This window comes from Planococcus antarcticus DSM 14505, from assembly GCF_001687565.2.
Classification (GTDB): Bacteria; Bacillota; Bacilli; order Bacillales_A; family Planococcaceae; genus Planococcus; species Planococcus antarcticus.
Genome location: NZ_CP016534.2, coordinates 1542915 through 1600585, shown reverse-complemented (window position 1 = coordinate 1600585; position 57671 = coordinate 1542915). Strand labels below are relative to the sequence as shown.

The following is a 57671-nucleotide window of genomic DNA, read 5'->3' as shown; positions in this document are numbered from 1 at the left end:
CATTTGGAATGATGCCAAATCGGCCGATGGTCACCCCCGCTTGCACAACGTCATCTGGAATTTGTTCGCTGCGTCGGATATCCTGCTCAATTTCCGTGCGGATCCGCGCAACTTCCTCTACCCGTACTGGATCACTCAAATAAGATTGCAGCAGACTATTTAACTCCTGCTGGACCCTAAGCAAGCTGTCATTTGACAGCGACAATAAAGAATCCAGCATATCGTCGGTTAAGCGTAGTCCATTTTCGCTGGTCTCCATTAGACGCAGATCCTCTTTCAGTTGTGCAATCATTGCTTCTGTAGAATCTGCCTCCTTATTTTTTTCAGTGCCAGACTTCGCATCAAAAAGATAACCAAAAAGAGATTCGATTACTGCAGATTGATTTTCAGCAATTTCATCCATAAATTGATAGCTCGGTACTACTTCTTCAGCAAGTCGCTTTCTTTCCATCTCAGTTTTAATCGGATCTTCCACCGTCTTTTCAGAGCGAATCGTTTCTGACGACAGTTGAAAAAGGCTGATATCGTATGTATTTCCACGGACTGAATTCATTAAAAATCCATATAGGATTAGCCCAGTCATTAAAATGCCAATTACCATTAGCTTTCGATAACCCAGTTTCTCGAAGATTTGCTGTGCTCTTTGACGCATGCCTACACCCCGCATTTCTTATTTCCATCATAACAACTAAAGAAATGGATTTCACTGTGTATTTCTAAAAATTTGAAATTATCCCCATATTTATGAGGAATACTGAGGATAATCACTAAGAACATGGATCTAAACACAAAAAAGATGCAGGATTGTCTATCCCTGCATCTTTTTATACACCAGTTTAAGTAGGCTGGCTTTCATAAGCCTCGATAATTTTCGCTACAAGTGGATGACGAACCACATCACCGCTTTCAAGATACTGGAAATGGATATTGCGAACACCTTTCAAAATCGTTTCGGCTGCAATCAATCCAGATTCAGCTCCACGCGGTAAATCGATCTGCGTTTTGTCGCCAGTAATAATCATTTTCGAGCCGAATCCGAGACGCGTCAAGAACATTTTCATCTGTGCTTTCGTAGTATTCTGCGCTTCATCGAGAATAACGAATGCTTCGTCCAATGTGCGACCTCTCATGTAAGCAAGAGGGGCAATTTCTATCGTCCCGCGTTCGATAAAACGGTTGGTCTGCTCCAGTCCCAACACATCGTGCAAGGAATCATAAAGAGGTCTCAGATAAGGATCTACTTTTTCCTTTAAATCACCTGGTAGGAAGCCGAGGCTTTCTCCCGCCTCGACAGCCGGCCGTGTTAAAATAATTTTCTTTACCTGGCCATTTTTAAGTGCCTGTACCGCCATGACAACTGCTAGATAGGTCTTACCGGTTCCGGCAGGCCCAATTCCAAATACCAGATCCTTATTGCGGACTGCATGGATATAATGGCGCTGGCCGATAGTTTTCGCGCGAATTGATTTGCCATTGGCATTACGTGCCACTTCTTCATCGTAAAGTTCTGCGAAATATTCAATCGTGCCATTTTTGGCCATTTCAATGGCAGATACTATATCTCGCTGATCGATATTAATATTTTTACGGATAACCCGCAGCAATTGTTCTATTAGTAATTTCCCCGTTAGTTTACCTTCTTCGGAACCCGATAACTTGATGACTTCACCACGCGTGATAATTTGAATGTCGAAAGCTTCTTCGATCAACGTTAAGTGATTGTCTGATATCCCAAGCAGCTGAACCGCTTCATTTGGGTCTTTCACATGTAATTCTAGTAGGTTGTATTCTGTCATGTGGACGCTCCTTAGAATCGAGTATTTACTGCTAATTTCACTCTATCATTAAAGATAATCACTTGTACAATATTTGCCTTATATAAGTCGGCCGTCAAAATCTCTGTTTTACCAATCGCTCTATTTGAAAATAGCATACTGAGTTAGCCATTATGTCTGTTTCACGCTTAAGTTTACATAATATTATTATTTGAAACATAAAAGCCAGCCAATTTTCACTGGCCGGCGGCTGCTATCTTTTGGACTTTGGCGGCAACAAGATCTCCGCCATGATAATTCCTCTTCTGACGTCTTCACTGCTCAAAGGCAAGAGTTCATCATTGTCTTTTTCCACAACCGGAGCGGACGAACGGCCGTACAAAGCACTGGATTCGGTTTTCGAAATACGATCCTGTATTTCGTTCCGCGCATCTCTGGGCGTTACGCGACGTTGTACTTCCTGGCGTGCATCTCGGAGAGGCGTCCGGTTTACAGCTTCTTTAACTTTTCTTTTGGCCTGTTCTGCAAGTTCTGGCCTTTGAGTTTTTTGATTCTGCAGTTCTCCATAAATTTCTTTCGCATAATCTTCCACTCGTTTGAACGTTTTTTGTCCAGTGCGCCTGTCTGTGTCAGTAGCTGCTCTTGTCGAGGCAGGCTTTGCCGGATCATCATCAGCTGAACCCTTTTTACTTTTACTGAAAAAAGCGCTTACCGCCATGATTACCAGTCCAAATATGAGAGCTTCCATACGACAAACCTCCCTTATGGCTACAGCCGATTATTTATCTTCGGATTTGTCCGTGCCTGTTTTAGAGATGGACTCTCGCATACCTGTATCTGCTTGGATATTTTTGTAATTGACATAATCCATCACGCCAATATTCCCACTACGAAGCGCTTCAGACATAGCCATTGGCACTTCTGCTTCCGCTTCGACAACTTTCGCTCTCATTTCCACAACTTTCGCTTTCATTTCTTGCTCGCTTGCTACGGCCATTGCACGACGCTCTTCGGCTTTAGCCTGAGCAATTTTCTTATCTGCTTCCGCTTGTTCGGTCTGCAATTCTGCACCAATGTTTTTACCGATATCAACATCTGCGATATCGATCGATAAAATTTCGAATGCTGTACCTGAATCTAAGCCTTTAGAAAGGACTGTTTGAGAAATCAAATCTGGATTTTCAAGAACCTTTTTGTGGCTTGTACTTGAACCGAGTGTCGAAACGATACCTTCACCAACACGGGCAACAATCGTTTCTTCACCTGCACCACCGACTAAACGGTCGATGTTTGCACGAACGGTAATTCTAGCTTTGGCTTTTACTTCAATCCCATCCATCGCAACACCTGCGATAAATGGCGTTTCGATTACTTTTGGATTTACGGACATTTGAACAGCTTCTAGCACGTCACGTCCTGCCAAATCAATAGCTGCTGCACGTTCAAATGGCAACTCAATATTAGCACGATGTGCGGCAATCAATGCATTGACAACACGGTCAACGTTACCGCCTGCTAAGTAATGACTTTCTAATTGGTTAATCGTTACTGTTAATCCTGCTTTTGACGCTTTAATCAATGGATTTACGATCCGTGATGGAATAACACGGCGTAATCTCATACCAATCAGCGTAAAGATGCTGATTTTCACTCCTGCAGCCAATGCGGATATCCAAAGTGTAATTGGTACGAATGTGAAGAATATTGCCAAAACGACAATTATACCGATTATTGCTGCACCTAAACCTATAACATCTAGTCCCATTATCCTATTCCTCCTCTAGTTTCTCAAGCTCGCGAACGACGATACGTGAACCTTCTACCTTAATTATCTTAACATCTTTCCCATTGTCGATAAATCTGCCTTCAGATACAGCGTCTATTCGTTCATCTTCCAGCCTAATCGTACCGGATGGACGAAGCGCTGTCACTGTCTGGGCAATTTTACCGACAAGTTCTGGGCGATTTGTAGTCGACACATAACCACGTGCTGTGTCGGTGGCATCAGTCAAGATGATCCGTTTGAACAAATCAAGCCGCTTACCAAAGAATTTCACTACAATCACCATCCCTACTGTTGCTACTATCATTGCAATAAGTACTGCTATGGAAGTGGTCTTAAGGTCTCCTCCCGCCAATAAAATACTACCGAGAATGGCGGCAATTCCCAAGAAGCCCGCGACACCGCCCGGAATGATGAATTCTGCCACCAACAGACCAAATCCGATAACCAAGAGAATGATAGACTCATAGCCAGCCAAGCCTGCTACCAAGTGGCCGTAAAAAAACAGCATCAGGAACGTCAGACCGAAAAGTCCCGGAATTCCAACTCCTGGCGTAAACAACTCAAGGAGCAATCCAAGACCTGCAAATGATAAGAGGATTGGTACGACAATTGGATTGGTCAGAAAACGGGCCAAGCTTTCTGAAAAAGTTTCGTCAACCGTCACAACAGTGGCATCTTCAAACCCTTTCAAAGCGAGCAGCTCGTCCAGAGTGGATACAGTTCCTTCCGAGTAGCCCACCTGCTCGGCTTCCGGTGCACCCAGAGTTAATAATTTGCCTTCGGCTACCCCGAGTTCCGGTAGATCCATTGAAGCATCCGCCATTGCCAGTGCATACTGAGGATTACGTTTAGCTGTCTGAGCCGCACTCTTCATGGAAGCTAGCCAAGCACTGTTTGCTTTGTCGGCAGCTGCGTTACCGGACTGATCAATCACCTGAGCTGCACCCATGCGACCATTTGGGTGCATATAGATTTCATCATTATGCAAAGCTAAAAAAGCGCCTGCAGACAAAGCATCTTGATTGATGAAAGCCAGTTTTTCCAATGAAGTTTTATCCAACAGACGGGCAATGCCATCTGCCGCGTCCACAAATCCACCCGGTGTGTCGATTTCGAATATGATGGCTTCGGCTCCAGCATCTTCCGCTTCTTCAATGCCCCGTTCGATAAATGCCTGCAGTCCTCTTTCGACTTCATCTTCGATGGTATGACATACACTGTCGAAGTGTCAGCCTGGATAGCCGGGAGCATGAGCAGAAACGATAACAGTAAAAGTCCAAATCCTAAATAGACTTTGACTCTGCTCAATGGGATCTCTCCTTTCACATTACAGATTTACTGTTTGTATATATACGGATGAAAAGGCATTAGGTTTCATTATTCTAGGCTGCATATCCTGAAAAAAAAGTATCTGTGTTTAACACTGCTTTAGAAACGGCTCAAACAAAAAGTAATTACCACATGATTTGGTGCACAGGAAACATGTTTCTATAACCCCACCGTTCTCACAAAAATAAAGCAGGCTTCAAGACAACAACACCTTATCAAGTTATCGATATCTATTTGGGTGGTGGATGCTCAGTTTCATCCAAACACTTGAAAGATAAAACTGCGAGACATCGCACCAGCTAAATAGTCTAAATCCTATACACCTGAAAGCAATATCAGCTCGCAAATTTTTTATAAATCAAACGATCAAAACATTTCGTTCGACTTATCTATTTTCATTATAAAGGAAAGCTCTTGTAATAACGAAAGAATGCGCTTACAAATGTGACAAATAGAAAAACCGCCAACACGATGTTCGCGTTGACGATTTGGGCTGGTCGTTCATATTTTTTAAAAGTCATTATGCTTCTTAAAGTCAATTAAAATTTACGTTTACGCGCAGCTTCTGATTTTAATTTACGTTTCACGCTCGGCTTATCATAATACTCGCGCTTTCTTACCTCTTGCATTGTTCCAGATTTAGAAACAGTGCGTTTGAAGCGGCGAAGAGCATCTTCAATCGATTCGTTTTTACGAACTGTAGTTTTTGACATCTCTTTTTCCCTCCCTCCGAACACACGTTGAAGCGAAGAACAACAAGTGTTATATACTCAAAAATTATATCGTATTCTCGGCGAAAGGTCAATAGTTAATAATCAGAATCCGAAGTTAGTCCTTGCATAATTTTCACGCCGGAACTTGCACCGATACGTGTGGCTCCTGCCTCGATCATTGCTTCTACATCTTCTAAGCTTCGAACGCCACCAGAAGCTTTGACACCCAAATCAGGACCGACTGTCTGGCGCATTAGTTTCACGTCTTCGATAGTTGCTCCTCCAGTTGAAAAGCCGGTGGAAGTTTTAACAAAGTCAGCTCCTGCTTCTTTCGACAAGCGTGAAGCAGTGACTTTTTCGTCGTCCGTCAGCAGGCAAGTTTCAATGATCACTTTTACAATGGCTTTGCCTTTTGCTGCGTTGACAACTGCTTCAATATCTTTTTTCACATGATCGGTGTTGCCGCTCTTCAATGCCCCAACATTCAGGACCATGTCAATTTCACCGGCACCTTTTAGAATGGCGTCAGTGGTTTCAAAAGCTTTTGTTTCAGGAGTGGAAGCGCCAAGTGGAAATCCGATAACTGTACATACCTTCACTTCACTGTCCGTTAGCTCAGCAGCTGCTGTTTTAACCCAGGTCGGATTGACACAAACAGACGCAAACTTAAACTCAGCCGCTTCTTTGCACAATTGAACAACCTGGCTTTCTGTCGACTCAGGTTTCAATAAAGTATGGTCAATATATGATGCAATGTTCGTCATGATTAAAATCTCCATTCTATTAAAAAGTCATTTTGTTTATCAGGCAATTTCCCTAACCCGGGAAATGCCGCTGCCACTCAGTGCCATGAACTTTTGATCAAGTTTAGAAACAAGCTCTCAGCTTTATTCAAATTCATAGGAAATAGCAGCCAGTGCATACAAAGGTGCCGTTTCTGTCCGCAGGATCCGAGGACCGAGAGAAGCAAAAATAGCTCTAATGCTTTTCAGCGCGGCCACTTCAGCTTCAGAAATGCCGCCTTCCGGACCAAAAACGATCAGGACTGAATCCTTATCATACAATGATTTTAAAATTTCAGCAAACCGCTTTCTGTCTCCTTGTCGTGCCTCTTCTTCATAAGCTACAATGACTGCGTCATACGACTCGGCTTTGCTCAGCAACTGCTTAAAACTGTGGATGCTGTGGATTTGAGGGACATGCGTCCGATGGGATTGCTCAGCCGCTTCTTTGGCGACCTTTTGAAGGCGTTCAACCTTTTTCTCACTTTTAGAATTGTCCCATTTTACGATGGACCGTTCTGCTGAAAACGGCATCAGCGCATACATTCCCAATTCTGTGGCTTTTTGGGTGATCAAATCAAGCTTGTCACCTTTTGGAAGTCCACACGCAATCGTCACTCTTTTTGGCATTTCCACCTGAACTTGCAATGTTTCACCAAGCTCAACTTCAACGTCAAAATCGGCTGACAGGATCTTAGAAAAGTAGGCTTCACCTTCCATGACCGCGACTAGGCAATCACCAACTTTTTGGCGCATAACTTTGGCGATGTGCTTCGCATCATCACCGGTTATCGTCACTATTCGATTTTCAGGAATTTCGCCTTTTATGAAATATCGTTGCATCGTGGCACCTCGTTATTCAGGTTTTTTCGAAATAATGGTAACCCAATCTTCCATCATCATGACGTCTTCAATGGCAAAGCCGGAAGCTTCAAGCGCAGCTTTAACATCATTCTTTTTCGCTGCGATGATGCCTGAAGTGATGTAGCGGCCGCCCGGTTTAACGATATTGTATGCGTCATCTGTAAACGACATGATGACTTCTGCTAAAATATTGGCGACAACCACATCACCCGGTTGATCAATTTTATCGACCAGATTGCCCTCTTCCACCGTGACAATATCCTGGACTTTGTTTAATTTGACGTTGATTTTCGCTACTCTTACAGCAATTTCGTCCAAATCAAGTGCATAGACTTTTTTGGCGGACAGCAATGCCGCTCCAATGGCCAACACGCCTGACCCTGTACCAATATCAATGACTCGGTCGTTCGGACGGACCGTCTTCTCCAAGGCCTGTAGGCTCATGACGGTGGTCGGATGAGTTCCAGTCCCGAAAGCCATTCCTGGGTCCAACTCGATGATCAATTCATCGCTTGAGACCGGATTATAAGTTTCCCAAGTAGGAACAATTGTAAAGCGTTTAGAGATTTTCACTGGATGATAATATTTTTTCCAGGCTGTCGCCCACTCTTCTTCATTTACTTCGCTAACCGTTACTTCGTTTTTGCCTAGGTTGATGTCGAATGCGACCAGGTTATTGATTGCCAACTTAATAGCCTCAACCGTTTCTCCCAGAAAGCTGTTAACAGGAAGATAGGCTTTTAGAATAACGCCATCCACTGGAAAATCTTCCGGATCCAACGAATAAATTTCACCAAAGCGATCTTCTCTTGCTTTTGTCAAATCTTCTGAATCCTCAATAACAACCCCGCTTGCTCCTGCTTCATGCATAATATTGGAAACCGCTTCAATTGCTTCATTTGTCGTATGAATCGAAAGTTCTGACCATTTCAATTTTGCCCAGCTCCTTTTCCGCTCTGACAATCAGCAAGACCCCCGCTTTCGCAAGAGTCTTCTGTTTGTAAAATTGAATTACTTTAGCTGTCAATGAAAAACGAGTTCTCCGCCGGTTCTAGCCCGAATCAGTCGCCTTTGATTGTGCGTCTGATTTTTTCAAAAAGAGAGCTGCTGTGTTCTTCCGGAATATCTCCGCTGATTTCAGCAAATTCACGTAATAACTGTCTCTGTTTCTCGCTGAGTTTTGTCTGCGTTTTTATGTTGACAATAATATGCTGGTCACCTGTACCATAGCCATGAACGTTTTTAACGCCTTTGCCTCTGAGGCGGAAACGCGCTCCACTTTGCGTACCTGCTGGAATTTTCAATTTGACTTTTCCAGAAATGGTCGGCACTTCGATTTCGTCGCCTAATGCCGCCTGCGGATAGGTAATGGAGATATCCAAATAGATATCGTCGCCTTCGCGCTGGAACTGTTTATGCGGTCTGACGCGGAATACCACGTACAGATCCCCTGAAGGGCCTCCGTTGACGCCCGCTGCGCCTTGGCCCGTAACACGCAATTGTTGGCCATCATCGACACCGGCTGGAATCGTGACTTTGATTTTATTGACTTTACGGACTTTTCCTGCGCCGCGACAGGTTGTGCATTTCTCTTCAATGATTTGGCCGGTTCCTTCACAATGCTGGCAGGCACGGCGATTGACCATTCGGCCGAAAGGCGTGTCCTGTGTCACATTCATCTGACCGGAACCGTCACAATATGGACATGTTTTTTTCTTCGTTCCAGGCTTAGCGCCGGAACCGTCACAAGTACCGCATGTTTCGTCTTTTGGAATCTCAACTTCCGATTCCTTGCCGAACACGGCATCCATGAAATCGATGGTCATGGAATACTGCAAATCATCGCCTTTACGTGGAGCGTTCGGGTCGCGCCGTCTCGAACCACCGCCAAAGAAAGTGCTGAAGATATCATCGAAACCGAAACCATCCGCTCCACCACCACCGCCTTGGTTCGGATCCTGATGGCCAAACTGATCGTATTGCGCCCGCTTCTGTTCATCACTTAATACTTCATATGCATCTTTTACTTCCTGAAACTTTTCACTAGCATCGGCCTCTTTATTGATATCCGGATGGAATTTTTTTGATAAGGTCCGGTAAGCTTTTTTAATTTCTTCTTTAGAAGCAGACTTGGATAGGCCTAATACTTCGTAGTAATCTCGTTTATTCATAAGTCACTCTCCCTCTAACAATCAATTGTAATTGTACACGGTTTAAATCGCTGTTGCAAAGACATTGAAAAAGCCAAAGCATGTTGCTTTGCTTTGACTTTTCAAGGTCTTACTTATTGTCGTCTTTTACTTCTTCAAACTCAGCATCGACTACGTCGTCGTTGTCTGATGATGCGCCTTCTTCTTGCCCGGCTTGCTGAGCTGCTGCTTGCTCATAAGCTTTCATTGAAAGACCTTGCAAGATTTCCTGAAGTTTGTCTTTTTTCTCACGGATGTCATCAATGTTGTCCGACTCCAATGCCGCTTTTAGTTCGTCGCGTGCATCTTCCGCTTGCTTTTTCTCTTCTTCAGTAACAGCTTCGCCAAGATCTGTAATTGTCTTGTCCGTTTGGAAGACAGCTTGATCCGCTTCGTTGCGAAGTTCAACTTCTTCTTTTACTTTCGCATCTGCTTCTGCATTTTCTTCTGCTTCTTTGATCATGCGTTCAACTTCATCGTCTGTTAACGAAGTATTAGATTGAATCGTAATTGTTTGTTCTTTTTGTGTTCCAAGATCTTTCGCTTTAACACTGACGATACCATTTTTGTCAATATCGAAGCTTACTTCGATTTGTGGTACGCCGCGCTGCGCTGGTGGAATGTCAGTCAATTGGAAACGACCAAGCGTTTTGTTGGCTGCTGCCATCGGACGTTCGCCTTGCAAAACATGAATATCCACAGCTGGCTGGTTATCAGCGGCAGTTGAGAATGTTTGAGATTTCGAAGTTGGAATCGTTGTATTGCGCTCGATTAATTTCGTGAATACGCCGCCCATTGTTTCGATACCAAGTGATAATGGCGTTACGTCTAACAACACGACATCTTTTACGTCACCAGTTAAAACACCGCCTTGTACAGCAGCACCCATTGCTACAACTTCGTCTGGGTTAACGCCTTTATAGGGCTCTTTGCCTGTTTCTTTTTTCACAGCTTCTTGTACAGCTGGAATTCGAGTAGATCCACCGACTAAGATTACACGATCAAGTTCAGAAGCTGAAATTCCAGCGTCTTTCAATGCTTGGCGTGTAGGTCCCATTGTGCGTTCAACCAATGGAGAAGTTAGTTCATCAAATTTTGCACGGCTCATTGTAACTTCCAAGTGAAGCGGTCCCGCTTCTCCTGCAGTGATGAACGGCAATGAAATTTGAGTTGAAGAAACACCCGATAAATCTTTTTTCGCTTTTTCAGCAGCATCTTTCAAGCGCTGTGTAGCCATTTTATCTTTAGACAAGTCTACACCGTTGTCTTTCTTAAATTCTTGTACTAAATAATCGATGATCAATTTATCAAAATCATCTCCGCCCAGACGGTTATCACCGGCAGTCGATTTTACTTCGAAAACGCCATCGCCAAGTTCAAGGATTGACACATCAAATGTACCGCCGCCAAGATCATAAACTAGAACTGTTTCGTCAGTTCCCATTTTATCAAGGCCATATGCTAATGCTGCTGCAGTTGGCTCGTTGATGATTCTTTCTACTTCAAGACCAGCGATACGGCCAGCGTCTTTAGTAGCTTGGCGCTCTGCATCATTGAAATAAGCCGGAACCGTGATAACCGCTCTTGTTACTTTTTCGCCTAAATATTCTTCAGCGTATCCTTTAATATATTGAAGAATCATTGCAGAAACTTCTTGTGGTGTATATTCCTTGTCTTCAGCAGTCACTTTTTGCTGCGTACCCATCAAGCGTTTTATAGACTGGATAGTGTTTGGGTTAGTGATAGATTGACGTTTTGCCACTTCGCCGACTTGGCGTTCACCGTTTTTGAAAGCTACTACAGAAGGAGTTGTGCGGTTGCCTTCTGGATTTGGAATGATTTTTGGTTCGCCGCCTTCTAATACTGCAACTGCTGAATTAGTTGTACCTAGGTCTATACCGATAATTTTGCTCATGTCTGAATTCCTCCAATAATTTTTATTCGTTTATTTATTCGTTTACTTTTACCATTGCTGGACGAAGAACCCGTCCTTTTAGAACATAGCCTTTTTGCAATTCCTGTAAGACAGTTCCCGGTTCAGCAGATTCATCTTTCTCCTGCATGACCGCTTGATGGAAATTCGGGTCGAATGGTTCGCCGACTGCTTTTATTTCTTCTAGGCCTTCACGGCTGACTGCTTCGGTCAATGATTTTTGCACCATTTCGACGCCTTTCAACAAGGAAGCCGATTCTTCACTGTTCGTTTCAAGCGATAATGCACGCTCGAAATTGTCCAGTACCGGTAGAATATCCGACAGCAAGGATTGCGAACGGAATTGATTAGCAAGTTCTTTGTCTTTTTGAGTACGCCGTTTGAAATTATCATAATCAGCCAGAAGGCGCAAATATTTGTTCTGTTCAGCTTCTAACTGCTTGCGAAGTTCTCCAGCTTCATCCACAGTTTCCTGCTCTTGTGCACCGAAAAGATCAGCTTCTGGTGTTTCTGTATCCGCGAATTCCACCTGCTCTTCCGTTTCCGGAACCGGCTCTTTCACTTCAATATCTTCAGGTGCTCCATGTTCGTCTGTTTTTAGTGGTTCGTTTTTTTTAGCCAAATCTGTTCCTCCTTTGTTCACGTTCCTTTAAACATACGGGTCAGCTCTTTCGACAAATCACCGCTCAACAGATCCAATATGGAAACGATGCGTTTATAATCCATCCGTTTCGGACCGATTATGGCGATAGACCCCGTCTGTTCTTCTCCGATATTATACGACACCGTGATGACACTGCAATCTTCCATGGCCGTCAGCTCGTTTTCCGAGCCAATACGTATGTGGAGGCCTTGACTTCCCACGGGCAGGATCATCGGAATATGCTTGGTTTCCTCCATAACATCCATCAAATCCCTGATTTTCTGTAGATCGTGAAAATCCGGTTGCTTCAGGATGTTTAGCTTGCCGCCGTAATAAATGTTTTCATCGTCATGCGGCAATAAAACTGCTTGTCTGAACGTATGGAATAGTTCACCGTAACGTTCGACATGCTGTTTCAAAATCGTCAATGTTTCTTGTTCCAGACGCAGATGCAAATTGTTCAGTGACACACCAACAAGCCGTTCATTAAGGATATTGGCCATTTTTTCAATATCCGATGGATTGAGCCCCGGCGGAATGGAAAATACGCGATTTTCCACGTGTCCTGAGTCGGTTATGATAATCGCAACCGCAGTATCTTGCGCCAAGGGAACAATCGACAATTTCTTAACGATATGCCTGCGCACATCAGGACCCAGTAAAATGGATGTGTAATTGGTCAGCTCCGAAAGAATCATCGCAGAGCGTTTGATAACTTGCTCTGTCTCTGTCAATTTTTCTTCGAAAACGGAGCGCAGCCGCACAATGTCCTGTTGCGGCAGCGGCCTTGGCGTTAGCAGGTGGTCGACATAATAGCGGTATCCCTTCTCAGAAGGGATGCGTCCAGAAGACGTATGCGTTTTTTCCAGAAAGCCCATGCCTTCCAAGTCCGCCATTTCGTTGCGGATGGTCGCCGGACTAAAAGGAATTCCGGCTTTTTTGGAGAGTTGGTTCGATCCTACCGGCTGAGCTGATTGAATATAATCATCTACTGTCACCTTTAAGATGAGCAGTTGCCGTTCTGTTAACATGATCATCACCTCTGTTAGCACTCTAAGTACCCGAGTGCTAATACTCCATTAAAATTAACAAATAAAATCGTTCATGTCAACGCAAGTGCTTTATGCTAATAGAAATTGTTCAAAAACCTCATTGCCGACAAACCGGCCTTTTCTGGTCAACCGAACAAAACCGCCCGAAATCTCAAGATTTTCTTTAGTAATTTCTTTCTCCAATATAGTGCCGTACACGTCCTGTATCGGTTTTCGGAATTTTTGTTGGAAATGAAGCAATGACACGCCAGATGTTTTCCGTAGCCCCAAAAACAGTTCCTCTTCCATTTTTTCATGAACCGGCACTTCGTGCGTGTTGAGGATAGGTCGTTCGCCTGCATCTAATGGCGCCATGTATTTTTTCAGTGGACCGGCATTCGAATAACGGACGCCGTCTACATAACCATGCGCCCCAGCTCCGACGCCGATATATTCAACGTTGTCCCAATACAATAGGTTATGGTGAGATTCATGGCCTGGACGAGCGAAATTGGAAATTTCATATTGCTTCAAACCTCTTTTGTCCATCTCATTCATCAGTTTTTCGTACATATCGGCTTCCAGGTCTTCCGTCACAGTATTGAGCTTGCCTTTTGTCATCAAATTATAGAAAACTGTTTTCGGTTCGATAATCAAAGAATAAGCTGAGAAATGCGGCAAATCGAAGGCAAATGCTCGCTCAAGGGTATCATCCCATTGATGCATGCTTTGTCCCGGCAATCCGTACATTAGATCAAAACTCAGGTTTTCAAAACCGACCGAACGGGCTGAATCAACCGCACGCTTAACGTCTGAATTGCTGTGGGTTCGACCAAGGCGCTTCAGCAAATCCTCGTCAAAGGACTGAACGCCCATGCTTAAACGATTAACGCCCCCGTCATACAGCACTTGTATTTTATCTTTGGTCAATTCGTCCGGATTGGCTTCTGATGTCCATTCCAAACCAGCTACCATTGGCACGTAACGATGAATATGGGACAACAGTCTTTCCAATTGAGCAGGTGTCAACGATGTTGGCGTTCCTCCACCTAAGAAAATCGTCTCGAGTGGTTTATCGAGCGCGCCTTGTTGTTTCCATAACGCCAGTTCTTTGCCCACTGAATCGATGTAAGCATCCACAGGCTGGTCTTTGAAATAAACTTTATTGAAATCACAGTAAAAACAAATTTGGTGACAGAATGGAATATGGATGTACAATCCTTTTACCATTTTATTTCCTCTTTTCTAATAACAAAAGGAGGCTGAAAATTCCCCGCCTCCTTTTTTTCGTTTTATTTTGATTGGTCATCCATTTTTAGGATTGCCATAAATGCTTCTTGTGGAACTTCCACAGATCCAACTTGTTTCATACGCTTTTTACCTTCTTTTTGCTTGTCGAGAAGTTTCCGCTTACGGGAAATATCTCCTCCGTAACATTTCGCAAGAACGTTTTTACGCATAGCACTAATGGTCTGTCGCGCGACAATTTTCTGACCGATAGCTGCTTGAATCGGCACTTCGAACTGCTGGCGCGGAATCAAGTTCTTCAATTTATCAACGATGACTTTGCCGCGTTCATAGGCAAAGTCGCGGTGGACGATAAAGCTCAGTGCATCCACCTGCTCGGTGTTTAAGAGGATATCCATCTTGACGAGTTTGGATTCCTTGTAGCCGATCAGTTCGTAATCAAATGAAGCATAGCCTTTCGTGCCAGACTTTAATTGATCGAAGAAATCGTAGACGATTTCAGCCAGAGGCAGCTCATAGATAATGCTGACACGGCTGTCATCGACATAATCCATCGTCAGGAAATTGCCGCGTTTGCGTTGGCAGATTTCCATGACCGCACCGACGTAATCATTGGGTACCATGACAGTCGCTTTGACGTAAGGCTCTTCGACCATCTGGATTTTCTGTGCATCGGGCATCATGGCAGGGTTGTCGATTTTCAGGATTTCCCCATCTGTCATGTGGACGTCATAAATTACACTTGGCGCCGTGGTGATCAAATCGATGCTAAATTCACGCTCAATGCGTTCCTGGATAATTTCCATGTGCAACAGGCCAAGGAAACCGCAACGGTAGCCAAAGCCAAGCGCCTGGGAAGATTCAGGTTCAAACTGAAGTGCTGCATCGTTCAATTCCAATTTCTCCAACGCGTCGCGCAAATCGTTGTATTTCGATGTATCGATTGGGTACATGCCACAGTAAACCATGGGATTTAATCGACGATAGCCGGGCAATGCTTTAACTGCTGGATTATTGGCAAGCGTTATGGTATCGCCAACAGTCGAATCACCGACATTTTTAATGCCTGCAGTCAAAAAGCCAACGTCTCCAACAGTCAATTCATCGCGCAGTGTCGCATGAGGGGTGAAAACACCTGATTCTATGACTTCAAACTCTTTTCCGGAAGCCATCATTTTGATGCGATCGCCAGGTTTCACCGTTCCCTCGACAATCCGGATATACGCTACAATGCCGCGGTAAGGATCGTAGAGAGAATCAAAAATCAAGGCCTTCAATGGTGCACTCGGATCACCGGTTGGCGCAGGAACTTTTTCGACGATTTGTTCAAGAATCTCTTCGATGCCGATTCCAGCTTTTGCTGACGCCAAAACGGCTTCAGAAGCATCTAAGCCGATCACTTCTTCAATTTCCTGGCGAACACGTTCTGGGTCAGCGGCAGGCAAATCGATTTTATTGATGACTGGCAGGATCTCCAAGTCGTTATCCAATGCCAGGTAGACGTTCGCCAATGTCTGGGCTTCAATTCCCTGAGCCGCATCGACAACCAATACAGCTCCCTCACAGGCGGCTAGGCTCCGCGATACCTCATAAGTGAAGTCGACATGTCCTGGTGTGTCGATCAAATGCATAATATAAATTTCTCCGTCTTTAGCTTTATAATTGAGCTGGACGGCATTCAATTTAATGGTAATGCCACGTTCCCGTTCGAGATCCATGGAATCCAGTGACTGTGCTTTCATTTCTCGGGAAGTCAACGCTTCCGTTTTTTCTAGAATTCGGTCTGCAAGCGTAGACTTGCCATGATCAATGTGCGCAATAATCGAGAAGTTGCGGATTTTGCTTTGTCGGGATAATCTTTCCTCATTATTCATTCTCTTCACTCCTATATAAACTACTATGAATTATAGCAGTACAGCACGCATTGAGCAATGGAAGCTCTTGAAATCATCTGACTGTCAAGGGAAACTTCTTTGCACGTAACTATTGCATTCCTTTCGTCGATTTGATAAAATAACTCATGTTGTATAGAGACATTAAAGAGTTGGGATGATTTCCTCTCTTTCATATTGTCTAGGAGGTGAAAGATATGCCAAACATTAAATCTGCAATCAAACGTGTGCGTACGAACGACACTAAAAACGCTCAAAACTCACATGTGAAATCAGCAATGCGTTCTTCTATTAAGAAAGCTGAAACAGCTTTGACTAACAAAGACGATAACGCTAGCGATACTGTAAAAGCGGCGATTAAACAGGTGGAAAAAGCGGCTTCTAAAGGCTTGATCCATAAAAACACTGCAGCTCGTAAAAAAGCTCGCTTGATGAAACAAGCGTAAAACCTTTAAAAAGCCGGTTCCTCTAAAGGGAGCCGGCTTTTTTTGTCCATTTTTAACGCTGAGCTTATCCGCCTCGCTTCATCAGGAAAAACTCAAGGATGCGATCGCGGTTGCTGCTGAGAGTTTTCAACTGCAGATCAATGTCTGCCAAATCACCGAGTACCTGCAACAGCCGTTTTTCAGAAATCTGTTGACGCTTTTCTACTAGCAGCTTGACGCGGTACGGATGGGCTTTCAATTGCTTGGAAATCTGTTGCGCATGATAGCCTTTTTTCTGCAAATAATATACTTGGATCATAAAACGGATTTGCGACGCCAACAAAGCCGTCAACGCTACCGGCTCTTCTTTTTGACGCAACAAATCGTAATAGACGCTGAGCGCTCCGCTAACATCGCCTTCAAGATACGACTGCAGCATTTTGAAAGCATCTTGTTCGAGTGTCCGTGCCGTCATCTGCTCGACCAGCTCCGCAGTGATATCGCCTTCAACTGCCCCAAGATACAAAGACATCTTCTCAATTTCTGAAGACAGCAGCGTCAAATTAGTGCCCGCCATCTCCATTAGTCGCTGAGCTGCTTTCAAGTCGATGCCTTTGCCAAAACTCTTCGCTTCATGCATCAGCCAGCTTTCCAGGTCGTTCGTCTGAAGTGATTTAGCTTCTACCAGTACGGTATGTTGCTTTATTAACTTGGTCACTTTTTTTCGTTCATCTAATTTTTCATAAGGCGCCACGAAAACCGTCACAGAGCTTACTGGTGGATTTTCCAGCCAAGCTTCTAATGCCTTCAAGTCATGGTTGATTTTTTCTTTGCCGCGTTCCGCTGCTTTTAGAAACGAAGCATTCCGGGCAATGATCAACTTGCGGTCGCTAAAAAAAGGAATTGTGTCTGCTTCATCGATAACATGCTCGATCGGCACTTCATCCAAATCAAAAAAAGTCAGCTCCAATTCACCGCCGTCCGTCAATTTATTTTTTAACAAGTCCAAGGTTTTTTCGATAAAATAGCTTTCTGTTCCCACGATGAGATAAACAGGGTCTATTTGTCCGCTGCGTATGGATTTCCACACGGAAGTAATCATCTTATCAGCCTCCCCTTCCTTTACTATATCGGATTTTCACCGCTTTGTGTATTTGACAGTTATGTGTCAGCAGAGAAATTCATCTGTTTAAGTCTACTTCAATCTAGATTTTTGTGTTGACTTCGCTTATAATTAGAAGGAATTAGGAGGGATTTCAATGAATGAATTTGAACAGAATGTACAGTCCAAACGTAACGATGCAATCGATGCTGGGATGGGCTTCGTCGTATCCTTTGGATTTTTCGCCCTTATCTTTATCATCGCTGGAGTTGTACAATTCGCAGCACGGTAATTAAATCAAAAAAGGTTCCAGTCAAAGACCTGGAACCTTTTTTTGTTGTTCAAAAAAATATAAACTTTTGATGTGTTGAAATATGAACCTTCACATCTTTGCATCTGATATTCCGCAAAACAGTTCCACTTTCCTGCGATCTTCCTGAAATATCTCCAGTTTGCTAGGTTTTCTATTTTTCTGCCTCCAGAATCACGAAGCTGCTTACACTTTTCTTTTAGTTCAGACTCCAGCAGCCAGATTCTAGAGGCATAAGCCACTCTGGCTGTGCGGCTGAAAATACGCCGCTTCGCCAAATCGTCTTATGCCCGTCGAATCTTTACGGCTGCTTACACTTTTCCTTGTTCAGCGCATGGTTTCAAACTTGAGCTCTCCCTTATCGAAGAGCAGCCTGATAGAACCGTTTTCTGCTGTGTTCAGCGTATCAAGCTCCATTTCATTAAACCGTTCCACGACTTCCGGGCTCGGGTGACCATAGCGATTGTCTACTCCTGTCGAGAAAATCGACAGAGCGGGCTTCAGGGCAGCCAAAAATTCTTCGCTGCTTGACGTCTTGCTGCCATGATGGCCTACCTTCAGCACTGTCAGTCCGGCAAGTTCATCGCCATAGGGCGCAAGCAGATCCCTCTCGCCTTCCGCCTCCAAGTCACCTGTAAATAAAACACTGTAATCTCCAGCCTTCATCAATAGCACCAACGAATCGTTGTTGCCTTCATACTCGGCATCCATTGGAGACAAATAAGTGAATTGCGTCTCTCCCACGGCCCAATTAGACCCGCCACCCGGAAAGACCACTCTAGCTTCTGCAGCGTCCGGTGCTAACTCCACCATTAATGCATTCGATGCCGAGCCGGGCGTCAGGTGCAGCTCACCAATCGGAAACAGCCGGAAAATTTCTTCGGCTCCTTCAGCGTGGTCTGCATCGGGATGAGAAATGATAAAGGTATCGATTGAAGAGATGCCGTTGCCTTTCAGGTAAGGTGCCACAACCTGCCGACCGATTTCAAATGGCCGTTTCCTCTCTTTGAAGTCTTCGGTATCAAACCGTAGCAAACCGCCACTATCAATTAAGTAAACGCCCTTACGGTGAGGCAATTCGATCAGTGCACTGTCTCCCTGGCCAACATCCAGAAAAGTTACTTTTAAACGTGGATCGAGATATGGCAATGCAGTGAACAGCAGGGCCGGTACTAATAGGATCAGCAACTGTCGCCAGCGGAATTTTCGCTCAGCGGTACAATAGAACAAATAAACGCTGGCTATCAGAATTAATACGATAACACCCCCAGGCTTGCCTGGGTTCCAAAGCTGATAAGGCAATTCGGCTAGCCAAATCATGAATTGACCGATCAGCCCACGCAAAGGTTCATAAAAATAAAAGACAAAATTTGCTACTGGCTGACATACTGCCGTAAGAAATAGTAAAAGAAAATTTGCAGGCAGGATGAGAAAAGTAAATAAAGGAACAAAAAGGCTATTGACCACGAACGCAGACAGCGACAGCTCATAGAAATGAAACAGCAGCAGCGGATACAGCGTTGTCTGCGAGATGAACGTAATGACAAACCCCACTTTGACAGTAGACTGAATTCTACTGAGAAATTTTAATGAGTAAATAATGCCGAATGTCGCTCCATAAGACAGTTGAAAACCAATTTTGTACATGGCGTAAGGATTCCATAATATAAAAACGATTATGCTAGTTAACATAACACTTGCAATAGGCAACCGAAAGCCAAATAGTTTTCCAGCCAATACGACAGTCACCATGCTCACAGCCCGCCAAACAGAAGGAGCTCCACCCGCTATTACTGCATAAAGAGGTAGGACAATCAACAAAACGATGATCGCCGTCTCTTTTCTGACATGCAAACGAACGAGAATACCATACATCAGGCCTGACGCAATCCCTACATGCAATCCTGAAATGGCGAATAAATGAGAAATTCCGAGTGTCTGATACACCCGTTGATCTTCGGGATCCATGTTTTCCCGTTCGCCGATCAGCAAAGCTTCTGCTTCTGCTGCCAGGCTTTCAGGAAAATGCTCACGGATGTGGTGTTTGAGGGCATCTCTTCTGTCTAATAACCGATTGTGCCAGGTTTCGTTTGCCTCAGCTCTCTCTATCGACTGGATCGTCAACAGCGAAACGGCTCCATTATGCTGCAGGTAGTCAGCCATATTAAATGAAAAACGATGGGAAGGCGGGGAAGGTGCTTCAAAAACACCAGACACTTGGAATACTGATCCATCCATCAGGCTCTCCATTTGAAGCTTCTCTTCTTCTGAGCTCATGCGGTAACGCGCATAGACAACCGTCTCACCGCTTAAGACCGCAAATCCTCTAAGACTATCGCCATCGATTACTGCACCCGCCTGAAATTCCAGTTTTCCTGAATAAGGCCGGGAATAGTCAAAACTATCTTGGCTTCGGAAATCTTGTACCAAGTAAACAGCACAAGCAAATAAAAGAATGCTGATGACCAGCGACAAACTTTCTTTTTTCCAGTACATCCAACAAAAAAGCAGCGTCATGAACACGAGCTGAACCGCTGTTTCATGCGCTGCATATGTGGCAAGAGCTGTCGCTGCTGCCAGGTATAAAAAATGTGTCGCTGTTACACTTCGATTTCTCCGAATAATTGATTCACCCGTTCATTATAATGGGCCAATTCTTCTTCACTTCCGCCTTTTTCACGCAACTTCTCCAGTAACTCCACGTAAAGAGCTGATTTTTCAACACTCAAAAAGTCGATTTTACGCTCATCGAATACCACTTGCACCACTTCTACTCCAGCCTGTTCCAATAATTCGATAGCATACTCGTGGTTTTTATAGTCTGTGGCATAATACAGCCGGGCAATGCCAGATTGGATAATCGACTTGGTACATTGCAGACAAGGAAAATGGCTGACATACATATCCGCTCCATTGACGCTGACGCCATATTTCGCGCATTGCAATAATGCATTCATTTCCGCATGAATCGTCCGGACACAATGCCCATCGACCACGTAGCAACCTTTATCGATGCAATGATCGCCACCGGATATCGATCCGTTGTAGCCGCCCGCCATGATTCTACGGTCGCGCACAATAGTCGCTCCGACAGCCAGGCGTGTGCAGGTGCTTCTGAGTGCCAGTAGATGGCTTTGTGCCATGAAGAATTGGTCCCAAGTTATTCGCTTCATTTAATTGCCTCCTGCGTGTGTAGTTAAAATAATTGTAGCAGAGGCAATGTTTTCGTCAACCGCCTTTTGTCGTGTGTCCTTCTATTTAACGATGATCAGATCTTTTAATTGTTCAAAGGTTTTATCGCCGATGCCGGTGACTTCCATCAATTCTTCCGGAGTCTTGAAACTTCCAGCCTCGTCTCTATAAGTCAGGATAGCAGTGGCCTTTGAAGGGCCAATGCCAGGCAGTTCCATCAATTCCGCTTCAGTGGCCAGATTGATGTTGATCAAGCTGCTGTTGCCCGCTGAGGCAGTCTGTGACATTGTAGGCAAGACAAACTCTTCGCCGGCTGCCGGCACATACAGACTGGTTTCATCCATGACGATCAACGCAAGATTGATGGCACGGCTGTCTGCATCAGCTGTGAATCCACCAGCTGCATCGATAGCATCCTGCATGCGGGATCCAGCCGGAAGTTCGTATACACCTGGATTGACCACTTGCCCTTTCATATCAATCATCAATGGGGCTGTGGTTACGGGATTTTCGTTTTCAGGGGTTTCCGTCTGCTGAGGGGATTCAGCGTTGATCAGTTCGAGAGAAGTAGCAGGAGTAGTTTCCGGCTTTCCTTGTGAAAAAAAGAAATAAATCATCAGCGCAATGACAGCTGTGGGGATCAGCAGCCAAGCGGGTTTATTCTGAAGCTGGGAAAGTTTCAGCTAGCATTCCTCGTTTCTTCAGAAGACAATTAAATAGAAGCTGTTTGAATTATATAATAATTCAATTCCAGTTGTCTATCTTTTTTAAAAAGCAAAAAGAGGCTATCCTATAACTCTTTAAAAATAAGAGTGGTGAAGATAAATGCTTGATTTTTCTCCACCAATTTTTCTATCTACATTTTTAGAATAGGCTGATTGGAATAAAGGCCGCGACTTCTAGGGAGCAGCGAAGCGAGCCGGACACTGGACTGAGTGCAGCGAAGCGAGCGGCAGAGGCCGTGCCCTGGCAGCTGGTACCGCGACGTCCAGTCGCGCAAGCTACATGACTCACATCCTGTGAGCCCGAAAGCGTCCGCCGCAATGGAAATTATCCGGTCTTTCCGAGAACGACAAAAGGGTTGTCACCAAAAGTCATTTTCTACGACCTTTTGGGACAGCCCCACAGTTAATATTCTTATGCTTTTTTCGCATGAAAGAAAATGCGTTCACTTTCTTTGTCTGGCACTTGATCCGAAAAGTCAGCTGTCACTGACTCTACAGAAAACCCCGCAGCTTCTAACCACTTTGTGTAAACATCAACAGAAAACGTTCGCTGCTCATGCGTTTCTTCAAAACGCTCAAATAATTCATTGTGTTGAACAAAAAAAGTCATGTCATGAATGACGCTATGTTCCGCTTCACCTGGCTCTGTATGCCAAATATAAGCAATTTCTTCCGCATCGTAAACAAACGGACTGGCCATGTAGACCTCATCCACTTTGACAATAGAATGCACGTCAAAGAAAAAATGACCGCCAGAGTTTAAGGCTTTATAAGCTTCTTTAAATGTCTGCTGAACCTGTTGCTCGTCCTGCAAGTAATTGAGAGAGTCAATAGCGATCGTGACGATATCGAAACCACTCAGTCCCTCTAAATTATCCATGGATAATTGAAGTACCGGAATTGACTGGTTTGCTTCTTGAAAACGTTGATTGGCAACCGTTAGCATGTCTTCAGATAAATCGCTGGCGGTCACATCATAGCCCATTTCAGCAAAAAGCTGTGATAATCCGCCAGTTCCACACGCTACATCCAGCAATTTGCCGGATGGAACATGGGAAGCGACCCACTCCACATACTTGTCATAAGGAATATCTTCCATCAGTCCATCATAGACTGCGGCAAATTTTCCGTATTTCATATTTCCATTTGTGGAGCTTCTCTCCACAGGCGTTCAAGGTTATAGTATGAGCGTTCGTCTTTATGGAAAACGTGTGCCACTACATCACCAAGATCGACGAGGATCCAGCGTGCAGAATCAAATCCTTCGATGCTTTTCACTTCATGGCCTTCTTCATGGGCTTTATCCATAATTTCTTTTGCGATCGACTGAACTTGGCGATCAGAATTCCCTGTGCAGATGACGAAAAAGTCAGCCAACAGTGAAATCCCCTCCATATTCAAGACAACGATATCTTCTGCTTTTTTATCTTCTGCAGCGTTGTAAGCTACTTGTAGTAAAGTTTCTTTAGTCATTCTTTCACTTTCCCTTTCTGTTGCACGAAGTCGTTATAGCACTTCAGTGAATCCGGAAATACCGGTTGATTTTTCGATACTAAAAATTCGATGGAATGTTTGACCGAGGCTTCCATCATAACATCCAATCCTTGTTCCTTTAATTGTCGCAATTCTTTAACACCTGAAAATTTACGGTTCGGTTCGATCAAATCAGCAACATAGACAATTTTTTCTAAATCAGACATCGCTTCACGCCCCGTTGTATGATAACGGATCGCGTTGAGCACATCTTCATCTTCCACTCCAAATTCGATTTTCGCCAGATGGGCACCTACAGGAGCATGCCAAAGTTCCGAATGATATTCAAGCAATAAAGGATCCATTTTTTCAGAGATGATAATCGACTTCATCCATTCTCGATCCGAAAATTTCGCTACATCATGCAGAATTGCAGCGGTCCGCGCTTTGGACTCGGAAACATCAAACTCTTTGGCTAGTTCAACAGCAGTATCCACTGCGCCAAGCACGTGTGTAAATCGGTTTTCAGGAAGTCTTTCTTTAACGGCTTGAAGCATTTGGCTGTGATCCATACAATCGCTCCTTTCGAATAAAAGCTTCCACTTTTTCCGGCACCAAAAAAGTTAATGGCCGATTTGCAGCGCGTTCTCTCAACATCGTTGATGACAGCAGCAATTCCGGCGATTCGATCATCATAACCGGGTAAGGTGTCTCTATATTGTAACCCGATCGCTTGACTCCGATAAAGCGAATCAACTTTATCAACTCATCGATTCGATGCCAAGAAGGCAAGCCTTCTATCATATCTCCCCCAATAATAAAAAAGAACTCCGCATCAGGTTCTTGTCCGGTCAGCTTAGTCAGCGTATCGAATGAATAGGAAACTCCGCCGCTGTTGATTTCAAAATCTTCCACGCGAAAATGCGGATGACCTGCAGTCGCCAGTTGGGTCATCGTCAGCCGCTGCTCTGCACTGGCCCCTGCCACTTCCTTATGAGGTGCAATAAAGTTAGGCATAAAGCGCACTTCGTCCAAGCCGACTGAATAATATGCTTCATTAGCCATAATCAAATGGCCGAGATGAGGCGGATTAAAGGTTCCGCCCAAAATCCCTACTTTTTTCATCTCTTAACCGGTAACTCAATCCGTTTATTATGAACCGACTGCTTATAAAGAATTACCGTATGGCCGATCAATTGAACCAATTGTGATTTTGTTCCTTTAGCCAAGGCTTTTGCCACTTCATCTTTGCCATCTTCATTGTTTTGAAGAATGCTGATTTTTACTAATTCACGTTTTTCTAAGGCTTCTTTTATTTGTACGAGCATTGCATCACTAACTCCGCCTTTGCCAACCTGGAAAATCGGATCAAGATGATGCGCTTCGCTTCTCAAAAAGCTTTTTTGTTTAGTCGTTAACATAAGTGCCTCCTAGTTTTTCTGTGATCAATTGGATCATTTTTTCAGTATTTGGCTGTATGCCTGTCCATTTTTCAAAAGCGATTGCTCCTTGGTAAACGAACATGCCAACGCCATTTAATGTAATACAATTTTTTTCTTCAGCTTTTTTTAAGAAAGGTGTCTCAAGCGGATTATAAATAATATCCGCCACCAAAGTCCCCGCCTTAACACGCTCCAACGAAATCGGCAAAGCTTCGCCTGTCGCCAAACCGACGGATGTGGTTTGGATAAGAACTCCAAATTCAGCCAGTCGTTCTTCGGATTCTATAAGCGTTACAGCGGTACCGCCAGTTTCAGCAGCCAGTTCCTCTGCCCGGCGGAATGTTCGATTCGTAATTGTAACATCAGTAAATCCAGCGCGTTTCAAAGCACAAGCGATGCCTCTCGCAGCACCTCCGGCTCCGATCAGCAGCACTTTTGATGCTTTATCAACAGAATGAGCAAGTATCGACCGAACAAAACCATCGCCATCGGTATTGGAGCCTAGGTAATGTGTTCCGTCGAAATTCACCGTATTGACAGCATTCATCTGCATAGCACTTTCTTCTAGTTTTCCTAAAAGTGGAACGATGGATTGCTTATGCGGTAGTGTGATATTAAAACCACTGATACCTAATGTTTTCATGGCTTCAAATGACTTTTCCAACTGCGATGGCTCCACATGAATCGGAAGATAAGCAGCATCAATGTCATATTCATCAAACCACGATTCATGCATGAATGGGGATAAGGAATGGGAAATCGGGTCACCGATTACCGCGTACCATTTCTTCATCAAAAAACCTCCTAAATCAACGATGGACGCAAGAGAACTTCTACACCTTTTGGCGCATGTGCAGCAATAACGGCATTGCCGTGCTGAATCGTAATCCAGCCGAGTCCAGAAAAGACGATATCGGTTTTTGCTTCCTTAATGCTGAACTCATGGCGCACCAATTCTGGAAAATCGTCTTTGTATTCGGCTGACGGCGGTGCCAGCATATCACCCAAGTGTTGTTCATACAAAGCATCTGCGTTATCCAGCTTAGTCCGATGAATAGGCAGATCGTTAGCGATGTGGACCGTGAAGGACGAGCGTTCTCCTTGAATAAAGTCGAAACGCGCCAATCCGCCAATGAATAGCGTTTGTTCAGCATTCAACTGGAAGACCCGCGGCTTGATTTCTTTTTTTGGCATGATCTGCTTAAGATCTGCTGTTTGAAGATGGTGTGCCAATTGATGATGGTTGATGATGCCTGGTGTATCGAACAATGAACGTTTGTCATCCAATGGGATTTCGATCATATCCAGTGTCGTTCCTGGGAAATGTGAAGTCGTGATGACATCTGCCTGCCCAGTCGCCTGTTTGATGACACGGTTGATGAAAGTCGATTTACCGACATTGGTACAGCCGACCACATAAACATCTTTGCCTTTGCGGTATTTTTCGATAGCTTCCATGGCTTCTGGAATTCCAGTTCCTTTATGGGCACTGACCGTTAGAATATCAATCGGCTGCAGTCCGAGCTTTCGAGCTTCCTGCTTCATCCAATGGATCAATTTATGCTGTTTGACTGATTTTGGCAGCAAATCTGCTTTATTGGCAATCAGCAAGATATCATTGTTTCCGACAAAGCGATGAAGACCCGGGAGCCAGCTGCCGTTAAAGTCAAAAATATCGACAATTTTTACAATCAGGCCATCGCGCTCTCCTAAGCCGTTTAAAATACGAAGAAAATCATCATCCGTTAACGAAACCGGTTGAAGTTCGTTGTAATTTTTTAGACGGAAACAACGCTGACAAATAATTTCTTCTTTCTCTAATGAAGATGGTGGAGCGTAACCTATCTCTTCTTTGTTTTCAGTTTGAATCTGTACACCGCATCCGATGCAAGTTGGCATTTCACTCAATTTTCTTCCTCCCACATCAGTTGTCCTTTATCTTTCAATCTCTTCATGATTCTACGCTCGACTCTCCGGTTAAAACGCGTAAAAAAGCCATCGGACTGAGCCACTGGCAATACCAGGATTGTATGCATCTTATTCAAATTGCCGCCGAAGATATCCGTCAGCATTTGATCACCAATCACTACAACTTGATCGCGTTTAGCCTCCATAATCCGAAGCGCTTTACGGAAAGCACGCCCCATCGGTTTACGAGCTTGGTGAATAAATGGTATGCCTAAAGGATCCGCGAACGCCTTGACGCGCAATTCCTTATTATTAGAAACGATTACTACTTGTATGCCGGCATCTTTCATCGACTTCAGCCATTCAATCAATTTGGGTGTTGCATCCGGACGATCCCATTCCACAAGCGTATTATCCAAATCTGTAATGATGCCTTTAATATTTTTTCCAATCAATGTTTCCGGCTTGATGTCAAAAACATCTTTTACGTATTGGCTTGGTACAAAATTCTGATACACTGCAACTCACTCCTGTTTTCCGAACTTAATGCTATTGATTATATCATATTTCCTAACGCTTCTCCCACCTTGATCGATCGGCCAACGGACATATCTTCGACAAATTTGATGGAATTCTCTTCAAAAAACAAAACTACTGTGGAACCAAAACTGAAATAGCCCACTTCGTACCCTTTTTGCCAGTCGCTGCCGGTTTCAGTCAGCTTGATGGAATTAACGAACATCGCTCCGACTTTGACGACCAGCATCATGCCGAATATCGTTTCCAGTTCGGTGATCATGCGATAATTTCCACTGATTGGTGCTTTTCCATATTGCAATCCAGCTGCATTCACTGGATACGATTTCTTCCCGAGCACGTATTGTTTGGTTACTTTGCCGTCGGCCGGACTGTGGATCCGGTGATAATCGGCAGGTGATAAATACAGCACTGCATATGTTCCGCCTTGGTACCGGTCAGCCAGTGCGTCGTCCCCCAGCAGATCGACCAATGAATACTCTTGGCCTTTCACTAGAAAACGTGCGCCTTCTTGTAGGTCTCCGGCAATTTCGATTTTCCCATCTACTGGAGACACCACTGGCACATCAGCAATCGGCCGGCTCGTATCGGACAATTTTCGGACAAAAAAGTCATGGAGCGTTGGAAAAGAATCTACTGGCTCTTCGACTTCATCCACTAAGATCTGATAGGCTTTAATATAGCCTGGAATAAACCTGCGGCTGTTTTTGGATTGGGCAAACTGCCGGATCAGAGCCGAAGTGAAAGCTCCATTCGTCAGTTCGATTGAACGCTGGTACAGATATTTTTTCATAGACAAGCCTCCGTCGCTAAAATAGTCTACCATTTTTTTACCTTTCACAGTATACTAGAGTGAACAAGTTTACAAAAAAGAAGGAGTGTTTTCCATTGTTAATTTTAGAAAGAATGGATCACACCATAAAAAAGCTGAGGTCACAGGCCGCTAACATCATCACAATCGGTAATATGTTGTTTGGCGGTGCTTCTCTTATGGCTACTTTAAATGGATCTTATAGCTATAGCGTGCTATTTATATTTATTGCGGCTTTTCTGGACCGCTTTGACGGTATGGTGGCAAGAAAGTTCAATCAGGAATCTGATTTGGGCAAACAGCTCGATTCGATGAGTGACATACTATCTTTTGGTGTTGCACCTGCAATTTTAATCTATCAGCTTGTCTTATCGGACTTTGGTTTTATTGGTATGGTCTTCACAGTCCTTTATATCTCATGTGGCGCTTTTCGGCTGGCACGCTTCAATATCTCAGATGCTACAGGATATTTTACCGGGTTGCCCATTACGGCAGCCGGCACGATCATGACCTTGTCCTATTTTGGACTTTCGGCGTTTTCCCCGGTCGTCTACATGTTCCTGTTCATCCTCTGTTCTTTATTGATGGTCAGTACATTCACTTTGAAAAAAGTATAAAAAAGCTGAGTGACGTTGAGAAAACGTCCTCAGCTTTTTTGTTTGGCCTATGACCGTTAAATGCGTGCAGCCAGCTGGCTGATCACTTTAAAAACAATTTCCGTTGAATGCTTGGCTGCCATCGGCAAGAACTCATCAAATGACACTGAAGATTCTTTGCCAGCAATATCGGACAAAGCACGAATTACAATAAACGCGACATCAAATTGATAACAGACCTGCGCGACTGCTGCCGCTTCCATTTCAGCCGCTTTCATCGTCGGGAAATATTCACGAACTTTTGCAACGTGTTCCGCATCGTTCATGAATGAATCACCCGTTGCGATCAAGCCGACTGCGTAATCATGCTGGCCCATTTCTTTCACTGCTCTAACCGCCAGCTCTATCAATTCTTCATTGGAAGTGAAAGCTGCTGGCAATTGAGGAACTTGGCCCATTTCATAGCCAAAGACCGTAACATCCACATCGTGGTGTCTAACTTCGTCCGAAATAACTACTGCGCCAACCTCAAGCTCTTCATCAAAACCGCCTGCCGAGCCGATGTTGATAACAATATCCGGCTGGTATTGCTGCAGGAGGATCGTTGTCGACATCGCTGCATTGACCTTGCCGATGCCACTTTTCAGCAAGACAATTTCCTGTCCTTCGTATGTACCCGTTGTGAACTCGCATTTTGCAACTTCTTCAGTTTGGGGATTTTCCAGTCTGCTTCTTAATAATTGAACTTCTTCTTCCATAGCACCAATTACGCCGATTTTCATTTCACCATTCCTCATTCCATAGTCAGTTAGCTTACATCAAAGAAAAAGACGCCTTTATCAATAGGCGCCTTCCAGTGTTTTTAACACATCCATTTTCACTGGCTTCCAGCCTTCGCCGTCTACCCATTCCATGTGGACACGGTATTTTTCAGATTCATCTTTGGACTGTACAGTCGCAATCGACTTCTGCGGACCGCCTCCATTTTTGATCATCATGACATACATATTGTTGGCATCAAGACCCGTCGCATAGGCAACCGCTTTAACTTTTTCGTTCCAGTCTGCTGAATCTTTCTGATAGACAGAAACATGGTCACCTTTTTGTTTTGTGCCGACCGGCTCCCAGCTCGTGTTGATGACTGTTTCTTCCACAATTGGGTCACTTGAATCTTCACGTGTAATGGTTCCGCCTTTTGTGACAGACCCTTCTTTTTCTTCTTCAGCTTTTTTGGCTTCTTTTTGCGCTTTTTCTTCTTCAGCTTTTTCTGCTACTGCTTTTTCTTCATCAGCAACTTCAGCATCTTCATCCGGTTCTTCTTCAGTGCCAGCACTTTCACTTTCACCAGAGCCACTCGTTTGTTCTTCGGTTTCAGGCGAGATTGTAACAGGCTCAAGATCTTGAGCCTGATCGTTCCCCCCACTAAACAGCATGGAAACCCCAATAATAAGGATCAATGCAAATACCAAGCCGATCATGATATTCAAAATTGAATTTGACCGGTTTTTCTTTTTCTTCAAACGAGAGGGATATGGTTTTTCTTCGTTAGACATTAGATGTCCCCCTTTCTCTATAGTTTACCACAAATCCATTATGAAAAATTTGACGTTTCACCGATGGTTTCGTTTCACTTGGAGTTCAATTAATGAGAAACGACCATCCTTTTTACAGAATGGCCGCTCGATCACGTAATTGCAAGAATCTTGATTTCCATTTCTCCGCCTGGTGTCAGTACTTTGACATTCTCACCAATAGTGCGGCCAATCATGCTTTTCGCAATCGGAGAATCATTTGAAATGCGACCTTCTAAAGGATCTGCTTCAGCCGATCCAACGATTGTGTAGGATTCTTTATCGCCCTCTGGAACTTCTACAAATGTAACCGTCGTTCCTAAACGAACGACATCTTTATTTGATTCATTTTCATTTATGATAACCGCGTTACGGATCATCGATTCAAGCGTCGAGATGCGGCCTTCTACAAAAGCCTGATCCTCTTTTGCGGAGTCATACTCAGCGTTCTCAGATAAATCACCAAAATCACGGGCGATTTTAATTCGTTCAACCACTTCTTTACGTTTGATTGTTTTCAAAAAGTCTAATTCATCTTCCAACTTCTGCTTTCCTGCAGCTGTCATCGGAAATTGTTTTTCGTTAGCCATTTCTTCCCACTCCTTCAACTGCTGACTCTAGATGCATGCATCCGTCAGTCTCGTATCATCATATTATAATCTGGCAATCTATTCAAGAATTGTTTTAATTTTTGTAACCATCAAGTCAATTGCCACTTCGTTCTGTCCGCCTTCCGGAATAATAACATCCGCATAGCGTTTTGTTGGTTCAATAAATTGATTGTGCATCGGACGGACAACTGTTAAGTATTGTTCAATAACAGAATCGATGGTCCGTCCCCGTTCATTGATGTCGCGCAACAGACGGCGAATGATACGCAAATCGCCATCCGTATCAACGAATAACTTGATATCCATCAATTCACGCAAACGCACGTCTTCGAGCACCAATATGCCTTCTAGAATAATGACGTCTTTAGGCTCAATTAGCACCGTTTCTTCTGCACGGGTGTGGACAGCATAATTGTAGACCGGTTTCTCAATTGGCTGACGTTTAAGCAATTTGTTGACATGCTCAATCAACAAATCCGTATCAAATGCCAATGGATGGTCGTAGTTTGTTTCTAATCGTTCTTCAAAAGCCAAATGGCTCTGGTCTTTGTAATAGTAGTCCTGCTCGATTACCACCACTGAGTTTTCTTTAAATACTTCATAGATGGAATTCGTTACACTCGTCTTCCCCGAGCCCGAACCCCCTGCGATCCCAATAACGACCGGCCGTTTATTAGACATGTTATTTAGCTCCTTGCAAACCTCTTTTTAGTGTATTCATTTCTTTCTGCAGATCATGATGCCGTCTCCCGATGACGATAATTCCGTATCATAACAGGGATGATCGAGCATATGTTTCTTAAAGGTCATCAGATTGCGGATCATCGTCCGCTTTCTTTTTGGCACTTCCGATAACGGCAAATCTGAAAGTCCATGCATGTCCATATTATCGCAATATATGATTCCGCCTTTTGGCACTAACATTTCGTACTTGTCGAAAAAGCGTTCGTATTGCCCTTTTGCTGCATCGATAAAGATGGCATCATACTGCATTTTCAAGTCAGCTAGCGGAATTTCCAGCGCATCTGCATGAAAAATACGGATGCGCTCCCCAAATCCTGATTGCCTGACAAACTCGACAGCTTTAAGATACCTGGTGTCATCGCGTTCAACAGTATCTACCACGCATACTGGCAAAGCTTCAGCCATTTTGATCGCCGAAAAGCCAATAGCAGCTCCGATTTCCAAGATTTGTTCGGGCTGTTGGACTTTTAATAGCTCCATCAATTCCCCGATGCCTTGATCTTCCATAATCGGTACATGTTGTGCAGCGGCATAAGCTTGAATCGCTCCAAGCGTCGCTGATAATTGATCGTTCGCCATACTGGAATGCTCCTTTTTGACTCAGCAAAATTTACTTCAAATGTTACCATAAAAAGAGAAGGAAAGCGAGGCGCTTCCTTCTCGGTGATATTAGTTTCCGATAAATTCATCCCGGTTAGCCAAATGCTCTTCATAGGTTTTGGCAAAATGGTTCTCGCCTGTTGAATCAGCCAAGAAGTAGAAATATTCGGTTTCAGCAGGATCTAAGGCTGCTTCGAGCGAAGACCCTCCGGCGTTTGCAATGGGTCCTGGAGGCAGCCCTTTGTTCTGGTAGGTGCTGTAAGGATGTTCAAATTCATAATCTGTGTTGAACAGTCGGTCCTTATGCTCGCCCATCGCGTAGATGACTGTCGGATCCGTTTGCAGCGGCATATCGTCGTTCAGTCGGTTATAAAAGACACTGGCAATGGTCTGGCGGTCCGATTGAGCTGTCGCTTCTTCTTCTAGCAAAGAAGCGAATGTCAAAAGCCAATGCGGGCTCTGGTTCTGTTCCTCTAAGACGGTCTGGTACTGCATGACATTGGCCTGCGTCGTATCAAGCATCTGCTCAATTAGCAAGCTTAGCGAAGGATCTTCTTCATAGATCGGATAAGTGGCCGGGAACAGATACCCTTCAAGTGCATAACGGATATTTTCACCCAATATCTCATCAGTCAATAATTCAGGGTATTTAATCATCAGTTCCTCAAGATATGCCGGATCCTGAATTTTCCCCAAAAATTCTTCAGCTGTAAACGACGTTTTCTCGGCAATGACATTCTCGGCAATTTCTTCTACCGTCAGTCCTTCCGGAATATTGATTGTAAAGAGCGGCTCTCGGTATACTTTACCAGTTTTTAGGCTTTCTGTAATTTCATCCAAAGTCATAGAAGGAAGCAAGTCATAGGTTCCTGCCTGGAATTCGGATTCGTTGTTGAACTTCACATAGTATTTGTAGATTCGCGCATCTTCAATGACGCCGTTTTCTTCAAGCAATGCAGCAATGCTGTCCAGATTTGAACCGATCGGCACTTCAACGGTGATCACTTCTTCTGAATCGGGATCAACCGGATCCAGCGCACTGGTTACGTAACTATAGGTTTGAAAGCCTGCGATTCCGATGATGATTAACAGGATCAGCGCGACTATTAATACGATACGTCGGACGACTCTCACTTCCTTCTTCTTTTCTGTCATACGTTCAAACATGATTTCTTTTTTTGACTGTTTCTCCACGGGTTCCCCCCCCAAGCTTTACTGTTCTGCAGAAGTTGGACTAATTATGTTCAACTTCTATCAGTATACAAGAAAACCATACAAAAGAAAAAGACGGAATCAGCAATCAATTCCGTCCCTCGCATTTTTAAAGCTCTTCGTTTTCTTCTTCTTCGTCAAGGAACGTGTTCAGCATTTCTTCGATCATGTCCCATTCCGCATCAGTTTCAACCGGGCGAAGCTCTCCGCCACCTACTGTATCGTCTGATTCAGGATTTTCAGTAAAGGAAGATGCATGAATTTCAATTTCGCCTTCTTCATCTTCTTCAGCGCCTATCGGGAAATACAAAACGTATGATTTTCCGAAGTCAGCTGATTCAAATGTAAACAATACTTCAAATAATTGTTCGTTGCCGTTTTCATCAACGACTGTAATGTGCTCTTGTCCGTGTTCCATTTGCGTCACCTCATTATTTTTTAAAATCAAGATAGCCCTGCAAGATCATGACTGCTGCCATCTTGTCGATCACTTTTTTGCGATTTTTGCGGCTGACATCCGCGGAGATTAACATCTTCTCTGCTGCCGCGGTTGTAAGCCGTTCATCCCATAGGACCACCGATATACTATACGCTTCTTTCAACAAATCTGCAAATCTTTCAGATGCTTCGGCGCGCGGCCCGATTGAATTGTTCATGTTTTTCGGGTAGCCGACAACTGCTTCGGTGACTTCATATTGCTTGATTAGCTCGCCAAGGCGAACCATCCCAAATTCTTCAATCGCTTCATTTATTTTGACGGTTTCGATTCCTTGGGCTGTCCAGCCCATCGGGTCGCTGATTGCGACTCCGATTGTTTTCGAACCGACATCAAGTCCCATTATGCGCATCATTATTCCTCGTTATTCTTCTTAATATAAAACTTCACAAGCTCTTCCAGAATTTCATCTCGTTCTAGTTTGCGTATCATATTTCGCGCATCCTGGTGGCGAGGAATATAAGCCGGATCACCTGATAATAAATATCCGACAATCTGATTGATAGGGTTATAGCCTTTTTCTTCAAGTGCAGAATGGACTTGAAGCATCACTTGCTTCACTTCCTGCTCCATCGACTCATCAGACGAATCGAATTTCATAGTTCGATCAAATGAACTCACGACAAGCACCTCGCTTTCGGATTTTAAATAGGAATAATTGCTCCTGCTGTCTGATTCTCATTATAACCGATAGTGTGAATTTATTAAACCTATTTCACTAAGCTGTAAACTGATTCGAGCGCCGATTCTAATTTACCAGCATCTTTTGCGCCTGCCATCGCCATGTCCGGACGGCCGCCACCTTTACCGCCGCATTGTTCTGCTATATGTTTCACGATTTGTCCTGCATGGTAATCCCCACCAGCTAAATCTTTTGTGACGCCCGCAGCTAGCATGACTTTATCTCCGTCTGTCGCACCGAGAACGATAACTGCTTTGTCCATTTTCGTTTTCAAATCATCCATCATCTGACGCAGCTGGTTATTATCTTTGGCTTCTACTTTTGCAGACAATACCGTAATATCGCCTATTTTTTGTGCCGTATCCAGAATACCGGCAGATTGTGCATTGGAAACTTTCGCAAGCAACGATTCATTTTCGCGCTGCAGCAATTTCATTTCAGCCTGGACGGTTTGCACTTTCTGAATCATGTCTCTTGGTGAAGACTTCAGTAATCCTGCTGCTTGTTCTAATACTTGTTCGCTGTCTTTTAGACTTTCATATGCACCTTTGCCAGTAACTGCTTCGATTCTGCGAATACCTGCACCAATACCACCTTCTGAAACAATCTTAAATAAGCCGATTTCTGAAGTATTGAATACATGGACGCCGCCGCAAAGCTCTAATGAATAGTCGCCAATTTCTACAACTCGGACAATGTCACCATATTTCTCGCCGAACAATGCCATTGCGCCCATTTCTTTTGCTTCTTGCAAGTTATGATAACCTGTACCGACTGCGATACCGTCCCATACTTTTTCATTGACGATTTGCTCGATCTTTTCCAATTCTTCTTTCGTTACTTGACCAAAGTGAGAAAAGTCAAAGCGTAGACGGTCCGGTCCTACATATGATCCTGCCTGGTTAACATGCGTGCCGAGTACATCTTTTAGTGCTTGATGCAATAAATGTGTCGCTGTATGGTTTTTTACCGTGTGGCGACGTTCTTTCGCATCTACTTGCGCATGGACAGTTGATTTAGTTAATTCCCCGGTCTCTACACGTACAGAATGTAGATTCTGGCCATTCGGTGCTTTTTTGACGTCCAACACAGCCGCTTGAACCAAGTCATTACTCAAGGTTCCGTGGTCTGCAATTTGACCGCCACTTTCTGCGTAAAAAGGGGTTTGATCCAAAATAACTTGAACTTCTTCGCCTTCGTGTGCGCTATCTGCAAGTTCACCGCCTTTAATAATATACAGTACGTTAGCATCCGATACGGTCTGGCTATAACCGATAAATTCGCTGGCTTGTTTAATACTTCCCAGCACTTCGGATTGTGTTTGCATCGAATTAACATTCTGGCGCGCCTTTCTTGCACGATCACGCTGAGCTTGCATGGCTGCCTCAAATCCTTGGTGATCGATCGACATGCCCTCTTCTTCTGCATATTCCTCCGTCAACTCTACCGGGAAGCCATACGTGTCATATAGGCGGAACGCATCTTCACCCGGAATTTCCGTTTGTCCAACGGCTTTTTGTTTTTCCATAACTGACGATAAAATAGTCAAGCCATCATGAAGCGTTTCGTGGAAACGTTCTTCTTCCAACTTCATGACACGGATAATAAAGTCCTGTTTGTCATTTACTTCAGGATAGAAGGTTTTCATAATGTTGCCAACCACTGGGACCAATTCGAATAGGAACGGTTGTTCAACTCCCAGTTTTTTCGCATAGCGGACAGCACGCCGCAGCAAACGGCGCAATACATACCCACGACCTTCATTTGACGGTAGCGCTCCGTCTCCAATAGCAAATGCTACAGTACGTATATGATCGGCGATTACTTTGAAAGCCATATCCATATCTGCGTTTTCGCCGTATTTTTTACCGGAGATCTCTTCAGTTTTCCGGATAATTGGCACAAATAAATCCGTATCATAATTTGTTGGAACATCTTGTGCAACAGAAGCCATACGTTCTAAGCCCATCCCTGTATCAATATTTTGTTTTGGAAGCAATGTATAGGTATGGTCCGGGTTGTGGTTGAATTGTGAAAAGACCAGATTCCAAATTTCCAAATAACGGTCATTTTCACCGCCTGGATATAGTTCAGGGTCGCTCAAGTCATTGCCGTAGCTTTTGCCACGGTCATAGAAAATTTCAGAGTTTGGACCACTTGGACCTTCGCCGATATCCCAGAAATTCCCTTCTAATCGAATAATGCGTTCAGCTGGCACGCCGACTTCATTCAACCAAATGCCATATGCTTCCTCGTCTTCCGGGTGAACAGTCACCGATAATTTGTCAGCATCAAAGCCAATCCATTTATCGTCGGTCAGGAATTCCCACGCCCAATGAATCGCTTCAGTCTTGAAGTATTCGCCGATGGAGAAATTGCCGAGCATTTCAAAGAAGGTATGATGGCGTGCTGTTTTTCCGACATTTTCAATATCGTTAGTCCGAATCGATTTTTGCGCGTTGACGATCCGCGGATTTTCAGGAATGACACGACCGTCAAAATATTTTTTCAAGGTTGCCACGCCGCTATTGATCCATAAAAGGGACGGATCTTCAAAAGGCACGAGCGGTGCACTTGGCTCCTGATCATGGCCTTTCTCTTTAAAGAAGTCGAGATACAGTTGTCTGATGTCTTCAGCTTTCAAATTTTTCATCTATTTTTCCTCCTCAGCATAGTAAAAAGCCTTCATCCCAAAAAAGGGACGAAGGCTTTATTTCGCGGTACCACCCTAGTTACACGGAGCATGAAACTCCGTGTCTCTCGAACACCTTAACGCGGTTCAACGGCAGGGATTAGCTGCACTCCGGAGTAGCTTTCTAAAATCAAATCTCGTCAGGACCTTTCAGCCAAGAGTCCCGTTTCTTTTCGGATGCGATTTTATACTGTCTCCATCAATGTGTTTATCTATCAGTCTAATTTGAATTATAGAAAAAGCCTTGCGCGATGTCAATAGTGAGACTTTAATTGGATAGAGTTACTGCACAAAACAACTTCGCTTTCTTGCGGGCTTCCGCCGAACTAACTCGAGCTTAACGCCCAAGTGGATTTCAGCACCTCGCTATCCCGCGGGAGTCTCAGCTGTTTTGCTTCGCAACCTATAAGTAGCATGTTAATAATAAAATTCTTTTTCCTCTAAAATCTTTTCAGACCAGCAACTCCACGATCAATTAATTTCACCACTTCTGTATTACATTACCTTTAAAGAAAGAGTGGATGGCGGCGACTCCTGCGGGAATAGCATGAGCCGGAGCCACTGGACTGAGCGTAGCGAGGGAAGCGGCAGTGGCCATGCCCTTGGAAAGCGTCCGCCTAGAGCGATTTCTTAAGCTCAAAACTTCATTCTATCGTGTCTTTTGGCAACTCAAGCTTCTATAAATTTCTGTGGGGTGATGCCTTCCATGCCGATCATTGGGTGGATGGCATGGACGTTTTCGGTGGTTAGGCTGATAGGTTTACTTTGTTTTTCTTCTGCTTTTAGCATGGTTTGTTGTTCGGTTTTCGGTTCTTCCGCTGCAACTGCCAAACGGTTTTTCAAAGTGGTCATCCGCTGCGCGTCGTCCGTGCGTTCAACACCATAGCGGAAAACGCTCGGGTCGCCACATAGGATGAGAAAATCTTTGCTGCGTGTGATGCCGGTATAAAGCAAATTGCGGCGCAGCATTTTCATATAGCCTCGAACTACTGGCATAATGACCGTTGAGAATTCAGAGCCCTGTGATTTATGAATCGAGCAGCAGTACGCTAGCGTCAGTTGATTCAAGTCGCTGCGTTCGTAAGTCACTTCGATGCCATCAAAAGAAGCCACTAGCATATCTTGCTTTTCGACAGTTTCTTTTGCTTTCATAATTGCGACGACTTCGCCCATATCGCCATTGAAGACATTGCTTTCCGGCTGATTGACAAGCTGGAGGATCTTGTCACCGATACGATAGGTGATGTCACCGAATACCAGTTCTTTGCGTTTGCCGTCTGGATTGGGATTGACCATCTCCTGAATCAACCGATTCAAAACATCAATGCCTGCTGGTCCTTTGTACATAGGCGCTAGAACTTGAATATCTTTGATGGAATGGCCTTTTGACAAGGCGCTTTTAACCACTTTTTCAACGACAGATGGAATCTGTTCAATTCCTGCTTTGATGAAAGAGCGGTCTGCTGTTTTTGCAGTAATGTCATTTGGCAATTGACCGTTTTTCATTTGATGGGCAAGTTCAATAATTGAAGAGCCTGACGACTGCCGGTAAATATCGGTCAGTTCTACAGTTGGAATCCGTTTTGATTCGAGTAGGTCTCTTAGTACTTGTCCCGGCCCGACCGGTGGTAATTGGTCTTGGTCTCCGACGAAAATTAGTTGAGCATCTTCTGGTACGGCCTTTAGCAATTGATGGGCAAGCCAAGTGTCAACCATTGACATTTCATCGATAATAATCAATTTACCTTCGATTTCTTTTTCGGTTTCTTCATCTTTTTCTTGTCCGTTAAAGCCTAGTAAACGATGAATCGTCATCGCCGGTAAATCGGTTGATTCACTTAAACGTTTAGCTGCACGTCCCGTAGGTGCTGCCAAAATAATTGGAAATGGTTCTTTTTTCTTGGCGTATTCTTTTGGATCGAGTGACAAACCGTGCAGTTCTGCATAGATTTCTACCAATCCACGAACGACCGTCGTCTTACCAGTACCTGGTCCACCCGTTAAAATCATGACCGATGAATTGATACTGTTTTCAATTGCGTCAACTTGCGTTTCTGCGTAATTGACCCCAAGACGTTCTTCCGCTTCCCCGAGCGCTTTGCGGACTTCTGAACTTGGAAATTTCGTGCGATTTTCTTGTGCGGCAAGCAAAGTTTCCAGCTTTGTCGCAATCCCGACTTCTGAATAATATAGCGATGGCAAATAAAGCCGCGTTTCTTCACCTGCGACTTTACCTTCTTCACCCAATTCGATAGCGGCTTTCGAAATTGCTTCAATCGCAATTTCACCTTGTTGGCGTGCTTCGAGCATTTCTTTAACTAATGGAATCAAGGTTTTAGCGTCCACATAGACATGACCATCAGACAGGGAAGCTTGGTTGAGAATATGCAAAATCGCCGCTTTGATACGATCCGGATGACTGCCGGTGATGCCGAGTTTTGTTCCGAGTTCATCAGCACGTTGAAAACCGATTCCTTCAATTTCTTCAATAAGTTTGAACGGATTTTTTGTTAGAATATCAATCGTTTCTTCGCGGTAAGCTTGGTATATCCGCATGCCGACTTGCGGGCCAAAGCCCCAGTCGTTGAGTTGGATCATGACACGCTCAAGACCAAGGTTCATCTGCAAAGTCGCACGGATGGTGTCTTTTTTATCATCAGACAAACGCGGCACCTTATCAAGTGCATCCGGGTCTTCCAGAATTTTTTTAATAGCTTCTTTGCCGAGTTTTTTGACGATTGTTTCCGCCGTTTTCCGACCAATGCCATTAAACATGTCACTTGACAAATAATGGATAATCCCTTGCTCAGTTTCTGGTACTTCTTTGGAGAAGGTTTCCACTTGAAATTGAACACCATAACGCGGATGATTTTTCACTACGCCGGTAAAACGATACTGTTCTTCGAGCGATAGCATTGGAAAATAGCCAGACACAATGATTTCTTTTTCGGTATATGGGGTATTGGTTTCTTGAATTTTCACTTTGGCAATGGAGAATAAATTTCGGGGATTGTGAAAAATCGAGACGACAGGACGCCCTAATACAAACTGCTTTTCTTCTTGAAATAAGTCGATTTGTCCGGTCATTTCTGTCGTCCCCTTTTCACGTGGCTATTCTAGTGTCGTTGCAATCATATCGTAAGCGTATCGCGCCATTTCGTTCTGTTCATCCAAAGTATAAGCTTGTTTTAAATGATGCATAGCATCTTCCTTACGGTTTGTAGAAACCGCATAAAGAACACCCAAATTATAATGGGCATCCGAATGGTTGGAATCTTGTTCAACAACTTTCAAAAATTGAGGTTCTGCTAGTTCAAACAGTTCCATAGATGCTAAACATATGCCGTAGCTCAAACGAGCCTGAATATCCCTGTCATCCAATTCTACAGCGCGTTGAAGATAAGGTAACGCTAATTTTGGCTGCTCTAACTTCTCCAAACATTTGCCGATCATGAAATGCGCATCTGCACCTTCAAGTTCGTATTGCAACGCTTTTTCATAAAGCTTTAATGCTTCTGAATAACGTTCTGAATTGAAATATAAATTGGCTAACCCATAAAAAGCAGTCGCTGATGTTTCGTCTAATGCAATAGCTTTTTGGAAAAACCGTTCTGCACGATCAATTTCGTCCATTGAGGTTAATACATGGCCAAAATTGATGTAGCCTAGCGGATTTTCCGGTTGTTCTTCAATGGCTTGTGTAAAAGCTTCAACTGCTTTTTCCGCATTGCCTTCTTGTAACGCTTGTATACCGATTTCGTTGTAATTCATCGCTGTCTCTCCCATTAACCTACATATTCCAAACGCGCGCCATTTTTAAAGACACGATCGATCGTGCCGCCGCCGAGGCATTCTTCGCCGTCATAAAAGACTACGGCTTGTCCGGGGGTAATGGCACGGACTGGCTCCGTAAATGTCACGACGGCTCTTTCGTCTTTAAATTCAACGCTTACGCCAACATCTTGCTGGCGGTAACGGAATTTAGCCGTGCACTCTAAAATACCAGTTGGTGCTGTATTTGACGTGAAGCTTAAGTTTACCGCAGTCAAGCTATCCGAAAAAAGTGCATCGTGATGGATATTTTGCCCAACGTATAAAACGTTCTTTTTCAAGTCTTTGCCGATCACGAACCACGGGTCTCCCGCACCGCCAATTCCGAGTCCTTGGCGTTGACCGATTGTATAGTACATTAAACCGTCGTGTGAACCCATTTTGACGCCTTCTAAAGTTTCCATCCCGCCTGGTTGTGCCGGCAAGTATTGTCCTAAGAATTCTTTAAAATTACGTTCCCCAATAAAACAAATGCCCGTAGAATCTTTTTTCGTTGCTGTTGCAAGTCCAGCTTCTAGCGCGATTTCACGAACTTTTTTCTTTTCCATATGACCGATTGGGAACATCACTTTAGACAATTGACTTTGGTCTAATTGATTCAAAAAGTAAGTTTGATCTTTGTTATTATCTTTGCCACGTAACATTTTCGTTTCGCCGTTTTCTGCGTGCTCGACTTGTGCGTAATGGCCAGTCGCTAAATAATCTGCACCTAAACTTAACGCGTGCTCTAGAAATGCTTTGAATTTGATTTCTTTATTGCACATAACGTCTGGATTTGGCGTGCGTCCTGCTTTGTATTCTTCCAAGAAATACGTGAAAACTTTGTCCCAATATTGCTTTTCGAAATTCACTGCGTAGTAAGGAATGCCGATTTGGTTACAGACACGAATGACGTCTTCATAATCTTCTGTGGCTGTGCAGACGCCGTTTTCATCGGTATCGTCCCAGTTTTTCATAAAAATGCCGATGACATCATAACCTTGTTCTTTCAATAAATAAGCGGCAACCGAAGAGTCGACCCCTCCGGACATGCCGACGACAACGCGTGTATCTTGTAGTGATTTTGCAGTCATTTTATTCACCTTTTCATTTTAATGCCAAACGTTGGCTGATTTGAGCTGTCTTTTCGGCAGCTTGTTCAATATCTTCAGGCGTTAACCCGAGACCGAAACTGAAACGAATGGAATTACGAATTTCAGCAGCTTGTTCGCCGTACATCGCAACTAGCACATGAGAAGGATCGATTGATCCCGCAGAGCAAGCGGATCCACTAGAAGCTGAAATTCCTGCTAAATCCAAATTGACCAGAAACGACTCAATTTCGATACCTGGAATGCTGAGATTTAAAATATGCGGCATCGAATGACTGCCGTTTTCTTTGTAGTCAATGCTGTGTTTATCCAAAACAGCTTTAAAAATAGTTTTGTATTGCTCGTAAGCTTCCGTTTTTTCTTCCATTGTCGCCAGTGAAATCTCCACAGCTTTAGCAAATGCCGAAATCGCCGGCACGTTTTCCGTTCCTGCGCGGCGTTTGCGTTCTTGCTCTCCTCCATACAACAGTGGAGTTAATGACGTTCCTTTGCGCTGATACAGAAAACCGACGCCTTTTGGGCCATTGAGCTTATGAGCAGAAACAGATAATAAATCGACGTTCAAAAGATTAACGTCAATTGGTAAGACACCGAATGCCTGTACAGCATCGGTGTGAAATGTAACATCCGTTCCTTTTAGCAGTTCACCGATTTCAGCAATGGGTTGAATCGTACCGACTTCATTGTTGCCCATCATGATCGATACTAGAATTGTATCGTCACGCAGCGCATTTTTCACGTCTTCTGCTCGCACACGCCCATTTTCACCGACAGGCAAATAAGTCACGTCATAGCCTTCACGCTCCAGCTTTTCACAAGCATGCAAAACGGCATGATGTTCGGTCTCTGTTGTAATGATGTGTTTGTTATCTTTTTTTGAAACAGTACCAAAAATCGCCAAATTATCCGCTTCTGTACCGCCGCTCGTAAAAATGATTTCATTGTCGTCGGCGTGGATGCTTGCTGCCAGTAATTTACGGGCATCATCTAATGCTTTTCGCGCAGCTCTACCCGTCCCATGGATGCTCGATGGATTGCCGTAAACTGTTCCAAGTGCTTCGGAAAAAGTCGTCACCACTTCAGGATGTATCGGCGAAGTCGCTGCATGGTCTAAGTAAATTCGATTCATATGTGTTTACTCCCTTATATATAATACATATAGTTTTTAGTTTCACCGTTATTAGCTTTTGCCAAATCTTCGATGGTAGTTGTATCGAGGACATTTTTCACAGCGTCACGGATGCGTACCCACAGCTCGCGTTGAGGTTGTTTTTCGTCTTCAATGCCTTCAACCGGTTGAATCGGACCTTCTAGGACTCGGATCACGTCACCTGCGGAAATTTCTTTCGGATGGCGCGTTAGCATATAGCCGCCGTAAGCACCACGGACACTTTTGACAAGTCCAGAGTTACGCAATGGCCCCACTAACTGCTCCAAGTATGCTTCAGAGAGATCATTTTCCGCTGCAATTTTACGCAATGGAATAGGGCCTTCTCCGTATTGTTTACCAAGTTCGATCATAATGGTCAGACCGTAACGGCCTTTAGTAGATATTTTCATTGTTACACCTCTAAGTTTCATAAATTGAACTAAATTTGTTGATTAAGGATATTCCAAAAACCAGCTTTGCTTTCTTGCGGGCTTGCGGGAGTCTCCGCTAATTTCCCCCATATCTTAAGGGACAAAAATCAACAAGGCAGGGATTCTTACAAATTTGTATGATTTAAATTATGTTTCATCCGCATATGTCTAGATGACTCTTAGAAGAAAGAGCAGAAGGTGGAGACTCCTCTGGGGAGTAGCGAAGCGATGCGAGCTTAAGACCTTGGACTGAGCGCAGTGAGGAAAGCGTCCGCCCGGAGAGATTTCTTCAGACCTCATCTCTTGAGCAGTTTTTAAAAAATTAGCCCTTTAATCCACGGTAAATAAATACCAATATTCTTCAAAACAGTATATCATAATTTGACTTGAATGGACTTCCAATGACTTCTGAAACTTCTAACGCTATACTGATAGAACGAATGTACGGAAGGAGTTTTTGCATGCACAACGAACCTTTAGCTTTCCGTATGCGCCCACGGACGATCGATGAAGTCGTCGGACAGAAAGACGTCATCGGCCCGCATACAGCTTTATATAAAATGATCAGCAACGGCCACGTCCCTTCCATGCTGCTGTATGGTGAACCTGGAATCGGCAAGACTTCCATCGCCCACGCTATCGCTGGTACGTCGAATTTGCCGTTCATCGCGCTGAACGCGACCACTTCTGGCAAGAAAGATGTCGAAGAAGTCGTCGCAGAATCACGAATGACAGGAAAAGTCTTGTTGTTTCTTGACGAAATCCACCGCTTCAATAAATTACAGCAAGATGCTTTGCTGCCGCATGTCGAAAGCGGTTCGATTGTCCTCATTGGCGCGACGACGGAAAATCCGTTTCACGATGTCAATCCGGCGATTCGGTCACGCTGCGGTGAAATCAAGCAGTTGAAACGGCTTACGCAAGAAGACATCGTTCAGTTGTTGAATACCGCATTGACCGAACCAAAGCGTGGACTCGGCAGCGAACAAATTGAGATTTCTGAAAAACAAGTCGAACGCATCGCAGAAGGTACAAACGGCGATGCTCGCAAAGCGTTGACCATGCTAGAATCGATTGTCATCGCTTCTGATGAACTCGACGGCAAATACATTGTCGAAGATCAAATGGTTGAGCAGATGATTAAACGTGTCGGTGTATTCGGCGACAAGAAAGGATCTCATTTCTTTAACCTGCTGTCTGCCTTACAAAAATCAGTGCGGGGCAGCGATGTCAACGCCGCTATGTACTATTTGGCGCATCTGTTGGAAAATGGCGACCTGACTGCGGTCACTCGCCGTCTGCTAGTCATGGCCTACGAAGATATCGGACTTGCAAACCCGGCAGTCGGTGGCCATGTTCTGTCGGCCTGCCAAGCAGCTGATCGCCTCGGCCTGCCAGAAGCTCGCATTCCACTCGCTCAAGCTATCGCTGAAATGTGCTTGTCCGAAAAATCCAATTCGGCCTATCAAGCTATTGATGCGGCCACAGCGGCTATTAATAAAGGCAATGTGGGAGACATTCCGATGCATTTGCGCGATACGCATTACGCCGGAAGTGCTGACCTTGGCCACGGCGGCTACCGCTATCCACATGACACGCCAATCGGATCGTTTGGCGGATGGGCGGATCAGGACTATTTACCGAAAGAAGTGAAGTCGGCCGAGTTCTACAAACCGATCATCGCCGGCGAAGAGAAGAAATTCGCCGGAATTTATGAGAAGTTGAAAAGCTTTCGGAAAAACAAAAAATAAAACAAGAATTAAGCAAAGCCATTTCCTAAAAAGGAAATGGCTTTTTCCATGAATTCATTCATGAAAGACTACATAAAAAAGCCGGCTTACGGAAAGAGCCGGCTGCTGCTTAATTCATACGAACGCGCGTGATCGGAATTGATTTGGTAATATCATTAACGACCCAACTGGCGGTGATCAAGCCTACCGCCGAAGGTGTGAAGGCGTTTGAAGACGGTGGCATTTGCGCTTTGCGGATAGTCGCATCAGGCTTGCCGACGGTTTCGACCACATCTTCACGGACAATGATTGGGCTTTCGTCTGAAAAAACAACAGGAATGCCTTTATAAATTCCAGATTTACGCAATTTTTTGCGGATGATTTTCGCTAACGGATCAGTATGTGTCTTGGAAATATCGGCAATTTTAAAACGAGTCGGATCGGTTTTATTGGCCGCTCCCATACTAGCGATGATTTTAATGTCACGCTTGTAGCATTCTTCCATCAAATGTACTTTATAAATCATCGTGTCAGATGCATCGATGACGTAATCCGGGTTGTAGCTAAAGAATTCTTCACAAGTTTCTTCTGTATAGAACATATGCAGGGGTATGACCTTGCATTCTGTATTGATATCGGCGATGCGGTCTTTCATGACCCCTGCTTTAGATTGTCCGACAGTCGACAAGTTGGCAACCAGCTGGCGGTTGATGTTGGTGATGTCGACATTGTCTTTGTCCACTAGAATAATAGTACCAACACCACTTCTTGCACAAGCTTCTGCCGCGAATGAACCCACGCCTCCGATGCCCAGAATGGCGACCGTCGTATTTTTTAATAAATCAATTCCTTCTTTTCCTACCGCTAATTCATTTCTTGAGAATTGGTGTAACATTGAGCCACTGCCTTTCAAAGTTGATACGCATACTAGAAAGTATACACATTAAAAATCCCCCCGACAATAAATTGTCGAAGGGATAAAAATGATTTTTTAAGTTAGGAATCCCAATCGTGCCGTCTTTGTTGGTGCGCATCGTTTGAACCCGCTGAAAGCAGGTGGGTGACCTCTTCACCACTTATAACTTCCCGTTAAGGCATGTTAGCCATGGTGAAATTTGATCTCCCGACGACATAATGTTGGGTCAAAATCGAATTGCTCAAAACGAACACATCAGGATTCTCTATACACGTATATTAGCACACCTTTTTTATTTAGACAAGTTTTTTACGTTAATAATTTTTTATTATTCTGAATGTTCAGCGACAGACTCAATTCATCAAGCTGTGAATTCGAAACCGGGCTCGGCGCATCTGTTAACAAATCACTGGCACTGGCAGTTTTTGGGAATGCGATGGTGTCACGCAAGTTGGTGCGCCCTGCAAGCAGCATAACCAGTCGATCTAAACCGAAAGCAATTCCGCCGTGTGGAGGAGTTCCGTATTCGAAAGCTTCCATCAAGAATCCGAATTGTTCGTTAGCTTCTTCTTTACTAAAGCCTAGCACTTCAAACATCTGCTCCTGGATTTCGCGGCGGTAAATACGGGAAGATCCCCCTCCTAGCTCGTAGCCGTTCAAGACAAGGTCATACGCCTGTGCACGGACATTCTGCGGCTCTGTTGTCAGTTTTTCCAAGTCTTCTTCAAATGGCATTGTGAAAGGATGGTGGGCTGCATAATAGCGGCCTTCTTTATCATCGTACTCAAGTAGCGGCCAGTCCGTAATCCACAGGAATTTATAGACCGAGTTGTCAATTAGGCTGAGTTCTTTGCCAAACTTCAAACGAAGTGCACCAAGTGCATCTGCCACCACGGTTTTCTTGTCAGCCACGAACAGCAATAAATCGCCAGCTTCCGCTTGTGCACGTTCAGTCAACGCAATTGCCGCTTCGCCTTCAAAGAATTTAGCAATCGGTCCTTTAACGCCTTGTTCTTCGACCTTTAGCCAAGCCAAGCCTTTTGCTCCGTAAACTGCAGCAAAAGCACCCAATGCGTCAATATCTTTGCGCGAATAATTAGCAGCTTGCCCTTTAACGTTAATCAGTTTCACTTGACCGCCGTTTTCAATTGCGCCAGTGAAGACTTTGAACGCTGACTCTTTGACCAGTTCTGATACATCGACCAGTTCTAGACCAAAACGCACATCTGGTTTATCCGAACCAAAGCGATCCATTGCTTCGGTATAGCTCATGCGTTGAAAAGTCGGTTCGATGTCGATCTTTTTAACATCTTTCATCATTTGAACCATTAGGCGCTCATTCATTTCAATAATATCTTCCATTGTCTGGAAGCTCATTTCCATATCGATTTGCGTGAATTCCGGCTGACGGTCTGCACGAAGATCTTCATCACGGAAACAACGGGCAATCTGGTAATATTTATCAAATCCAGAAACCATCAACATTTGTTTAAACAACTGAGGAGATTGTGGCAAAGCGTAAAACTCTCCATCATGAACACGACTTGGCACTAAATAATCACGTGCGCCTTCAGGTGTAGATTTTGTCAAAATCGGGGTTTCCACTTCGATAAATCCTTCTTCATCTAAAAAGCGACGAATCGATTTGGTAAGGTCTGAACGCATTTTGAATGTTTCGTACATCGCAGGACGTCGCAGGTCCAAGTACCGGTATTTCAGTCGCAGATCTTCACTGACATCGGTATTGTCTTCGATGGCGAATGGTGGATTTTTCGCAGCATTGATGATGGCTGCGTGGTCCACCTGCACTTCGATTTTACCGGTTTTCATCGTTGCATTAATTTGGTCTGGTGCTCGTTTTACAACCAATCCATCAATATGAATCACGAATTCATTGCGCAGTGATTCGCCGATTGCAGCCGCTTCTTTCGAAATTTCGGGATTAAAGACTACTTGAACGATTCCTGAACGGTCGCGAACGTCGACAAAAATCAAACCGCCTAAGTCCCGACGTTTTTGCACCCATCCTTTTAATGTTACACGCTGTCCAATAACAGTTTCGTTGACTTCCCCACAATAATGCGTTCTCGACATAGTTATTCCCCCAGTGATTTCTTTTTCAATATCGTTCCAGCGATTTCTTCGAATGCCATTTCCTGTTGCTCACCCGTCGCCATTTCTTTTAATGCCACTTTGCCGCTTTCCAGTTCCGTTTCGCCGATGACGATAACAAAGCCGGCACCTTTTCGGTCAGCCGATTTCATTTGTGCCTTTACTTTGCGACCAGCGAAATCCATGTCTGTCGAAATGCCGTTCAAGCGTAAATCACGAACAACCGCAAACGCTTTTTTCTTCGTCGTTTCGTCCATCGCTATGACGTAAACTTCCAAATTGTTGGATTGACCAATTTCGACTTTTTCCATTTCAAGCGCTAATAACAGTCGCTCGATACTCATCGCAAAACCAATTCCTGGTGATTCGGGTCCGCCTAAGTCTTCAACGAGACCGTTATAGCGGCCGCCCCCTGCCAAAGTCGTAATGGCACCAAAACCTTCAGCGTCACTCATAATCTCGAAAGCTGTGTGGTTATAGTAATCAAGTCCGCGCACTAAATTTGGATCGACAACAAATTCGATGTCCATGCTAGAAAGATAAGATTGCACTTCATCAAAATAAGCTTGTGATTCTTCGTTTAAATAATCAGCAAGTGACGGCGCTGTTGCCATCAACGGATGGTTGCGGTCCACTTTGCAGTCTAGAATACGCAACGGATTTTTCTCGAGACGCGTCTGGCAATCTCTGCAGAATTCATTGATACTCGGTTCAAAATGCTGGATCAATGCTTCTTTGTGCGCTACGCGACTTTCCGTATCACCAAGTGAGTTGATGACTAAACGCAATTGCTTGAGCCCGACAGCACGGTACACTTCCATCGCTAGTGAAATCACTTCTGCGTCAATTGCTGGATCTTTAGAACCGATTGCTTCCACACCAAATTGTACAAACTGGCGCATGCGCCCGGCTTGTGGACGTTCATAGCGGAACATCGGACCTGTATAAAACAACTTTACTGGCTGGTCCGGCATGCCGAATAATTTATTTTCAACATATGAACGCACGACAGAAGCTGTGCCTTCTGGGCGCAACGTCAGCGAACGATCGCCACGATCTTGGAATGTGTACATTTCTTTTTGAACGATATCTGTCGTGTCGCCAACACCACGCTGGAATAATTCCGTGTGTTCGAAAATCGGCGTGCGAATTTCTTTGTATTGATAAAGTCTACACAAGTCATTGATTTTTTGTTCAACTTCTTGCCATTTAGCGGATTGGTCGGGCAGCACATCGTACGTGCCGCGTGGTGCTTGAATGTTCATCATTTCTTCACTCCTTTATTTTTCCATACAAAAAAGCTCCCGCCCCTTGCTTTACGCAAGGGACGAGAGCCTGTATTAGCTTCCGCGGTTCCACCCTAGTTGATGCAAAAAGATGCATCCTCTCATTCCGGGTAACGGCCGGTTCCGTTTTTTCCTACTAAGCAGCAAGCGCGGTTCAGAAAAAAGCCTCAAAAGTGTTTTTCGTCGCAGTTGTCTGTAGGAAAGTTTACAGCCCGAGACTTTCCCTCTCTTTTCAGCCGAATCATGCAATTACTTTCTTCGTCGTCAGCAAATATATAAGGATAATAAATCAATCTTAATAACTCCCCAATGGCTTGTCAACCTTTTTGACACAAGGAGACATTTATTTGATACTATTGTAGAGAAATTGTTTTAGGGGGAATGGCATGAAACGCAAAGGGCTAACCGCATTTATTTTATTCGTTTTATTTATAGCTGGCAGCTTTCCGCTGCTGGATAAAGATCATGTTTCAGCTGACAATGGCACCGTTGAAATTTCCGGCTCAATGGTTAATGTCCGCTCTGGTCCTGGGTTGTCTTACAGCGTAACTGGTGATTTAGAGCAAGGACAAACCGCTTCTGTCATATCAAAACAAGGTGACTGGCTGGAAGTCCGCTTCGATGGACAGGAAGGCTGGATTGCTTCATGGCTCACGACTCCTTCTGGCGAAGAGCAAACAGCATCTGGACAAACTGCTGTTTCTTCAGTGAACGGCTTGAATGTTCGTGCACAGGCTGATTTATCAGCAGCCGTGCTCACGAAAATGAATGCCGGAGAAAAGGCGAAAGTGATCAGTACAACCGATGGCTGGATTGAAATCGACTTCCGCAATACGCGCGGATTTGTCTCGAAGCAATACATAAGCCTGGCAGAAGGTGCTTCTGAAACCGAACAACCGACCGATGAAACGGAACCCGTTCAGAAGAAAGACGCAATTTCCAAAGTCTCCTCTTTTGAAATTGCTGTTAGCGCATTGAATGTTCGTTCGAAACCTGACCTCAGCTCCGAAATCCAGCTGATGGTCAACAAAGGCCAAGTCTTCCCCGTCGTTTCCACGCAAGGCAATTGGGTGGAAATCGAATTAGCTGAAGACAAAAAAGGCTGGGCGTATGCATTCCACGGCCAATTATCCGATCAAACGGCAGAAACTGTCGAAAATGATACAAAAGAGTCCGTCACCATCCTGACTGATGGAACAAATCTTCGTACCGCGGCATCGACCGCTTCTGAAGTTGCTAGCCGCGCAGATGCCGGAGAAAAACTAGCAGTGACCGGCAAACAAGGCGAATGGTATCAGGTTTCCTTACCGGATGGCCAAACAGCTTTTGTGGCCGAATGGGTCGTGTCATCAGAAGAAGCGAATGTTGAAAAAGAGCAGACCGACTTGCCCGCTCGTAAAAAAGGAACATTAAACGGTGTTACTATTGTTCTCGATCCCGGGCATGGCGGCAATGACGGCGGCACAGTCGGCGTCCGCAAAACAGAAGAAAAAGAATTGACTTTAAAGACGGCAGAAATTCTGTCTCATCATTTGAACGCAGCAGGCGCTAAAGTTGTTATGACTCGGCAGTCCGACACTTATGTCGACCTTCGTAAACGCGTTGCTGGAAGCCATCAAGCTGGAGCTGATGCCTTTATCAGCATCCATTATGATGCCACAGAAGACAGCAACGTGTCAGGTTTCACTTCGTATTACCAGCACGATTACCAAAAAAAGCTTGCCGAATCCCTCAACACAGGGCTTGGTGATAAATTGACTTTGCATGACCGCGGCGTCCAACATGGTAATTATCTGGTGCTCCGTGAAAACAAGCAGCCAGCGGTTCTTGTCGAGCTTGGCTTCTTGAGTAACTTTAACGAAGAACGCGTCCTGACCAGCAATCAATTTCGTGAACAAGCAGCGCTCGGCCTCTACACCGGCATCATCAATTATTTCGATGCCCAGCTGAGCGAATAAAAAAGCACGGAGAATTTCTCCGTGCTTTTTTCTGTGTAATTTTAGCGTGGGTGCGTATCTCCCTACCGGCGTGCGTATCTTCTGCTGAGCGGGCGTATCCGGCCGCCAGCGTGCGTATCTTCTGCTGAGCGGGCGTATCCGGCCACCGGCGTGCGTGACTTCTGCTGGGCGGGCGTATCCGGCCACCAACGTGCATAACTTCTGCTGAGCGAACGTATCCGGCCGCCAACGCGCGTATCTTCTGCTGGGCGGGCGTATCCGGCCACCAACGTGCATAACTTCTGCTGAGCGAACGTATCCGGCCGCCAACGTGCGTATCTTCTGCTGAGCGGGCGTATCTTCTGCTGGGCGAACGTATCCGGCCGCCAACGCGCGTATCTTCTGCTGGGCGAACGTATCCGGCCGCCAACGTGCATAACGCGCAGGAATCGTGCATAAGTGCACAAAATAAAAAGAAGCACAGGCTGCTTTATCTGTACTTCTCAGAAAATTTCTATTTAGACTCCACCAGAATCGTCACTGGGCCATCATTGACCAGCTGGACGTCCATCATGGCGCCGAAGATGCCGGTTTCAACAACTAGGCCATGACTTCGCAATGCCTCGTTAAAAGCCTGCCAAAGCGGTTCAGCTGTTTCTGGCCGGGCAGCTGAAATAAAGCTTGGCCGGCGACCTTTTTTGACGTCGCCATACAGCGTGAACTGAGAAATCGACAGAATCTCGCCGCCGTTATCGAGAATCGACCGGTTCATCTTGCCTTCTTCGTCTTCGAACAGGCGAAGCTGCGCAATCTTGCCGGCCAGATAATCGGCGTCTTTTTCTGTATCTTCATGGGTAATGCCGACGAGCAGCACATAACCAGAGTTGATGGAGCCGGTTATACCCCCACCGACCGTCACCGATGCTCGTTTGGATCGTTGCAGAACTACTCTCATGCTGCCTCCTTAATTCGTCACACGCAGAACCGAGTAAACATCCTGAATCGATTTGATCCGTTCGACGACACGGTTCAAGTGTGAGATGTGCGGAATCATGATTGACAGATTGATGGTCGCGATTTTGTCTTTATCCGCCCGTCCGCTCACTGCGGTAATGGTCGTCTTCGTTTCACTGACCATATGCATCACTTCATTGATTAGCCCAGTGCGGTCATAGGCCTGCACTTCAATATCGATTTGATACGACTTATTGTCTGACGATCCGGCGTTTTCCCATTCAACCGGAATCAGTCGGTCATTGTCTTCAGAGTGAATGTTGGGGCAGTCTGTGCGGTGGACTGAAACGCCGCGGCCTTTGGTAATAAAACCAATTATATCGTCGCCCGGTACCGGATTGCAGCATTTTGACAAACGGATCATCATGTTGTCAATTCCTCTGACGATAACACCTGAGTCGGTTTGCTTTTTCGGTACATTGGACTTCATTTCAACGGTGATTTTTTCAAGTGCTTCTTCCTGCTCGCGCTTTTTGCGCATTTTTTCAGCCAGACGGTTGACGACCTGCTGGGCCGTAATGCCGGTAAAGCCTACAGCCGCATACATATCATCTTCGCCTGCAAAATTGAATTTTTCACAAACGCGCTTAATATTTTCGTTGGTCATCACTTCTTTAATCGGGAATTCCTGTGATTTGATTTCTTTTTCGATCATGTCTCGGCCTTTTTGGACATGATCTTCGCGCAGCTGCTTTTTGAAAAATTGCTTGATTTTGTTTTTCGTCTGTGTTGACTTGGCGATTTTCAGCCAATCTCGGCTCGGACCAAATGACTGCTTAGACGTCAAAATTTCCACAATGTCACCCGTATGAAGCTCGGTATCGAGTGGCGCCATTTTGCCGTTTATTTTGGCGCCGATGGTTTTATTGCCAATTTCCGAATGGACGCGGTAAGCGAAATCGATTGGGCAGGACCCAGCCGGCATTTCGATGACGTCGCCTTTTGGTGAAAAGACGTAGACCATATCGGAAAACAGATCGTATTTCAGTGATTCCATGAACTCTTCCGCATTATCGGAGTCGTTCTGGAAATCCAGGATTTCACGGAACCACGACAGGCGTGAATCAACTGAACTTTTCGGTTTGTCGATGGTTTTGCCTTCTTTATAGGCCCAGTGCGCCGCCACCCCGTATTCGGCGATACGGTGCATTTCTTCCGTACGGATCTGCACTTCGAGCGGATCACCTTGAGGGCCAATCACGGTCGTATGCAGCGACTGGTACAAATTTTGTTTCGGCATGGCGATGTAATCCTTGAAACGGCCCGGCATCGGCTTCCATGTGGAATGGATGATGCCCAGTACCGCGTAGCAGTCCTTGATGCTTTCTACCGTAATGCGCACAGCCAATAAATCATAGATTTCGTTGAACTGCTTGTTTTGTATCGCCATTTTCCGGTAAATACTGTAAATGTGTTTTGGGCGGCCGAAAAGATCCGCCTTGATGTCAACTTCGTCGAGCTGTGTACGGATCTCACTCATGACATTATTCAAATATTCTTCCCGTTCGGTCCGTTTCTTTTTCATCAAATTGACGATCCGGTAATACTGCTGCGGATTCAAATAACGTAGCGCCGTATCTTCCAGTTCCCATTTAATGGTATTTATCCCAAGTCGGTGCGCAATCGGGGCAAAGATCTCCAGCGTTTCATTGGCTTTGATGCGCTGCTTTTCAACAGACTGGTATTTCAGCGTCCGGAGATTGTGTAGACGGTCAGCCAATTTGATCAGAATGACACGGATGTCCTGTGCCATCGCCACAAACATTTTGCGGTGATTTTCCGCCTGCTGCTCTTCTTTTGACAAATACTTGATCTTGCTCAATTTGGTCACGCCGTCGACCAGCATTGCAACTTCTTCATCGAAATCACGGACGATGTCTTCACGGCTAACTTCTGTATCTTCCACAACATCATGCAAAAAGCCCGCTGCCACAGTGGCCGGATCCATCTGCAACTCTGCGAGGATCCCGGCCACTTGCACCGGATGCACAATATACGGTTCTCCCGATTTCCGGAATTGTCCCATGTGGGCATCGTACGCTACCTGATACGCCTTCTTAATTGTTTTCACATGATCGGCATTCATATAAGACGCAACCATCTCGAATACATCTTCAGCTGTTCTCACTTGATCTTTCGCCATAATTGCCCACCTTGCTTTAAATTTTTCCAAAAGTATATCTTTCTATTATAAAAAACAAACTGGCTAAATGTAAAGCTTTGTTAATCCTTCTCCAGCACTTTAATAAATTCCCGGAGATAATCCGGCAGATCAGGTGGACGTTGGCTGGATACTAGATGGCCATCGACCACTACCGGTTTATCCAGCCACTCCGCGCCGGCGTTGACCATATCGTCTTTTATCCCCGGCGTACTGGTAACTTTCCGGCCTTTTAAAATATTGGCGGAAATAAGCACCCAGCCGGCGTGGCAAATTTGGCCGATGGGCTTTTTCTGGTCATCCATATAGCAGACCAGCTCCAAAACCTCGGGAAACCGGCGGATTTTGTCCGGCGCCCACCCTCCTGGAACAAGAATCGCATCGTATTCCTTGGCGAGCGCTTCTCCGTAGGATAAATCGGAAGTCGCCGGAACGCCATATTTGCCAATATAATCGACGCCTGCCTCTTCTCCTGCAAGCTCTACTTGGGCCCCTTCTTCACGCAATCTTAAAATCGGATACCACAATTCCAGATCCTCGAATTCATGATGAACAAAACTTAGCACTTTCTTTCCAGTCAATCTCATTTGATTGCCTCCTTTTTATACTATTATTCAAAGCAGATGGGAACTCCGCTTTCTGACACTCTCCAGATAGATCAGCTCACTGCCTTTCCCTACAGCGACAGCCTGTTCTGCAGAGCCGATACTGATAAGATTCTGCACCCGGACATTGCGGGCACTTTCTTCGCCGCCGGCAATCGATACGTCGGCTCCTGCCGTCGTAAAATCCCGGATGACCCCATTGGTCAAGGAAACGCAGCCGGCCCGGTACTGAATGGCTGCAGCTGGCTGCCTTTTGTAATCATAGTCCGGATCCCCGACAAACAGAAAACGGTTGATGGCGACGTTGCGGTAGCCTGACACGACCAAACAGCGCGGTGCTGAACCTTCATACAAAGGCGTTTCGATGGGTTCGATCGACACCAGACGCTGCGCGAGGATATTGAACGCAGACTGCGATTCCGGATCGTCTTTTTTGTGGTGGCCAATATGGCGGAAATTGAACGAACGGTTGTCGTGGACCGATAGATGACCCGAGATATGGACACCTGATGCTGCCGAGGAATTGGCATGGGCTTTGATTTCGACTCCCCCGAAACAACGAGTACTCGAATTATTGCTCAACCAGACATAACGAGACCCATCATCTACTTCAAAACCATTGGAATTGGAAAAGCCTAGATCATGCGCGCGTCCGCTTGGGTCGCTGAAATGCGAGTTGGATACGAAAATGTAATCGCTGTGATGCGTCGTCAGCCCGTCATCGCCAAAACCAGAGCCGCTGACACCGTCGAGCCAGACAAACCGGCTACCGCCTTTGCCACGTAGACCGTCCCCAGCATAATTATAAAGCGGCGACGTGATATCAAAGCAATGCAGACCCGGGTTTAGCGCTTCTACGTCCTTGACCCAACCATAGGTAACGCGTGCATAGGTCAGACAGCTGGAATAATTGCCGCCTGCGCTGGTGTTTTGGATATCGCCAAGGCGTTCGACATGCCAGTCCAAGGTCAACCCTTCCACCGAAACATTGCGGTTGCCGGACAGGTAATTACTATTGGTCAATAGACGGGCTTTCCGAGGCGCTTTCGCCTGCAGCTTTAAAACGGTCTGCCCTTTTCCCGCACCGATTAGACGGGTCCAGGAGGGCAGCCGCAGACCATCCACCATATAGATACCTGCCGGCACCTTGACTTCCACCACCCCTTTGCCAAACGCTTTATTAAAAGCTTCTGTACAGTCTGTTTTCCCGTCACCTACAGCGCCGTAATCCCGAACATTGACGCGGCGCTGGATGGTGGACTCGAGTTTGCGGTATTCAGCGTCCAGTCGCTCTTTCCACGCTGGATAAAGTTGCTGGCCGGTAACTCGTGTCTCAAAGCTGTGTTCATCTTCGGGCGAAAACTCTTCTGCAAACAAAGACCATAGTCTTTCGGTGAAGTTCATTTTCCGCTTGGCGTGTTTGCTGACGGCGAAATCTTTTTTAATGGCAGTGAAGAATTGTTCCGTCTCGCGGGTAATTTTTTCAAGAGGTGTGCGATCATTCAGCAATTGGTCAATCCATGCAGCATTCAATCGGGGGTTGTGCTCTTTTTCCAGCTTCATCTTCCAGTCACCTCCACTATATAGTCACTCTTGTGTCCATACCCTTGATGATAGAAAAAAATCCCTTCACCAAAAAAGGCGAAGAGATTCATTATTAATATTGCATTAAAGTTGTTACATCATAGCCATCCAAATTTTTGCGGCCATCCAAATACGTCAATTCGATTAAAAATGCGCAGCCGACGACAATTCCGCCCAACTGTTCAACCAAATTAATGGTCGCACCGATCGTACCGCCGGTCGCAAGCAGGTCATCGGTGATTAAGACACGTTGGCCCGGTTTGATGGCGTCTTTATGCATCGTTAAAACATCCGTTCCGTATTCAAGGCCATATTGGGCACGAATGACTTCGCGGGGCAATTTTCCTTCTTTGCGGACTGGGGCAAAGCCAAGTTCAAGGGCATAGGCAACCGGACATCCGATGATGAATCCGCGCGCCTCCGGTCCTACGATAATTTCAGCATTTACTGTTTTTGCGTAGGCTACAATCTGATCTGTTGCATACTTATAAGCAGTTCCGTCGTCCATC

Annotated in this window: 54 protein-coding genes, 1 other RNA gene, 2 pseudogenes and 2 other annotated features (2 of these 59 cut by a window edge); of the genes and pseudogenes, 5 read left to right on the top strand and 52 right to left on the bottom strand. The window is 44.8% G+C overall.

Annotation, left to right across the window (positions count from 1 at the left end):
- The 15 genes and pseudogenes from BBH88_RS07995 to lepA all read right to left on the bottom strand — a co-directional run.
- On the bottom strand, positions 1-652 hold the start of the coding sequence (locus BBH88_RS07995; protein WP_040851913.1) for an HD family phosphohydrolase. Its footprint begins 1469 nt before the window's first position; 652 of the gene's 2121 nt are visible here — the first part of the coding sequence; the start codon lies at positions 650-652; its stop codon lies off the left edge, out of view.
- 184 nt (positions 653-836) lie between these two features.
- The gene (locus BBH88_RS07990; RefSeq protein ID WP_006828694.1) at positions 837-1796 is read right to left on the bottom strand and encodes a PhoH family protein; all 960 of its coding nucleotides are present in this window, start codon (positions 1794-1796) and stop codon (positions 837-839) included.
- A gap of 232 nt (positions 1797-2028) precedes the next feature.
- Complete coding sequence (locus BBH88_RS07985) at positions 2029-2523, bottom strand: hypothetical protein (protein WP_006828695.1); 495 nt, start codon at positions 2521-2523, stop codon at positions 2029-2031.
- Positions 2524-2553: 30 nt separating this feature from the next.
- Positions 2554-3540 carry a flotillin-like protein FloA gene (gene floA / locus BBH88_RS07980; RefSeq protein WP_006828696.1) on the bottom strand — a complete coding sequence of 329 codons (987 nt, stop codon included), beginning with the start codon at positions 3538-3540 and terminating at the stop codon, positions 2554-2556.
- 4 nt (positions 3541-3544) lie between these two features.
- A pseudogene (locus BBH88_RS07975) lies at positions 3545-4869 on the bottom strand (NfeD family protein).
- Positions 4870-5429: 560 nt separating this feature from the next.
- Positions 5430-5603, bottom strand: a complete 174-nt coding sequence (rpsU, locus tag BBH88_RS07970; protein ID WP_006828698.1) for a 30S ribosomal protein S21 — start codon at positions 5601-5603, stop codon at positions 5430-5432.
- A 95-nt stretch (positions 5604-5698) separates the two neighbouring features.
- Complete coding sequence (gene deoC, locus BBH88_RS07965) at positions 5699-6367, bottom strand: deoxyribose-phosphate aldolase (protein WP_065536999.1); 669 nt, start codon at positions 6365-6367, stop codon at positions 5699-5701.
- Positions 6368-6490: 123 nt separating this feature from the next.
- On the bottom strand, positions 6491-7228 hold the full coding sequence (locus BBH88_RS07960) for a 16S rRNA (uracil(1498)-N(3))-methyltransferase (protein ID WP_065537000.1): 738 nt from the start codon (positions 7226-7228) through the stop codon (positions 6491-6493).
- A gap of 12 nt (positions 7229-7240) precedes the next feature.
- Positions 7241-8182: a 50S ribosomal protein L11 methyltransferase gene (gene prmA, locus BBH88_RS07955; RefSeq protein ID WP_006828701.1), complete on the bottom strand. Its 942-nt coding sequence runs from the start codon at positions 8180-8182 to the stop codon at positions 7241-7243.
- A gap of 128 nt (positions 8183-8310) precedes the next feature.
- On the bottom strand, positions 8311-9420 hold the full coding sequence (gene dnaJ, locus BBH88_RS07950; protein ID WP_065537001.1) for a molecular chaperone DnaJ: 1110 nt from the start codon (positions 9418-9420) through the stop codon (positions 8311-8313).
- Positions 9421-9529: 109 nt separating this feature from the next.
- Complete coding sequence (gene dnaK, locus BBH88_RS07945; RefSeq protein WP_006828703.1) at positions 9530-11353, bottom strand: molecular chaperone DnaK; 1824 nt, start codon at positions 11351-11353, stop codon at positions 9530-9532.
- A gap of 34 nt (positions 11354-11387) precedes the next feature.
- The gene (gene grpE, locus BBH88_RS07940; RefSeq protein ID WP_006828704.1) at positions 11388-11993 is read right to left on the bottom strand and encodes a nucleotide exchange factor GrpE; all 606 of its coding nucleotides are present in this window, start codon (positions 11991-11993) and stop codon (positions 11388-11390) included.
- Positions 11994-12010: 17 nt separating this feature from the next.
- On the bottom strand, positions 12011-13045 hold the full coding sequence (gene hrcA / locus BBH88_RS07935) for a heat-inducible transcriptional repressor HrcA (protein ID WP_006828705.1): 1035 nt from the start codon (positions 13043-13045) through the stop codon (positions 12011-12013).
- Positions 13046-13135: 90 nt separating this feature from the next.
- On the bottom strand, positions 13136-14275 hold the full coding sequence (gene hemW, locus BBH88_RS07930; protein ID WP_065537002.1) for a radical SAM family heme chaperone HemW: 1140 nt from the start codon (positions 14273-14275) through the stop codon (positions 13136-13138).
- 62 nt (positions 14276-14337) lie between these two features.
- Positions 14338-16167 carry a translation elongation factor 4 gene (lepA, locus tag BBH88_RS07925; protein ID WP_006828707.1) on the bottom strand — a complete coding sequence of 610 codons (1830 nt, stop codon included), beginning with the start codon at positions 16165-16167 and terminating at the stop codon, positions 14338-14340.
- A gap of 215 nt (positions 16168-16382) precedes the next feature.
- Between lepA and rpsT the strand changes: the two genes are divergently transcribed.
- The gene (gene rpsT / locus BBH88_RS07920) at positions 16383-16631 is read left to right on the top strand and encodes a 30S ribosomal protein S20 (protein WP_006828708.1); all 249 of its coding nucleotides are present in this window, start codon (positions 16383-16385) and stop codon (positions 16629-16631) included.
- A gap of 64 nt (positions 16632-16695) precedes the next feature.
- On the opposite strand, the gene holA is transcribed toward rpsT, so the two are convergent.
- Entirely contained in the window at positions 16696-17712 is a 1017-nt protein-coding gene (gene holA, locus BBH88_RS07915; RefSeq protein WP_006828709.1) for a DNA polymerase III subunit delta, read from the bottom strand.
- Between the two features lie 157 nt (positions 17713-17869).
- Between holA and BBH88_RS18820 the strand changes: the two genes are divergently transcribed.
- The gene (locus tag BBH88_RS18820) at positions 17870-18004 is read left to right on the top strand and encodes a YqzM family protein (protein ID WP_006828710.1); all 135 of its coding nucleotides are present in this window, start codon (positions 17870-17872) and stop codon (positions 18002-18004) included.
- Positions 18005-18349: 345 nt separating this feature from the next.
- Here the strand turns inward: BBH88_RS18820 and BBH88_RS07910 are convergent, their stop codons facing one another.
- From BBH88_RS07910 to BBH88_RS07855, 12 genes are all read right to left on the bottom strand, one after another.
- Positions 18350-20518: a DNA internalization-related competence protein ComEC/Rec2 gene (locus BBH88_RS07910; RefSeq protein ID WP_238323425.1), complete on the bottom strand. Its 2169-nt coding sequence runs from the start codon at positions 20516-20518 to the stop codon at positions 18350-18352.
- Positions 20519-20622: 104 nt separating this feature from the next.
- On the bottom strand, positions 20623-21195 hold the full coding sequence (locus BBH88_RS07905; RefSeq protein ID WP_006828712.1) for a ComE operon protein 2: 573 nt from the start codon (positions 21193-21195) through the stop codon (positions 20623-20625).
- A gap of 81 nt (positions 21196-21276) precedes the next feature.
- Positions 21277-21831 carry a helix-hairpin-helix domain-containing protein gene (locus BBH88_RS07900; protein WP_006828713.1) on the bottom strand — a complete coding sequence of 185 codons (555 nt, stop codon included), beginning with the start codon at positions 21829-21831 and terminating at the stop codon, positions 21277-21279.
- 520 nt (positions 21832-22351) lie between these two features.
- Positions 22352-23077 (bottom strand): class I SAM-dependent DNA methyltransferase, encoded by a 726-nt coding sequence (locus tag BBH88_RS07895; RefSeq protein ID WP_006828714.1) that lies wholly within the window; start codon positions 23075-23077, stop codon positions 22352-22354.
- Positions 23074-23412: a ribosome silencing factor gene (rsfS, locus tag BBH88_RS07890; protein ID WP_006828715.1), complete on the bottom strand. Its 339-nt coding sequence runs from the start codon at positions 23410-23412 to the stop codon at positions 23074-23076. The genes BBH88_RS07895 and rsfS overlap by 4 nt, the downstream gene beginning before the upstream one ends.
- Positions 23409-23984 carry a bis(5'-nucleosyl)-tetraphosphatase (symmetrical) YqeK gene (gene yqeK / locus BBH88_RS07885; protein WP_006828716.1) on the bottom strand — a complete coding sequence of 192 codons (576 nt, stop codon included), beginning with the start codon at positions 23982-23984 and terminating at the stop codon, positions 23409-23411. The genes rsfS and yqeK overlap by 4 nt, the downstream gene beginning before the upstream one ends.
- Positions 23953-24537, bottom strand: coding sequence for a nicotinate-nucleotide adenylyltransferase (locus tag BBH88_RS07880; protein WP_006828717.1), 585 nt, complete (start codon positions 24535-24537; stop codon positions 23953-23955). Before BBH88_RS07880 ends, yqeK begins: the two co-directional genes overlap by 32 nt.
- The gene (gene yhbY, locus BBH88_RS07875; RefSeq protein ID WP_006828718.1) at positions 24534-24833 is read right to left on the bottom strand and encodes a ribosome assembly RNA-binding protein YhbY; all 300 of its coding nucleotides are present in this window, start codon (positions 24831-24833) and stop codon (positions 24534-24536) included. The genes BBH88_RS07880 and yhbY overlap by 4 nt, the downstream gene beginning before the upstream one ends.
- On the bottom strand, positions 24820-25647 hold the full coding sequence (gene aroE, locus BBH88_RS07870; RefSeq protein WP_065537004.1) for a shikimate dehydrogenase: 828 nt from the start codon (positions 25645-25647) through the stop codon (positions 24820-24822). Before aroE ends, yhbY begins: the two co-directional genes overlap by 14 nt.
- A gap of 11 nt (positions 25648-25658) precedes the next feature.
- Positions 25659-26762, bottom strand: coding sequence for a ribosome biogenesis GTPase YqeH (gene yqeH, locus BBH88_RS07865; protein ID WP_065537005.1), 1104 nt, complete (start codon positions 26760-26762; stop codon positions 25659-25661).
- On the bottom strand, positions 26759-27280 hold the full coding sequence (locus BBH88_RS07860; RefSeq protein WP_006828721.1) for a YqeG family HAD IIIA-type phosphatase: 522 nt from the start codon (positions 27278-27280) through the stop codon (positions 26759-26761). The genes yqeH and BBH88_RS07860 overlap by 4 nt, the downstream gene beginning before the upstream one ends.
- Positions 27281-27318: 38 nt before the next feature.
- The gene (locus BBH88_RS07855; protein WP_006828722.1) at positions 27319-28092 is read right to left on the bottom strand and encodes a phosphatidylserine decarboxylase; all 774 of its coding nucleotides are present in this window, start codon (positions 28090-28092) and stop codon (positions 27319-27321) included.
- Between the two features lie 95 nt (positions 28093-28187).
- Here BBH88_RS07855 and pssA point away from each other — a divergent pair, with 95 nt between their 5' ends.
- Positions 28188-28727 carry a CDP-diacylglycerol--serine O-phosphatidyltransferase gene (gene pssA / locus BBH88_RS07850; RefSeq protein WP_006828723.1) on the top strand — a complete coding sequence of 180 codons (540 nt, stop codon included), beginning with the start codon at positions 28188-28190 and terminating at the stop codon, positions 28725-28727.
- A gap of 56 nt (positions 28728-28783) precedes the next feature.
- Here pssA and mtnN read toward each other — a convergent pair whose 3' ends face one another.
- From mtnN to cymR, 15 genes and pseudogenes are all read right to left on the bottom strand, one after another.
- Positions 28784-29488 carry a 5'-methylthioadenosine/S-adenosylhomocysteine nucleosidase gene (mtnN, locus tag BBH88_RS07845; protein WP_006828724.1) on the bottom strand — a complete coding sequence of 235 codons (705 nt, stop codon included), beginning with the start codon at positions 29486-29488 and terminating at the stop codon, positions 28784-28786.
- A 57-nt stretch (positions 29489-29545) separates the two neighbouring features.
- Entirely contained in the window at positions 29546-30259 is a 714-nt protein-coding gene (locus tag BBH88_RS07840) for a DUF1510 family protein (protein ID WP_065537006.1), read from the bottom strand.
- Between the two features lie 131 nt (positions 30260-30390).
- Positions 30391-30867, bottom strand: coding sequence for a transcription elongation factor GreA (gene greA / locus BBH88_RS07835; protein ID WP_006828726.1), 477 nt, complete (start codon positions 30865-30867; stop codon positions 30391-30393).
- A gap of 78 nt (positions 30868-30945) precedes the next feature.
- Positions 30946-31578 (bottom strand): annotated as a pseudogene (gene udk, locus BBH88_RS07830) (uridine kinase); the annotation flags it as partial.
- Between the two features lie 27 nt (positions 31579-31605).
- Complete coding sequence (locus BBH88_RS07825; RefSeq protein ID WP_065537007.1) at positions 31606-32211, bottom strand: O-methyltransferase; 606 nt, start codon at positions 32209-32211, stop codon at positions 31606-31608.
- 90 nt (positions 32212-32301) lie between these two features.
- Positions 32302-33426 carry an endolytic transglycosylase MltG gene (gene mltG / locus BBH88_RS07820; RefSeq protein WP_083387761.1) on the bottom strand — a complete coding sequence of 375 codons (1125 nt, stop codon included), beginning with the start codon at positions 33424-33426 and terminating at the stop codon, positions 32302-32304.
- Between the two features lie 127 nt (positions 33427-33553).
- The gene (locus tag BBH88_RS07815) at positions 33554-33862 is read right to left on the bottom strand and encodes a DUF1292 domain-containing protein (protein ID WP_006828730.1); all 309 of its coding nucleotides are present in this window, start codon (positions 33860-33862) and stop codon (positions 33554-33556) included.
- Between the two features lie 13 nt (positions 33863-33875).
- The gene (ruvX, locus tag BBH88_RS07810) at positions 33876-34292 is read right to left on the bottom strand and encodes a Holliday junction resolvase RuvX (RefSeq protein ID WP_065537008.1); all 417 of its coding nucleotides are present in this window, start codon (positions 34290-34292) and stop codon (positions 33876-33878) included.
- Positions 34293-34294: 2 nt separating this feature from the next.
- Complete coding sequence (locus tag BBH88_RS07805) at positions 34295-34561, bottom strand: IreB family regulatory phosphoprotein (protein ID WP_006828732.1); 267 nt, start codon at positions 34559-34561, stop codon at positions 34295-34297.
- A gap of 89 nt (positions 34562-34650) precedes the next feature.
- Complete coding sequence (gene alaS, locus BBH88_RS07800) at positions 34651-37275, bottom strand: alanine--tRNA ligase (RefSeq protein WP_006828733.1); 2625 nt, start codon at positions 37273-37275, stop codon at positions 34651-34653.
- A gap of 41 nt (positions 37276-37316) precedes the next feature.
- Positions 37317-37526 (bottom strand) — a binding site (T-box leader).
- A 457-nt stretch (positions 37527-37983) separates the two neighbouring features.
- Positions 37984-40401 (bottom strand): SF1B family DNA helicase RecD2, encoded by a 2418-nt coding sequence (gene recD2, locus BBH88_RS07795; RefSeq protein WP_065537009.1) that lies wholly within the window; start codon positions 40399-40401, stop codon positions 37984-37986.
- A gap of 24 nt (positions 40402-40425) precedes the next feature.
- On the bottom strand, positions 40426-41085 hold the full coding sequence (locus BBH88_RS07790) for a tetratricopeptide repeat protein (RefSeq protein ID WP_040851910.1): 660 nt from the start codon (positions 41083-41085) through the stop codon (positions 40426-40428).
- Between the two features lie 14 nt (positions 41086-41099).
- On the bottom strand, positions 41100-42218 hold the full coding sequence (gene mnmA, locus BBH88_RS07785; RefSeq protein WP_006828736.1) for a tRNA 2-thiouridine(34) synthase MnmA: 1119 nt from the start codon (positions 42216-42218) through the stop codon (positions 41100-41102).
- A 13-nt stretch (positions 42219-42231) separates the two neighbouring features.
- On the bottom strand, positions 42232-43365 hold the full coding sequence (locus BBH88_RS07780) for a cysteine desulfurase family protein (RefSeq protein ID WP_065537010.1): 1134 nt from the start codon (positions 43363-43365) through the stop codon (positions 42232-42234).
- Positions 43366-43379: 14 nt separating this feature from the next.
- Positions 43380-43796, bottom strand: a complete 417-nt coding sequence (gene cymR / locus BBH88_RS07775) for a cysteine metabolism transcriptional regulator CymR (RefSeq protein ID WP_065537011.1) — start codon at positions 43794-43796, stop codon at positions 43380-43382.
- A 482-nt stretch (positions 43797-44278) separates the two neighbouring features.
- On the opposite strand from cymR, the gene BBH88_RS07770 reads away from it, so the two are divergent.
- A complete protein-coding gene (locus BBH88_RS07770) occupies positions 44279-45568 on the top strand; it encodes a replication-associated recombination protein A (RefSeq protein WP_006828739.1) in 1290 nt (429 codons plus the stop codon).
- Between the two features lie 109 nt (positions 45569-45677).
- Here BBH88_RS07770 and BBH88_RS07765 read toward each other — a convergent pair whose 3' ends face one another.
- The 4 genes from BBH88_RS07765 to hisS form a co-directional block, all read right to left on the bottom strand.
- Positions 45678-46442 carry a tRNA threonylcarbamoyladenosine dehydratase gene (locus BBH88_RS07765; protein WP_006828740.1) on the bottom strand — a complete coding sequence of 255 codons (765 nt, stop codon included), beginning with the start codon at positions 46440-46442 and terminating at the stop codon, positions 45678-45680.
- A 103-nt stretch (positions 46443-46545) separates the two neighbouring features.
- A non-coding RNA gene (gene ssrS / locus BBH88_RS07760) (6S RNA) lies at positions 46546-46728 on the bottom strand.
- Positions 46729-46772: 44 nt separating this feature from the next.
- A complete protein-coding gene (aspS, locus tag BBH88_RS07755) occupies positions 46773-48557 on the bottom strand; it encodes an aspartate--tRNA ligase (protein WP_065537012.1) in 1785 nt (594 codons plus the stop codon).
- Positions 48558-48559: 2 nt separating this feature from the next.
- Complete coding sequence (gene hisS, locus BBH88_RS07750) at positions 48560-49840, bottom strand: histidine--tRNA ligase (RefSeq protein ID WP_006828742.1); 1281 nt, start codon at positions 49838-49840, stop codon at positions 48560-48562.
- 55 nt (positions 49841-49895) lie between these two features.
- Positions 49896-50135, bottom strand: a binding site (T-box leader).
- Between the two features lie 112 nt (positions 50136-50247).
- Between hisS and BBH88_RS07745 the strand changes: the two genes are divergently transcribed.
- Positions 50248-51819: an N-acetylmuramoyl-L-alanine amidase family protein gene (locus BBH88_RS07745; RefSeq protein WP_065537013.1), complete on the top strand. Its 1572-nt coding sequence runs from the start codon at positions 50248-50250 to the stop codon at positions 51817-51819.
- Between the two features lie 493 nt (positions 51820-52312).
- On the opposite strand, the gene dtd is transcribed toward BBH88_RS07745, so the two are convergent.
- The 5 genes from dtd to BBH88_RS07715 form a co-directional block, all read right to left on the bottom strand.
- Positions 52313-52753: a D-aminoacyl-tRNA deacylase gene (gene dtd / locus BBH88_RS07735; RefSeq protein ID WP_065537014.1), complete on the bottom strand. Its 441-nt coding sequence runs from the start codon at positions 52751-52753 to the stop codon at positions 52313-52315.
- A gap of 9 nt (positions 52754-52762) precedes the next feature.
- Entirely contained in the window at positions 52763-54955 is a 2193-nt protein-coding gene (locus BBH88_RS07730; RefSeq protein WP_065537015.1) for a RelA/SpoT family protein, read from the bottom strand.
- A gap of 80 nt (positions 54956-55035) precedes the next feature.
- Positions 55036-55560 carry a type 1 glutamine amidotransferase domain-containing protein gene (locus BBH88_RS07725; protein WP_065537016.1) on the bottom strand — a complete coding sequence of 175 codons (525 nt, stop codon included), beginning with the start codon at positions 55558-55560 and terminating at the stop codon, positions 55036-55038.
- Between the two features lie 27 nt (positions 55561-55587).
- Positions 55588-57141 carry a glycosyl hydrolase family 28-related protein gene (locus BBH88_RS07720; protein WP_065537017.1) on the bottom strand — a complete coding sequence of 518 codons (1554 nt, stop codon included), beginning with the start codon at positions 57139-57141 and terminating at the stop codon, positions 55588-55590.
- A 94-nt stretch (positions 57142-57235) separates the two neighbouring features.
- On the bottom strand, positions 57236-57671 hold the 3' portion of the coding sequence (locus BBH88_RS07715; RefSeq protein WP_065537018.1) for an adenine phosphoribosyltransferase. It continues 77 nt past the right edge of the window; only the last 436 of its 513 coding nucleotides appear in the window; its start codon lies off the right edge, out of view — the gene reads right to left on this strand; it ends in the stop codon at positions 57236-57238.

What these genes read in the sequence shown, in the direction of transcription:
- BBH88_RS07895 (WP_006828714.1), bottom strand. Translation starts at nt 23,077, where the DNA reads ATGAAATACGGAAAATTTGCCGCAGTCTATGATGGACTGATGGAAGAT.
- yhbY (WP_006828718.1), bottom strand. Translation starts at nt 24,833, where the DNA reads ATGTTAACGACTAAACAAAAAAGCTTTTTGAGAAGCGAAGCGCATCAT.
- BBH88_RS07730 (WP_065537015.1), bottom strand. Translation starts at nt 54,955, where the DNA reads ATGGCGAAAGATCAAGTGAGAACAGCTGAAGATGTATTCGAGATGGTT.
- recD2 (WP_065537009.1), bottom strand. Translation starts at nt 40,401, where the DNA reads ATGACCGGACAAATCGACTTATTTCAAGAAGAAAAGCAGTTTGTATTA.
- holA (WP_006828709.1), bottom strand. Translation starts at nt 17,712, where the DNA reads ATGATTACTTCCGTGTGGAAATCCATACGCAGCGGACAAATAGACCCT.
- BBH88_RS07765 (WP_006828740.1), bottom strand. Translation starts at nt 46,442, where the DNA reads ATGTTACACCAATTCTCAAGAAATGAATTAGCGGTAGGAAAAGAAGGA.
- cymR (WP_065537011.1), bottom strand. Translation starts at nt 43,796, where the DNA reads ATGAAAATATCTACTAAAGGCCGTTACGGTCTGACCATTATGATCGAA.
- BBH88_RS07790 (WP_040851910.1), bottom strand. Translation starts at nt 41,085, where the DNA reads ATGAATTACAACGAAATCGGTATACAAGCGTTACAAGAAGGCAATGCG.
- hisS (WP_006828742.1), bottom strand. Translation starts at nt 49,840, where the DNA reads ATGAACATTCAAGCACCACGCGGCACGTACGATGTGCTGCCCGACCAA.
- BBH88_RS07825 (WP_065537007.1), bottom strand. Translation starts at nt 32,211, where the DNA reads ATGGCGAACGATCAATTATCAGCGACGCTTGGAGCGATTCAAGCTTAT.
- floA (WP_006828696.1), bottom strand. Translation starts at nt 3,540, where the DNA reads ATGGGACTAGATGTTATAGGTTTAGGTGCAGCAATAATCGGTATAATT.
- BBH88_RS07855 (WP_006828722.1), bottom strand. Translation starts at nt 28,092, where the DNA reads ATGAAAAAATATCTGTACCAGCGTTCAATCGAACTGACGAATGGAGCT.
- dnaK (WP_006828703.1), bottom strand. Translation starts at nt 11,353, where the DNA reads ATGAGCAAAATTATCGGTATAGACCTAGGTACAACTAATTCAGCAGTT.
- BBH88_RS07910 (WP_238323425.1), bottom strand. Translation starts at nt 20,518, where the DNA reads ATGTACTGGAAAAAAGAAAGTTTGTCGCTGGTCATCAGCATTCTTTTA.
- BBH88_RS07780 (WP_065537010.1), bottom strand. Translation starts at nt 43,365, where the DNA reads ATGAATCGAATTTACTTAGACCATGCAGCGACTTCGCCGATACATCCT.
- BBH88_RS07840 (WP_065537006.1), bottom strand. Translation starts at nt 30,259, where the DNA reads ATGTCTAACGAAGAAAAACCATATCCCTCTCGTTTGAAGAAAAAGAAA.
- hrcA (WP_006828705.1), bottom strand. Translation starts at nt 13,045, where the DNA reads ATGTTAACAGAACGGCAACTGCTCATCTTAAAGGTGACAGTAGATGAT.
- deoC (WP_065536999.1), bottom strand. Translation starts at nt 6,367, where the DNA reads ATGACGAACATTGCATCATATATTGACCATACTTTATTGAAACCTGAG.
- BBH88_RS07725 (WP_065537016.1), bottom strand. Translation starts at nt 55,560, where the DNA reads ATGAGATTGACTGGAAAGAAAGTGCTAAGTTTTGTTCATCATGAATTC.
- mnmA (WP_006828736.1), bottom strand. Translation starts at nt 42,218, where the DNA reads ATGACTGCAAAATCACTACAAGATACACGCGTTGTCGTCGGCATGTCC.
- BBH88_RS07770 (WP_006828739.1), top strand. Translation starts at nt 44,279, where the DNA reads ATGCACAACGAACCTTTAGCTTTCCGTATGCGCCCACGGACGATCGAT.
- ruvX (WP_065537008.1), bottom strand. Translation starts at nt 34,292, where the DNA reads ATGCGCATAATGGGACTTGATGTCGGTTCGAAAACAATCGGAGTCGCA.
- hemW (WP_065537002.1), bottom strand. Translation starts at nt 14,275, where the DNA reads ATGGTAAAAGGATTGTACATCCATATTCCATTCTGTCACCAAATTTGT.
- dtd (WP_065537014.1), bottom strand. Translation starts at nt 52,753, where the DNA reads ATGAGAGTAGTTCTGCAACGATCCAAACGAGCATCGGTGACGGTCGGT.
- aspS (WP_065537012.1), bottom strand. Translation starts at nt 48,557, where the DNA reads ATGTCGAGAACGCATTATTGTGGGGAAGTCAACGAAACTGTTATTGGA.
- rpsT (WP_006828708.1), top strand. Translation starts at nt 16,383, where the DNA reads ATGCCAAACATTAAATCTGCAATCAAACGTGTGCGTACGAACGACACT.
- aroE (WP_065537004.1), bottom strand. Translation starts at nt 25,647, where the DNA reads ATGAAGAAATGGTACGCGGTAATCGGTGACCCGATTTCCCATTCCTTA.
- BBH88_RS07745 (WP_065537013.1), top strand. Translation starts at nt 50,248, where the DNA reads ATGAAACGCAAAGGGCTAACCGCATTTATTTTATTCGTTTTATTTATA.
- BBH88_RS07900 (WP_006828713.1), bottom strand. Translation starts at nt 21,831, where the DNA reads ATGATTTATTTCTTTTTTTCACAAGGAAAGCCGGAAACTACTCCTGCT.
- greA (WP_006828726.1), bottom strand. Translation starts at nt 30,867, where the DNA reads ATGGCTAACGAAAAACAATTTCCGATGACAGCTGCAGGAAAGCAGAAG.
- yqeK (WP_006828716.1), bottom strand. Translation starts at nt 23,984, where the DNA reads ATGGATCACAGCCAAATGCTTCAAGCCGTTAAAGAAAGACTTCCTGAA.
- lepA (WP_006828707.1), bottom strand. Translation starts at nt 16,167, where the DNA reads ATGAATAATGAGGAAAGATTATCCCGACAAAGCAAAATCCGCAACTTC.
- BBH88_RS07880 (WP_006828717.1), bottom strand. Translation starts at nt 24,537, where the DNA reads ATGAAAAAAGTAGGGATTTTGGGCGGAACCTTTAATCCGCCTCATCTC.
- rsfS (WP_006828715.1), bottom strand. Translation starts at nt 23,412, where the DNA reads ATGACTAAAGAAACTTTACTACAAGTAGCTTACAACGCTGCAGAAGAT.
- BBH88_RS07960 (WP_065537000.1), bottom strand. Translation starts at nt 7,228, where the DNA reads ATGCAACGATATTTCATAAAAGGCGAAATTCCTGAAAATCGAATAGTG.
- BBH88_RS07815 (WP_006828730.1), bottom strand. Translation starts at nt 33,862, where the DNA reads ATGGAACACGGACAAGAGCACATTACAGTCGTTGATGAAAACGGCAAC.
- rpsU (WP_006828698.1), bottom strand. Translation starts at nt 5,603, where the DNA reads ATGTCAAAAACTACAGTTCGTAAAAACGAATCGATTGAAGATGCTCTT.
- BBH88_RS07720 (WP_065537017.1), bottom strand. Translation starts at nt 57,141, where the DNA reads ATGAAGCTGGAAAAAGAGCACAACCCCCGATTGAATGCTGCATGGATT.
- BBH88_RS07985 (WP_006828695.1), bottom strand. Translation starts at nt 2,523, where the DNA reads ATGGAAGCTCTCATATTTGGACTGGTAATCATGGCGGTAAGCGCTTTT.
- dnaJ (WP_065537001.1), bottom strand. Translation starts at nt 9,420, where the DNA reads ATGAATAAACGAGATTACTACGAAGTATTAGGCCTATCCAAGTCTGCT.
- alaS (WP_006828733.1), bottom strand. Translation starts at nt 37,275, where the DNA reads ATGAAAAATTTGAAAGCTGAAGACATCAGACAACTGTATCTCGACTTC.
- BBH88_RS07905 (WP_006828712.1), bottom strand. Translation starts at nt 21,195, where the DNA reads ATGAAGCGAATAACTTGGGACCAATTCTTCATGGCACAAAGCCATCTA.
- BBH88_RS18820 (WP_006828710.1), top strand. Translation starts at nt 17,870, where the DNA reads ATGAATGAATTTGAACAGAATGTACAGTCCAAACGTAACGATGCAATC.
- mtnN (WP_006828724.1), bottom strand. Translation starts at nt 29,488, where the DNA reads ATGAAAATCGGCGTAATTGGTGCTATGGAAGAAGAAGTTCAATTATTA.
- BBH88_RS07990 (WP_006828694.1), bottom strand. Translation starts at nt 1,796, where the DNA reads ATGACAGAATACAACCTACTAGAATTACATGTGAAAGACCCAAATGAA.